This is a genomic window from Micromonospora sp. NPDC048909 (assembly GCF_040649635.1).
Taxonomy (GTDB): domain Bacteria; phylum Actinomycetota; class Actinomycetes; order Mycobacteriales; family Micromonosporaceae; genus Micromonospora.
Genome location: NZ_JBEZFU010000005.1, coordinates 226,783 through 284,453, shown reverse-complemented (window position 1 = coordinate 284,453; position 57,671 = coordinate 226,783). Strand labels below are relative to the sequence as shown.

The 57,671-nt window shown below is 71.7% G+C and carries 48 protein-coding genes and 1 pseudogene (2 of these 49 only partly in view); 32 read left to right on the top strand and 17 right to left on the bottom strand.

Annotated features, from left to right (window positions below):
- On the top strand, window positions 1-1,239 hold the 3' portion of the coding sequence (locus AB0C04_RS16315) for a protein kinase (protein WP_357054498.1). Its footprint begins 198 nt before the window's first position; the window shows 1,239 of its 1,437 coding nt (coding positions 199-1,437); the start codon falls outside the window, past its left edge; its stop codon occupies window positions 1,237-1,239.
- 64 nt (window positions 1,240-1,303) lie between these two features.
- Here the strand turns inward: AB0C04_RS16315 and AB0C04_RS16310 are convergent, their stop codons facing one another.
- From AB0C04_RS16310 to AB0C04_RS16300, 3 genes are all read right to left on the bottom strand, one after another.
- Window positions 1,304-1,939 carry a hypothetical protein gene (locus tag AB0C04_RS16310; RefSeq protein ID WP_357054495.1) on the bottom strand — a complete coding sequence of 212 codons (636 nt, stop codon included), beginning with the start codon at window positions 1,937-1,939 and terminating at the stop codon, window positions 1,304-1,306.
- Window positions 1,936-2,529, bottom strand: a complete 594-nt coding sequence (locus tag AB0C04_RS16305) for a sigma factor (RefSeq protein WP_357055272.1) — start codon at window positions 2,527-2,529, stop codon at window positions 1,936-1,938. Before AB0C04_RS16305 ends, AB0C04_RS16310 begins: the two co-directional genes overlap by 4 nt.
- A gap of 166 nt (window positions 2,530-2,695) precedes the next feature.
- Window positions 2,696-3,529, bottom strand: coding sequence for a PIG-L family deacetylase (locus AB0C04_RS16300; RefSeq protein ID WP_357054492.1), 834 nt, complete (start codon window positions 3,527-3,529; stop codon window positions 2,696-2,698).
- Window positions 3,530-3,639: 110 nt separating this feature from the next.
- Here AB0C04_RS16300 and AB0C04_RS16295 point away from each other — a divergent pair, with 110 nt between their 5' ends.
- The 12 genes from AB0C04_RS16295 to AB0C04_RS16240 all read left to right on the top strand — a co-directional run bounded on the left by AB0C04_RS16295 (window position 3,640) and on the right by AB0C04_RS16240 (window position 21,879).
- Window positions 3,640-5,454 carry an MBL fold metallo-hydrolase gene (locus tag AB0C04_RS16295; RefSeq protein ID WP_357054489.1) on the top strand — a complete coding sequence of 605 codons (1,815 nt, stop codon included), beginning with the start codon at window positions 3,640-3,642 and terminating at the stop codon, window positions 5,452-5,454.
- Complete coding sequence (locus AB0C04_RS16290) at window positions 5,451-7,271, top strand: hypothetical protein (RefSeq protein WP_357054486.1); 1,821 nt, start codon at window positions 5,451-5,453, stop codon at window positions 7,269-7,271. The genes AB0C04_RS16295 and AB0C04_RS16290 overlap by 4 nt, the downstream gene beginning before the upstream one ends.
- Window positions 7,255-8,394 carry a LacI family DNA-binding transcriptional regulator gene (locus AB0C04_RS16285; protein WP_357054483.1) on the top strand — a complete coding sequence of 380 codons (1,140 nt, stop codon included), beginning with the start codon at window positions 7,255-7,257 and terminating at the stop codon, window positions 8,392-8,394. Before AB0C04_RS16290 ends, AB0C04_RS16285 begins: the two co-directional genes overlap by 17 nt.
- Window positions 8,395-8,601: 207 nt before the next feature.
- The gene (locus tag AB0C04_RS16280; RefSeq protein WP_357054480.1) at window positions 8,602-9,957 is read left to right on the top strand and encodes a sugar ABC transporter substrate-binding protein; all 1,356 of its coding nucleotides are present in this window, start codon (window positions 8,602-8,604) and stop codon (window positions 9,955-9,957) included.
- 5 nt (window positions 9,958-9,962) lie between these two features.
- Window positions 9,963-10,916, top strand: a complete 954-nt coding sequence (locus tag AB0C04_RS16275; RefSeq protein ID WP_357054477.1) for a sugar ABC transporter permease — start codon at window positions 9,963-9,965, stop codon at window positions 10,914-10,916.
- Between the two features lies 1 nt (window position 10,917).
- Window positions 10,918-11,844 carry a carbohydrate ABC transporter permease gene (locus tag AB0C04_RS16270; RefSeq protein WP_357054473.1) on the top strand — a complete coding sequence of 309 codons (927 nt, stop codon included), beginning with the start codon at window positions 10,918-10,920 and terminating at the stop codon, window positions 11,842-11,844.
- Window positions 11,845-11,850: 6 nt separating this feature from the next.
- Window positions 11,851-12,822 carry an ROK family protein gene (locus AB0C04_RS16265; RefSeq protein ID WP_357054470.1) on the top strand — a complete coding sequence of 324 codons (972 nt, stop codon included), beginning with the start codon at window positions 11,851-11,853 and terminating at the stop codon, window positions 12,820-12,822.
- Complete coding sequence (locus AB0C04_RS16260; RefSeq protein WP_357054467.1) at window positions 12,819-13,412, top strand: SIS domain-containing protein; 594 nt, start codon at window positions 12,819-12,821, stop codon at window positions 13,410-13,412. Before AB0C04_RS16265 ends, AB0C04_RS16260 begins: the two co-directional genes overlap by 4 nt.
- 40 nt (window positions 13,413-13,452) lie before the next feature.
- A complete protein-coding gene (locus AB0C04_RS16255) occupies window positions 13,453-16,077 on the top strand; it encodes a glycoside hydrolase family 38 C-terminal domain-containing protein (protein WP_357054465.1) in 2,625 nt (874 codons plus the stop codon).
- A complete protein-coding gene (locus AB0C04_RS16250) occupies window positions 16,074-18,611 on the top strand; it encodes a glycoside hydrolase family 2 TIM barrel-domain containing protein (RefSeq protein ID WP_357054462.1) in 2,538 nt (845 codons plus the stop codon). The genes AB0C04_RS16255 and AB0C04_RS16250 overlap by 4 nt, the downstream gene beginning before the upstream one ends.
- The gene (locus AB0C04_RS16245) at window positions 18,611-20,494 is read left to right on the top strand and encodes a hypothetical protein (RefSeq protein ID WP_357054459.1); all 1,884 of its coding nucleotides are present in this window, start codon (window positions 18,611-18,613) and stop codon (window positions 20,492-20,494) included. The genes AB0C04_RS16250 and AB0C04_RS16245 overlap by 1 nt, the downstream gene beginning before the upstream one ends.
- Window positions 20,491-21,879, top strand: a complete 1,389-nt coding sequence (locus AB0C04_RS16240; protein WP_357054456.1) for a GH1 family beta-glucosidase — start codon at window positions 20,491-20,493, stop codon at window positions 21,877-21,879. The genes AB0C04_RS16245 and AB0C04_RS16240 overlap by 4 nt, the downstream gene beginning before the upstream one ends.
- A 75-nt stretch (window positions 21,880-21,954) precedes the next feature.
- Here AB0C04_RS16240 and AB0C04_RS16235 read toward each other — a convergent pair whose 3' ends face one another.
- From AB0C04_RS16235 to AB0C04_RS16215, 5 genes are read right to left on the bottom strand one after another with little or no spacing between them, the layout of a single operon-like run.
- Window positions 21,955-22,611, bottom strand: coding sequence for an aspartate/glutamate racemase family protein (locus AB0C04_RS16235; RefSeq protein ID WP_357054453.1), 657 nt, complete (start codon window positions 22,609-22,611; stop codon window positions 21,955-21,957).
- Window positions 22,608-23,411, bottom strand: a complete 804-nt coding sequence (locus AB0C04_RS16230) for a TIM barrel protein (RefSeq protein WP_357054450.1) — start codon at window positions 23,409-23,411, stop codon at window positions 22,608-22,610. The genes AB0C04_RS16235 and AB0C04_RS16230 overlap by 4 nt, the downstream gene beginning before the upstream one ends.
- On the bottom strand, window positions 23,411-24,301 hold the full coding sequence (locus AB0C04_RS16225; RefSeq protein WP_357054447.1) for a hypothetical protein: 891 nt from the start codon (window positions 24,299-24,301) through the stop codon (window positions 23,411-23,413). Before AB0C04_RS16225 ends, AB0C04_RS16230 begins: the two co-directional genes overlap by 1 nt.
- Window positions 24,298-25,764: an FGGY family carbohydrate kinase gene (locus AB0C04_RS16220; RefSeq protein ID WP_357054444.1), complete on the bottom strand. Its 1,467-nt coding sequence runs from the start codon at window positions 25,762-25,764 to the stop codon at window positions 24,298-24,300. The genes AB0C04_RS16225 and AB0C04_RS16220 overlap by 4 nt, the downstream gene beginning before the upstream one ends.
- Window positions 25,761-27,083 carry a four-carbon acid sugar kinase family protein gene (locus AB0C04_RS16215; RefSeq protein ID WP_357054441.1) on the bottom strand — a complete coding sequence of 441 codons (1,323 nt, stop codon included), beginning with the start codon at window positions 27,081-27,083 and terminating at the stop codon, window positions 25,761-25,763. The genes AB0C04_RS16220 and AB0C04_RS16215 overlap by 4 nt, the downstream gene beginning before the upstream one ends.
- A gap of 139 nt (window positions 27,084-27,222) precedes the next feature.
- Here AB0C04_RS16215 and AB0C04_RS16210 point away from each other — a divergent pair, with 139 nt between their 5' ends.
- The 3 genes from AB0C04_RS16210 to AB0C04_RS16200 all read left to right on the top strand — a co-directional run bounded on the left by AB0C04_RS16210 (window position 27,223) and on the right by AB0C04_RS16200 (window position 29,802).
- Window positions 27,223-28,026, top strand: coding sequence for a DeoR/GlpR family DNA-binding transcription regulator (locus AB0C04_RS16210; protein WP_357054438.1), 804 nt, complete (start codon window positions 27,223-27,225; stop codon window positions 28,024-28,026).
- A 130-nt stretch (window positions 28,027-28,156) separates the two neighbouring features.
- On the top strand, window positions 28,157-28,723 hold the full coding sequence (locus tag AB0C04_RS16205; protein ID WP_357054435.1) for a sigma-70 family RNA polymerase sigma factor: 567 nt from the start codon (window positions 28,157-28,159) through the stop codon (window positions 28,721-28,723).
- A complete protein-coding gene (locus AB0C04_RS16200) occupies window positions 28,720-29,802 on the top strand; it encodes a hypothetical protein (RefSeq protein WP_357054432.1) in 1,083 nt (360 codons plus the stop codon). Before AB0C04_RS16205 ends, AB0C04_RS16200 begins: the two co-directional genes overlap by 4 nt.
- Window positions 29,803-29,892: 90 nt before the next feature.
- Here AB0C04_RS16200 and AB0C04_RS16195 read toward each other — a convergent pair whose 3' ends face one another.
- Entirely contained in the window at window positions 29,893-30,360 is a 468-nt protein-coding gene (locus tag AB0C04_RS16195; protein WP_357054429.1) for a hypothetical protein, read from the bottom strand.
- A 219-nt stretch (window positions 30,361-30,579) separates the two neighbouring features.
- Between AB0C04_RS16195 and AB0C04_RS16190 the strand changes: the two genes are divergently transcribed.
- From AB0C04_RS16190 to AB0C04_RS16175, 4 genes are read left to right on the top strand one after another with little or no spacing between them, the layout of a single operon-like run.
- Window positions 30,580-32,397: a glycoside hydrolase family 3 protein gene (locus tag AB0C04_RS16190; RefSeq protein WP_357054426.1), complete on the top strand. Its 1,818-nt coding sequence runs from the start codon at window positions 30,580-30,582 to the stop codon at window positions 32,395-32,397.
- Window positions 32,398-32,407: 10 nt separating this feature from the next.
- Window positions 32,408-33,715, top strand: a complete 1,308-nt coding sequence (locus tag AB0C04_RS16185; RefSeq protein ID WP_357054423.1) for a DUF1343 domain-containing protein — start codon at window positions 32,408-32,410, stop codon at window positions 33,713-33,715.
- 10 nt (window positions 33,716-33,725) lie between these two features.
- Window positions 33,726-35,318, top strand: coding sequence for a serine hydrolase domain-containing protein (locus AB0C04_RS16180; protein WP_357054420.1), 1,593 nt, complete (start codon window positions 33,726-33,728; stop codon window positions 35,316-35,318).
- A complete protein-coding gene (locus tag AB0C04_RS16175) occupies window positions 35,270-35,539 on the top strand; it encodes a hypothetical protein (RefSeq protein WP_357054417.1) in 270 nt (89 codons plus the stop codon). The genes AB0C04_RS16180 and AB0C04_RS16175 overlap by 49 nt, the downstream gene beginning before the upstream one ends.
- Window positions 35,540-35,566: 27 nt before the next feature.
- On the opposite strand, the gene AB0C04_RS16170 is transcribed toward AB0C04_RS16175, so the two are convergent.
- Window positions 35,567-35,821 carry a hypothetical protein gene (locus AB0C04_RS16170; protein WP_357054414.1) on the bottom strand — a complete coding sequence of 85 codons (255 nt, stop codon included), beginning with the start codon at window positions 35,819-35,821 and terminating at the stop codon, window positions 35,567-35,569.
- 71 nt (window positions 35,822-35,892) lie between these two features.
- On the opposite strand from AB0C04_RS16170, the pseudogene AB0C04_RS16165 reads away from it, so the two are divergent.
- The 4 genes and pseudogenes from AB0C04_RS16165 (at window position 35,893) to AB0C04_RS16150 (ending at window position 41,023) form a co-directional block, all read left to right on the top strand.
- A pseudogene (locus AB0C04_RS16165) lies at window positions 35,893-37,802 on the top strand (KUP/HAK/KT family potassium transporter).
- A gap of 5 nt (window positions 37,803-37,807) precedes the next feature.
- Window positions 37,808-38,854, top strand: coding sequence for a septum formation family protein (locus tag AB0C04_RS16160; protein ID WP_357054411.1), 1,047 nt, complete (start codon window positions 37,808-37,810; stop codon window positions 38,852-38,854).
- 99 nt (window positions 38,855-38,953) lie between these two features.
- Window positions 38,954-39,805 (top strand): pyridoxal kinase PdxY, encoded by an 852-nt coding sequence (gene pdxY, locus AB0C04_RS16155; RefSeq protein WP_357054408.1) that lies wholly within the window; start codon window positions 38,954-38,956, stop codon window positions 39,803-39,805.
- 141 nt (window positions 39,806-39,946) lie between these two features.
- Complete coding sequence (locus AB0C04_RS16150; protein WP_357054405.1) at window positions 39,947-41,023, top strand: glycoside hydrolase family 19 protein; 1,077 nt, start codon at window positions 39,947-39,949, stop codon at window positions 41,021-41,023.
- Window positions 41,024-41,112: 89 nt separating this feature from the next.
- Here the strand turns inward: AB0C04_RS16150 and AB0C04_RS16145 are convergent, their stop codons facing one another.
- Window positions 41,113-42,480 (bottom strand): serine hydrolase domain-containing protein, encoded by a 1,368-nt coding sequence (locus AB0C04_RS16145; protein ID WP_357054402.1) that lies wholly within the window; start codon window positions 42,478-42,480, stop codon window positions 41,113-41,115.
- A gap of 93 nt (window positions 42,481-42,573) precedes the next feature.
- Complete coding sequence (locus AB0C04_RS16140; protein ID WP_357054399.1) at window positions 42,574-42,951, bottom strand: MerR family transcriptional regulator; 378 nt, start codon at window positions 42,949-42,951, stop codon at window positions 42,574-42,576.
- Between the two features lie 104 nt (window positions 42,952-43,055).
- Between AB0C04_RS16140 and AB0C04_RS16135 the strand changes: the two genes are divergently transcribed.
- On the top strand, window positions 43,056-43,763 hold the full coding sequence (locus AB0C04_RS16135) for an SDR family oxidoreductase (RefSeq protein WP_357054396.1): 708 nt from the start codon (window positions 43,056-43,058) through the stop codon (window positions 43,761-43,763).
- A gap of 56 nt (window positions 43,764-43,819) precedes the next feature.
- Here AB0C04_RS16135 and AB0C04_RS16130 read toward each other — a convergent pair whose 3' ends face one another.
- The 5 genes from AB0C04_RS16130 to AB0C04_RS16110 form a co-directional block, all read right to left on the bottom strand.
- On the bottom strand, window positions 43,820-44,083 hold the full coding sequence (locus AB0C04_RS16130; protein WP_357054393.1) for a type B 50S ribosomal protein L31: 264 nt from the start codon (window positions 44,081-44,083) through the stop codon (window positions 43,820-43,822).
- Window positions 44,080-45,306 carry a GTP-binding protein gene (locus tag AB0C04_RS16125; RefSeq protein WP_357055269.1) on the bottom strand — a complete coding sequence of 409 codons (1,227 nt, stop codon included), beginning with the start codon at window positions 45,304-45,306 and terminating at the stop codon, window positions 44,080-44,082. The genes AB0C04_RS16130 and AB0C04_RS16125 overlap by 4 nt, the downstream gene beginning before the upstream one ends.
- A gap of 329 nt (window positions 45,307-45,635) precedes the next feature.
- Window positions 45,636-46,613 carry a LacI family DNA-binding transcriptional regulator gene (locus tag AB0C04_RS16120; RefSeq protein WP_357055266.1) on the bottom strand — a complete coding sequence of 326 codons (978 nt, stop codon included), beginning with the start codon at window positions 46,611-46,613 and terminating at the stop codon, window positions 45,636-45,638.
- A 218-nt stretch (window positions 46,614-46,831) separates the two neighbouring features.
- Window positions 46,832-48,673 carry a Xaa-Pro dipeptidyl-peptidase gene (locus tag AB0C04_RS16115; protein ID WP_357055263.1) on the bottom strand — a complete coding sequence of 614 codons (1,842 nt, stop codon included), beginning with the start codon at window positions 48,671-48,673 and terminating at the stop codon, window positions 46,832-46,834.
- 306 nt (window positions 48,674-48,979) lie between these two features.
- On the bottom strand, window positions 48,980-50,230 hold the full coding sequence (locus AB0C04_RS16110; protein ID WP_357054390.1) for a hypothetical protein: 1,251 nt from the start codon (window positions 50,228-50,230) through the stop codon (window positions 48,980-48,982).
- 80 nt (window positions 50,231-50,310) lie between these two features.
- Here AB0C04_RS16110 and AB0C04_RS16105 point away from each other — a divergent pair, with 80 nt between their 5' ends.
- The 7 genes from AB0C04_RS16105 to AB0C04_RS16075 all read left to right on the top strand — a co-directional run.
- The gene (locus tag AB0C04_RS16105) at window positions 50,311-50,886 is read left to right on the top strand and encodes an RNA polymerase sigma factor (RefSeq protein WP_357054387.1); all 576 of its coding nucleotides are present in this window, start codon (window positions 50,311-50,313) and stop codon (window positions 50,884-50,886) included.
- Window positions 50,879-51,592: a hypothetical protein gene (locus tag AB0C04_RS16100; protein WP_357054384.1), complete on the top strand. Its 714-nt coding sequence runs from the start codon at window positions 50,879-50,881 to the stop codon at window positions 51,590-51,592. The genes AB0C04_RS16105 and AB0C04_RS16100 overlap by 8 nt, the downstream gene beginning before the upstream one ends.
- 91 nt (window positions 51,593-51,683) lie before the next feature.
- On the top strand, window positions 51,684-52,208 hold the full coding sequence (locus tag AB0C04_RS16095) for a hypothetical protein (protein WP_357054381.1): 525 nt from the start codon (window positions 51,684-51,686) through the stop codon (window positions 52,206-52,208).
- A gap of 149 nt (window positions 52,209-52,357) precedes the next feature.
- Complete coding sequence (locus tag AB0C04_RS16090; RefSeq protein WP_357054378.1) at window positions 52,358-53,254, top strand: hypothetical protein; 897 nt, start codon at window positions 52,358-52,360, stop codon at window positions 53,252-53,254.
- Window positions 53,255-53,394: 140 nt separating this feature from the next.
- Window positions 53,395-56,427 carry a hypothetical protein gene (locus AB0C04_RS16085; protein WP_357054375.1) on the top strand — a complete coding sequence of 1,011 codons (3,033 nt, stop codon included), beginning with the start codon at window positions 53,395-53,397 and terminating at the stop codon, window positions 56,425-56,427.
- Between the two features lie 8 nt (window positions 56,428-56,435).
- Window positions 56,436-57,524, top strand: coding sequence for a hypothetical protein (locus AB0C04_RS16080; protein ID WP_357054372.1), 1,089 nt, complete (start codon window positions 56,436-56,438; stop codon window positions 57,522-57,524).
- Window positions 57,511-57,671 carry the 5' end (the start) of an NYN domain-containing protein gene (locus AB0C04_RS16075; protein ID WP_357054368.1) on the top strand. Its footprint extends 1,303 nt past the window's final position, so 161 of the gene's 1,464 nt are visible here — the first part of the coding sequence; its start codon is at window positions 57,511-57,513; the stop codon falls past the right edge of the window. Before AB0C04_RS16080 ends, AB0C04_RS16075 begins: the two co-directional genes overlap by 14 nt.

Below are 57,671 nucleotides of genomic sequence, written 5' to 3'. Positions count from 1 at the left end.
TTGCGCCACCCGGGTATCGCGGAGATCTACGACTACGGCGAGACGTCATCGCCCGAGGCGCCGTGTCTCGCCTACATCGTGATGGAACTGGTTCAGGGCCAGCCGCTGTCGCAGCGGATCGCCGAGGCCGGCCGACTCGACACGGCCGAGACGATGTCGGTCGCGGCGCAGACCGCCCGCGCCCTGCAGGCCGCGCACGACGTCGGCATGGTCCACCGTGACGTCAAGCCCAGCAACCTGATCATCGAACCCGACGGACACGTCGTGCTGGTCGACTTCGGCGTGGCCGTGCTGCCGGAGGCGGCGAGCCTGACCGGCGCGAACCAGGTCGTCGGTACCGCCCTCTACATGGCACCCGAGCAGGTGTCCAGGAACGAGACGACCCCCGCGATCGACATCTACGCCCTGGGTGCCGTTGTCTACCAGTGCCTTACCGGCAGGCCTCCGTACCAGGGGGACAACCCGGTGGCCGTCGCCCTGCGTCACCTCGACGACGAGCCGCCGCCGCTGCCCGCCGACGTTCCGGCCGAGGCTCGCGACCTGGTGGCCACCGCGATGGCGAAAGAGCCCACCGATCGATATCCGACGGCGGCGGCGATGGCCACCGCGGCGCAGGCCCTCATGGGCTCGTCCGACCCGCAGGTCACCGCCCCGCTCGCGGCAGCGCCCGGGCGGCCGGCGGCGACGGAACAGGCCGACCCGCGACCGGCCGGCGTCGCCCCGGCCGGCGTCGCCCCGACCGGCGTCGCCCTGGCCGGTGGCGCCCTGGCCGGTGGCGCCGGTCGAGGGCGGACGCTGGCCATGGTGCTCCTCGGATCGCTGGCCGCGCTGGTCGCCGTCCTGGCATTCGCTGATCCGACGGGATTGATGCCCGGACCGGGTGGGCGACCGACGGAGTCACCATCGACAACTCCGGCCAGCGGGAAACCCAGCCCGGGGGCCGGTGGCGCCGAGCCGGTGGTGAGCAGGTCAGCCGACGGGCCGAGTCAGGCGCCCGGGTCGACCGCCCGTACGCCCGACGATCCGGCATCGGCCACCCCCTCGGAGCGACCCGAGCCCTCCGGTGGCAGCACCGGCGGCGGCGCGCCGAGTCCCACCGGATCGGCGGGCAACAGCCAGGAACCGACCGCGTCGCCGACGAACAGTGCGACGGCCGGACCAACGTCGACGGTGGCATCGACGGTCGGCGCGCGTGGCGGGCATCCGGGCCGGCCGGCGGCGGAGCGGACGCCCCGATGAGCCCGATCGGGTGGGCTCCATTCCATGGTCGATCCACCTGCAGGGTGCGGTAGTCGCCGGATCGTCAGCGTGCGCGTCGCGCCCCGGCGAGGTCGGCTACTTCTTGTGCCGCCGCTTCCAGTGCCGCCCTCGGGTATCCCGATGTCGGGCCCGGTTCGGGCCGGGCCGACGAGTTGCGCCTCAGCACAGCGACCGCGTGACCGTAACAACCATGGCGCACGGTGTCGCCGTCGAGCACACGGATCAGGTCGCGGGGCCCCTCGCACGGCTCGTCATGCCCGGCCGCCGGGGCGCACTGGCAGCGCTGCTCCTGCCAGGCCTCGATGTCCGCGGCGGTGGGGGCGGCCGCCTGCTGCGCCTCGCGGCTCCCGGCAAGATCGAGCACGAACTGCGGGCCGCCGTCGCCCACCGCGAGGTCCCGTCCACCCACCCGCTGACACAGCAGCCAGGTCACGTCGTCCGTGCCGTGGAAGTTCGGGTCCAGCCGCCGCTCGGCAGCCTTGCCGGGGACCAGCGGATGGGTCGCGAACCAGACGTGCGGCCGTACCGCGACCGCCTGGCGATCCGTTCCGCCGGGGGCCGACGTCACGCTGATGCTGAAGCCGAAGGTGAAGGCCTCGTCGATGCCGGCCGGCCGGCATCCGATCATCCGCGTCGGCCTGGACGGTCGTCCCGGCCGCGCCTGCGCACCGCCGGTCACGACGGCGCGATGCTCAGCCGGCCCGCCCCCGCGGCGACGCCCTGGCCGGCGTTCAGGGCCACCACGAGGTCCTCCCGGGCCCGGGCGACCCGGGAGCGGATCGTGCCGACCGGACAGCCGCACACCTCCGCGGCCTCGGCGTACGAGAGACCGGTGATCTGCGTGGCGACGAATGCCTCCCGCCGATCGGCGTCGATGGTCAGCAGAACGCCCTCGAGCGCGACCATCCCGTCGAACCCGCCGCCGGTGTCCGCCAGGTCGTGCCGCTCGGACAACGGCACGGTCCGCGGGCGGGAGGTGGCGGCCCGAATCTGGTCGACCACCACGCGCCGGGCGATGCCGAGCAGCCACGTCCGTGCCGACGCGCGCGCGGCGAACGTCGGCAACGACCGCAGCGCCCGCAGGTACGTCTCCTGAGTCAGGTCGTCAGCCTCGCCCGGGCTCGCCAGGTGACCGACGAAGCGCCACACCTGGTGCTGCGTCGCCTGAATGAACCGGGTGGCCGCCTCCCGGTCGCCTCGACCCGCGGCGAGCGCCCACGCCGTCACCGCGGCATCGTCGTCCGTGGTGTCGCCACGGGCTCGCTTCAGCAGACCGGACGCCAGGACGCCGCTACCCACCGGCGCCGCCGGCCTGCGTCGCAATGATCGCTCGCATGCAGCAGTAGTCGGACCGGCTTGCGGGAAAGTTCCAAGCTCCGCCGAGAAGTCCGATAGGGGGTCTTCGTTCTCCGGACGATCCGGGTCGGCGGGCCGGTCAGCGCAGTCCCGCGAACAGGTCGTCCTCGGGTGTCGGCGCGCCCGTGCTGTCGCGGACCCGGACGAAGGTCTCCATGCCCATCAGCTCCGTGAACCGCTCCCTGCCGAGTTGCAGGAAGAAGATGTTCTCGGTCTGGCTGGCGTGCGTGGCCAACGCGTCGAACTTCTGCGCGCCGTAGCTGGTCGTGTCCACCCAGGTGGTGATCTCGTCGTCGGGCAGGCCCAGTTGCGGTTCCGCCTCCGCCGCCGCCGCGTCCGGCTCGGCCCACTCGACGCCGAGCTCCTTCATGATCCGCCCGAACTCGGCGAACGCGGTACGCGGCACGGTGGTCCAGTAAACCTTCGCGGGGATGTCCGTCTTCTCGACGGCCGCCATGGTGATCCGGTGGGCCTGGATGTGGTCCGGGTGCCCGTAGAAGCCGTTCTCGTCATAGGTGACGACGACGTCCGGTCGGTACTGCCGGATCAGCTCGGCCAGCCGGTCGGCCGCCTCCGCCACCGGCGTGTTCCAGAACGCGTCGGGCAGGTCGTTGGTCGGCCAGCCCATCATCCCGGAGTCGGCGTAGCCGAGCGTCTCCAGGTGGGTGACCTTCAACGCCGCGCAGCTGGCTTCCAACTCGCTCTGGCGCATCGCCACCACGGCGGCCGGGTCGTGCCCCGGGTCGCCCGGCTTGACCCCGCCGGGGCCGTCGCCACAACGGCCGTCGGTGCAGGTCACCAGCACTGTCGTGATCCCCTCGGCCGCGTAGCGGGCAAGGACGCCACCCGTGCTCGTCGCCTCGTCGTCGGGGTGGGCGTGCACCGCCATCAGCGTCAAAGATCGCTCAGCCATGCCATCACCCTACGAGGGTCGTAGTGGCGGCGAGGGCTCGAGGCCGGGGGAGCGGCTCATCCTGGTTTGCCCACTTCCCTCGGGGTGGCTAGTTGTGAAATCGTTGCCACATGCGCCTGACGGACCGCGTGTGCGTGCACCACGACACCTGCAACGTCTACCTGATCATCAGCGGATCGGACGCCATCGCCATCGACTTCGGCTCGGGTGCCGTCCTTGATCATCTCGCCGACTACGGGGTCGAGCGGATCACCGACGTACTCATGACGCACCACCACCGGGACCAGGGCCAGGGCCTGGCTCGCGCGGCGGGCGCCGGGGCGCGCATCTGGGTGCCGTCGTCGGAGCGTGACCTCTTCGCCAAGGTCGGCACGCACTGGCAGACGCGGACCATCGACAACAACTACGACCTGCGGCAGGACCGCTTTTCGCTGCTGGAGGATGTGCCGGTGCACGGCGTGGTGCCGGAGTACCGGCCCGTCCGGTTCGGCGGCGTCACCCTCGTGGCCCTGCCCACGCCCGGCCACACGTTGGGCTCGGTCAGCTACCTGGCGGATCTGGACGGCCGGCGAATGGCGTTCACCGGCGACCTGCTGCACGGGCCCGGCACGATCTGGTCGGTGTCGGCGCTGCAGTGGAGTTACAGCGGCCTGGAAGGCGCGGCCGCCTCGGTGCTGTCGCTGGATCTGCTCGCCGACCGCGACCCCGAGCTGATCCTGCCCTCGCACGGCCGTCCGATCACCGACCCGTTGCCCGCGCTCGCGGAGACCCGACGCAATCTGCAGGCGCTGGTGGACTTCCGGCGCGACGAACCCTGGGACCTGACCGCCCGGCTTCGGCAGCCGTACGAGGAGATCTCACCGCACCTGCTGCGTAACCGCACGTCCTTCGCCACGAGCTACGCGCTGCTCTCCGACTCCGGTGCGGCGCTGCTGATCGACTACGGCTTCGACATGATCGCCGGCCTGCCCACCGGCAGTGACCGGTCGTCGCGCCGGCCCTGGCTCGCATCGCTCGACGCGCTGAAGCGCTCGTACGGCATCGATCGGGTAGATGTGGCCGTGCCCACCCACTACCACGACGACCACGTCGCCGGATTCGACCTGTTGCACGAGGTGGAGGGCACCCACATCTGGGCGGCGGACTCGATCGCGCCGATCCTGCGCGACCCGCTCCGGTACGACCTGCCCTGCCTCTGGTACGACCCGCTGCCGGTCGACCGGGTGGTGCCCACCGGCGTTCCGGTGCGGTGGCACGAGTACGAGCTGACCATGTGGCCACTACCGGGCCACACCCTGTACGCCGTGGCGATCGCGTTCCAGGCCGACGGCAACACCGTGGTGGCCACCGGCGACCAGCAGGACGGCGGCTGGGTGGACGGGGAGCGTACCGAGGTGCTCAATTTCCAGTACCGCAACCGCTTCCGCATCGACGACTTCGTCGACTCGGCGCTGCTCTACCGCCGGCTGGCGCCGGATCTCATGATCAGCGGACACTGGGCGCCCCGCCGGGTGGACGACGCCTACCTGGACATGCTGCTCACCAAGGGCGAGGAGCTGGCCCGGCTGCACCGGGCGCTGCTGCCGCTCGACGAGGTCGACTTCGGCGCGGAGGGCTTCGGGGCGCGGATCGTGCCGTACCGCTCGACGGTGACCGGCGGGGAGCCGCTGCAGCTGGAGGTGGAGGTCCGCAACCCGTTCCGGCGCCGGTGCGGGCTGCGCGTCGACCTGGTGGTGCCGGCCGGCTGGCAGGTGTCGCCCGGGCAGCGCACGGTCGAGGTCGACGCGCTGGGTGAGGCCTGCGTACGGTTCGACGTCGTGCCGCCGCCCGGCCTGGCGCGGCGCAGGGCCCGGTTGGCGGCGAACCTCACCGCCGGCGACCGGAACTTCGGCCAGCAGGCCGAGGCGCTGGTGGATGTGCGATGAGCGCCGAGGTCGCCGTGGTGGAGACGCCCGGACAGCTGGAGATCCGTACCCCGCACTACACCGTCCGGATCGACCGCCGGCGGCTGCTGGCCGACGTCACGGCGGCGGACGGCGGATCCTGGGGACGACTGCGACTACTCTCCTCGGTGCACGCGCTGGACGGGCCGGACGAGACGGTCCGGGTCGAGGCGATCGCGCACGAGCGCTACGACAACCTGGTGCGACTGACCGTCACCTGCACCAGTACCCGCTGGTCCGGGCGCACCCAGGTCGTGGAGTTCCACCCCGACCAGATCACCTTCGCCGCGACCGTGCACGGCCACGGCCGGATCACCACCGTGCAACTGCTCGGCGGCGCGCGCCTGCCGCAGGGGATGCTGCCCAGCGGCGCCGCCCATCGCACCGTCTTCTCGCCCAACCCCGACCATCCGTGGCGCATCGCCAGACCGGCGGCCGAGCCGGCGGTGATCAGCGCGAACGGAGAGGGCGGCGAACCCGGGGTGGGCCGCTGGCTGTTCACGCCGGCGCCGACGTGCTTCGGTCTGTCCCGCCAGCCCGTCGACGACGAACGGCACCTGCCGGCGGGGCCCTGGCTGATGGTCGGGCTGGCGGCACGGCGGCGCACCTTCGTGGAGTTCGGCTACGACCCGACCCCGGGCGGGTTCAGCCTGCGTTGTGAGTACCAGGCCCACACCACGGTCGACGGCACGTTCACCACCCCGACGGTGCTGCTGCTCTTCGGGGCGGCGGATCCGTACGAGGGGCTGCGCCGGTACCGGGCGGAACTCGTGGCGCGTGGCCTGGCGGCGCCGGCCACCGGGCGCCCGCTGGCCGACCACTGGCGTCAGCCGATCTTCTGCGGTTGGGGCGCGCAGTGCGCGCTGGCCGGCGAGGACGGCTCGCCCGCGCCCGACCTGTCCCGCCAGGAGTTGTACGAGGATCTCCTCGACACGCTGGCCCGAAACGGAGTCGTACCGGGCACGATCGTGATCGACGACAAGTGGCAGGCGCAGTACGCGACCTGCCGGTCCGACCCGCGGAAGTGGCCTGACCTAGCCGGCTTCATCGCGGCCCGGCACGCCGCGGGACAACGGGTGCTGCTCTGGTGGAAGGCGTGGGACCCGGAAGGCGCTCCCGACGACGCGTGCGTTCGCGATCCCGACGGGGTCCCGGTGGCGCTCGACCCGGAGAGCCCGCTCGGCCGGTCGATCATCCAGGACGCCGTCCGCTACATGCTCCACCCGGACGGGCTCGACGCGGACGGACTCAAGATTGACTTCACCGGGCGCACACCCTCCGGTACGGCCCTGCGCCACGCCGGCCCGTCGTGGGGCTTCGACCTGTTGCACGAACTCCTCGGGGTCGCCTACCGGACCGCCAAGCAGATCAAGCCGGACTCGCTGATCGTGACGCACACACCGGATCCGGGCTTCCTCGACGTCACCGACATGATCCGGCTCAACGACGTGCTGCACCTCGACCATCCGGTGGGGCGGACACCGCCGCCGGGCGACCCCGGGTCCGCGGTCGTGGCGCAGATGACCTACCGGGCCCGGGTGGTGCAGGCCGCCTGCCCGGAACTGCCGATCGACACCGACGGCTGGTGCCTGCCCGGCCAGGCCGACCTGGTGGCGTACGCCGCCGCCGCGCCGGCGTTGGGCGTGCCGGCGCTCTACTACGGGGATCGGATGGATCTGGACCCTGACCTGCTCACCCCGGCGACGTGGTCGGCGATCGCGACCGCCTGGGCGGCGTATCGCGTGACGCACGGCCTGGTCCCGCCGCATAGAATTCCGTCTCATGGCGCGAATACCTGAGGACGGTGGCGGTGGGTCTCCGCCGGAGGCCGGACCCCGTCAACGCAAGCGCCAGCGTCAGCGCCCAACGATCCAGGACCTGGCTCGCGCCGCGGGCATCTCGCCGTCCACCGCCTCGCGCGCCCTGAGCGGCAACGGCTACGTCGCCGCCGACGTGCGCGCCCGGGTGCTCGCGGCCGCCGAACAGATCGGCTACGTCCCCGACGGCAACGCCCGAGCGTTGCGCAACCGCACCAGCCGGGCGGTGGGGGTGTTGATCTCCGACATCCGCAACCCGTTCTACGCCAACCTCGCGGCCGGCATCGAGGAGCAACTCCGCGCGGCCGGCTACCACGTGATCGTGGTCAACAACGACGGCCAGGCGGAGGCCGAGGTGGAGGGCGCGCGGACCTTCCTGGCGGTACGGGTGTCGGCGGCGATCGTCACGCCGGTGTCCGGGCGGGCGGTGCGGATGTTGATGGACGACGGGGTCGCGGTCGTGCAGGCGGACCGGATGGTGGACGGGCTGACCTCCGACGGTGTCCTGGTCGACAACGTCCAGGGGGCGCAGGAAATCACCAGTCACCTGGTCGACCTCGGGCACACCAACATCGCGCTGCTCATCGACGAGACCGACTGGACCACCGGCGCCGGCCGCCTGGCCGGCTACCGCGCCGCGCTCCGCGCCGCCCGGCTGCCGATGGATCCGACCCTGGTGGTGCCGACGAGGTTCCAGCCGGACGCGGCGCGCGACGCCGTCAACGCTCTGCTGGACCGGCGTCCCGACGTCACCGCCCTCTTCGCCGCGAACAACATGCTCGCCGAGGGTGCGTTCCAGGCGTTGCAGAGGCGTGGGCTGCGGGTGCCCGACGACCTGTCGCTGGTCGCCTTCGACGACGTGCCGTGGATGTCCATGGTCTCGCCCGGGATCACCACTGTGGACCAGCACACCGACGACCTCGGCCGCACCTGCGCCCAGTTGGTCATCGACCGCCTCGCTGGATCCGCGCCCACCCTGGCGACGGTGCGGCACATCGAGCCGTCGGTTGTCATCCGCGGCTCGACCGGGGCCCCGCGCGGTGCTCGCATCCAGGGCACGGACAGCGGATTCCGTCCGGGCGTCACCGCGCCCTCGCCGCGCTGACTCGCGCACGTAACACTGCCGCAACCAACCCTTGACAGTTCCTGCGGGACCGCCATATGTTGCAGATCACTGTGGTAACGATGCCACATTCGATGTCCCGGGCCCGGCCGCCGGGTGACCACGGCTCCGCCGACGCGGTGAAGCCCAGGTCACCACGGGGTCCACGCGTGCCTGTCTCGGACATCCGCCGTCTTTGAGGAGTGACGCATGACGATCACCCGGCGGGGTCTTCTGGCCGGTTCGGTAGGGGCTCTCGCGCTCGGCGCGACGAGCGCCTGCGGCGGTGTCAGCCGGAGTGGAAACGACACCGGCAGCGGCGACAAGGGCGACACCGGCTCCTTGTCGACCCAGGGCTTCGGCAAGCCAGACGATGTGGGGCAGGCGCGCATCGACGCGTTCAAGAGCGCCTACCCGAACGTGCAGCTCGCCATCAACGAGGGCGACTTCGATCCGCAGCAGTTCCTGTCCGCGGTGGCCAGCGGCAACGCACCTTCGCTGGTGTATCTCAACCGCGACCTGGTCGGCAGCTACGCGGCGCAGGGCGCCATCCAACCCCTGGACGACCACCTCGCCTCCGCCGGGATCAAGACCGGTGACTACCGCGAGGCCGCGATCAAGGAGGTGACGATCGACGGCAAGGTCTACGGGGTCCCGGAGTTCTACAACACCCGCAACATCCTCGTGAACGGCAGGGCGCTGCAGGAGGCCGGGCTCACCCTGGCCGACGTGAGCACCACCGACTGGAACAAGCTGCACACCGTCACCACGAAGCTGTACAAGGCCAGCGGTGGCGGGATCGCCCGGATCGGGTTCGACCCGAAGCTCCCCGAGTTCCTACCGCTGTGGGCGAAGGCCAACGGCGCGGACCTGGTGAACCCCGACGGTTCGCCGAACCTCGACGACCCGAGGACCATCGAGGCGCTGACGTACGCGCTGAGCCTGATCAACGAGCAGGGCGGCTGGTCGAAGTTCAAGGCGTTCCGCGACACCTGGGACCTCTTCGGAGCTGGCAACCAGTTCGTGAAGAACCAGGCGGGCGCGTTCCCCTGGGAGGGCTGGTACGTCAACGTCCTCGTCCAGTCCTCGCCGAAGCTCGACCTGCAGTCGGTCCCGTTCACCGACAAGCAGGGCACGCCGATCAGCTTCGAGAACGGCAGCGCGTGGTGCCTGCCGAAGGGTGCCAAGAACCCGGCCGCGGCCATCAACTGGATGAAGGTCATGACCAGCACCGACACCTGGCTGAAGGCCGGCGCCGCCCGGCAGGCCACGGTGGAGAAGAACAACTCCATCTTCACCGGCCTCTTCACCGCCAACCCCTCCGCGGACGATCAGATCAAGGCCAAGTACGTCAAGCCCGGCCAGACCGGATTCCACAAGGCCATCGAGAACTACTACGCGTCCACCGGCTATGCGTTCGCCATTCCCGGTTCCAAAGCCGGCAGTGAGATCAAGGCGGCCTGGCAGGACGCGGTGAACCGGGCCCTCGCCGGCCAGCAGAAGCCCGACGCGGCGATGAAGCAGGCGCAGGCGGACGCGAGCAAGGCATTCAGCGCGGCGAAGTGATGGCCGTGACAACCGCGAACGTGGCCACCCGGAAGCTGCTTCCGGGTGGCGCACGCCCAACCAGAAACTGGCGGGAGATCCGCGCCGCCTACGGCTTCATCTCACTTTGGATCATCGGGTTCCTGGTGTTCACCCTCGGCCCGATGATCGCCAGCCTCGTGCTGTCGTTCACCGACTACAACGCGATCGACGCCCCGGAGGGCGTGGGCCTGGCGAACTACCGGGAGCTCGTCACGGACCCGAAGGTTGCCAAGTCCCTCGGCAACACGCTCATCTACGCGGTGCTGTACGTGCCGGCGGCGATGGTGGTGGCGCTGCTCCTCGCCATGGTGCTCAACCGGGTCGGGCGGGCGTCGGGCTTCTTCCGGACCGTCTTCTACCTGCCCGTGATGACCCCGACGGTCGCCGTGGGCGCGCTGTTCCTGCTGCTGCTCAACGGTCAGGAGGGCCTGCTCAACCGCACGCTACGCCTGATCGGGATCACCGGGCCCAACTGGACGACCGACACCAACTGGGTCAAGCCCGGTCTGGTCATCACCATGCTGTGGAGCCTCGGCGGGACCGTGGTCATCTACCTCGCGGCGCTGCGCCAGGTGCCGAAGGACCTCTACGAGGCCGCCGAGATGGACGGCGCGAACGCGTGGACGAAGTTCCGCAAGGTGACGGTGCCGATGATCAGCGGTGCGCTCTTCTTCACCCTGATCGTGCAGACGATCTCCGCACTGCAGATGTTCGACCAGGCGTACACCATGTTCTTCGGCGCCCAGCAGAACAGCACCTACTCCAACGAGGCCGCGCTGTTCTACGTGATCTACCTGTTCCAGCAGGCCTTCCGGTTCCTGCACATGGGATACGCCTCGGCGCTGGCCTGGCTGCTGTTCCTGATCATTCTGATCATCACCGCCGTGCAGGTACGGGTCTCGCGCCGGTTCGTCTACTACGAAGGCGAGAAGGACTGAGATGAGTACATCGCCTCCCGGCCTGACGGCCGTCCCCACCACGGGCGGCCCGGGTCACGAACAGACCGAAGGCAGTCGGCCGGCTTCCGGCAGGCGTGACGAGCGCTGGTGGAGACGTGCGCCCTACCTGATCGTGCTCGGCCTCGCCAGCGTGGTGTTCACGTACCCCTTCGTCTGGCTGATCAGCGCCTCGCTCAAACCGCGTACCGAAGTGTTCGACAACGCCCTGATCCCGCACACCCTGCGTCTGGAGAACTTCTCCGACGTCTGGGACTACGCGCCCGTGCTGACCTGGGTCGGCAACAGCGCGGTGGTGGGGCTCGCCGCGGCCACGACGGTCACCATCAGCAGTGCGCTGGTGGCGTTCGGCTTCGCGTACTTCCGCTTCCCCGGGCGCAATGTGTTGTTCGGGCTGGTGCTCGCGACGATGATGCTGCCGCAGGCGGTCACCATGATCCCGGTCTACCTGATCTGGAACAAGCTCGGCCTGACCGGAACCCAGGTGCCGCTGTGGGCGCAGAACATCTTCGGCTCGGCGTTCTACATCTTCCTGCTGCGCCAGTTCTTCCTCGGCCTGCCCCGTGAGCTGTTCGAGGCGGCTCGTGTCGACGGCTCCAGCTTCTTCGGGCTCTTCTGGCGCATCGCCCTGCCGCTCGCCCGACCGGCGCTGGCGATCGTCTTCGTGTTCGAGATCCAGGCGAGCTGGAACGACCTGCTCCGGCCACTGATCTACCTGCAGGAGACGTCGCTGTTCACCGTGCCCCGCGGCCTCAAGGCGGTCATCGACACCTTCGGCAACGGCGGCGAACAACATTGGGAGATCGTCATGGCGGCGAGCCTGATCGCCACCCTACCCATGATCATAATCTTCGCCGTCGCCCAGCGGCACATCATCGAGGGCATCGCCACCCAGGGCCGGAAGGGCTGAGGCCAGGTGCCCTTCCGTGACCACGTCCTCGCCCTCGACATCGGTGGCACCAAGCTCGCCGCCGGGGTCGTCAGCCGCACCGGCGAGGTCCGCTCATTCGTCCGCACACCCACGAGAGTCGAGGAGGGACCGGACAAGGTCATCGAGCGACTGCTGCACCTCGGGCACGAAGCGTTGGCCGCGGCCGGGCACGGTCAGGCCGACATGGCCGCGATCGGTATCGGCTGCGGCGGCCCGCTCGATCCGGTGACCGGGCGGGTGCAGGGCCCGCCCGGGCTGCCGCAGTGGGACGACGTGCCCATCGTCGACCTCGTCTCCGCCGCCTACAACCGTCCGGCCTTTCTGGAGAACGACGGCACCGCCGCCGTGCTGGGGGAGCACCGCTTCGGGCCCTGGCGCGATGTGGCGCACATGCTCTACCTGACCGTGTCCACCGGCGTGGGTGGCGGCCTGATCCTCGACGGGCAGGTCTACCGGGGCGCGGCCGGCAACGGCGGCGAGTTCGGCCACGTCGTCATCGACTGGAACGGCCGGGTCTGCGGCTGCGGGCAGCGGGGCTGCATCGAGGCGTACGCCTCGGGCAGCTCGATCGCACGGCGGGCGGGCGAGGCGCTGAGCACCGGTGCCGCGTCGTCCATGCGGGGCCTCGACGTGGTGACCGCCGAAACCGTGTCGTCGCACGCCCGGCAGGGCGACCCGCTCGCCCGCCACCTCTGGGACGAGACCACCGCCGCGCTGGGCCGCGCCATCGCGGTCATGATCAACGTGGTGGAGCCGCAACTCGTCGTCCTCGGTGGCGGAGTCACCCGCGCCGGCGACGACCTCCTGCTACCGGTACGCCGCGCCGCACTCACCCAAGCCATGCGACCAGCCGGGGCCGCGGCCCGGGTGGAGCTGTCGTCGCACGGCGACACCGTCGGCGTCGTCGGCGCGGCGGCATCGGCCCTTCTCTACCTCGACGATGGAGCAGCCGCATGATCCCCGATGACCACTCTCCCCTCGTCCAGCACCTGGACGAACACCTCACCGTGATCGAGTCGGTCCGCAAGCTCCTCCCTGACCTGGAATCCCTGGGGGAGGAGGTCAATGCCCGCCTGGACCGTGGTGGCATTCTCTACTCCTTCGGCAACGGCGGGTCGGCCGCCGACGCCCAGCACCTGGTCGGCGAACTCATCGGCCGGTACTGCCGCGAGCGGCGACCGCTGCCCGCGGTGGCGGTGTCCACCGATCCGACCGTCACGACCTGCATCGGCAACGACTACTCCTTCGACGACGTGTTCGCCCGGCAGGTCGCCGCGTTGGCCCGCCCCGGCGACGTGGTGGTGGCCTTCACCAGCAGCGGCCGTTCGCCCAACGTCGTCGCGGGCCTGCGCGCCGGCCAGAACGCCGGGGCGTTGACGGTCCTGTTCACCGGGCAGCCCGACACGGGCGGCGGGCCGGCCGCCCGGTACGCCGACCGCGTGCTCGCGGTGGCCTCCGAGCGCACCGCCCGGGTGCAGGAGGCGCACGTCCTGCTCCTGCACCTGCTCAGCGAGCACATCGACCGCTGGGCCGCCGCGACCGCCTGACCAGATCGGCGACGCACACCGAAAGGCAACGACTTTCCCCATGCACAGCGCGAACCCGCAGCCCGGCACCCGCCGGCCGACGATCCCCCGCCAGCCGGCGCCACCCGCCGGCCGAGCCACCCGCGGCGCCCTGCACATGATCGGTAACGCGCACATCGACGCGGTGTGGCTGTGGCCCTGGCAGGAGGGTTACCAGGAGGCAAGAGCCACCTTCCGCGCCGCACTGCAGCGCATCGACGAGTACCCCGACTTCGTCTTCACCTGCGACTCCGTCGGCTACCTCGCCTGGATAGAGGAGCACGATCCGGAGCTGTTCGCGGCGCTGCGGGAGCAGGTACGCGCCGGCCGGTTCGAGATCGTCGGCGGCTGGTGGGTCGAGCCGGACTGCAACATTCCCGGGGGAGAGGGCTTCGTCCGGCACGCGCTCTACTCGCAACGCTTCCTCGCCGACCGGTTCGGCGTGATGGCCTCGGTCGGCTGCAACGTAGACCCCTTCGGGCAGAACGCCACCATCCCGCAGCTGCTGGCGAAGTCCGGCATGGACAGCTACGTCTTCATGCGTCCGCAGCCGCACGAGGCGCAGCTGCCCGGACCGACGTTCTGGTGGCAGGCGGCCGACGGCTCCCGGGTGCTGGCCTACCGGATCCCGCACGAGTACTGCAGCCCGGCCGGACACCTGGGCGTGCACGTCGGCAAGGCGCTGGCCCAGCTGCCGCACACCACCGAGCCGCTGATGTGCTTCTACGGGGTCGGCAACCACGGCGGCGGCCCGACCCGGGCGAACATCGACAGCATCCTGGAGCTGGAGCGCAGCGACCAGTACCCGCAGATGCTCTTCTCCACGGTGCGGGCGTTCTTCGACGCGACGGCCGCCGGCGGGGACCTGCCGGAGTACGCCGGTGAGATCCAGCCGCACGGGGTGGGCTGCTACTCGGCGCACTCCGGCATCAAGAAGCTGATCCGGCACACCGAACACGCGCTGCAGGCCGCCGAGAAGTGGACCGCGGTCGCGGGGGCGGTGGCCGGCATGCCCCGGGTGACCGACCAGCTGGAACACGCCTGGCGGCAGGTGCTGCTCAACCACTTCCACGACACCGCGGCCGGCACCGCGCTGCCCAGCGCCTACGACGACGCGCGCGACCAGCTCGGCGAGGCCCGCTCGATCGCGGCCCGCCTGCAGAACCAGGCGATCCAGCGGATCAGCCGGCAGATCGACATCCCCGACGAGGAAAGGATGGCCCCGCTGGCGGTGTTCAATCCGCACCCGTGGCCGGTGCGGGACACCGTCGAGGTGGAGTTCGGCAGCGTGCTCGGCAACGGTGCGATCGTCGCGGTCGATGACGCGCAGGGGCGCACCACCGTGCAGGTCGCGCCGTCGGTGACGCTGACCGGCGGGCGGCGGCGACTGGTCGTACCGGTGGACCTGCCGCCACTGGGCTACCGCCTCTACCGGCTGTATCCCGACCACGGCGTGCCGGCGGAGCAGCCGGCCGGCGCCGAGCCGGTGCTGGAGAACGAGCACCTGCGCGTCGTGGTCGACCCGGAGACGGGGTGGCTGTCCAGCCTGGTGTGCAAGGCCACCGGCGCCGAGCTGATCGACGACGACGCGGCTCACGCCGGGCACGCGGTCGTGCTGGACGACCAGACCGACACCTGGGGGCACGGCGTGGTCTCCTACCGCGACGTGATCGGCGCCTTCACCCCGGTGTCGGTACGCCTGGCCGAGTCCGGCCCGGTCCGGCAGGTGCTGCGGGTCCGCAGCGAGTACGGCGCGTCGACCCTGACGGAGGAGTTCGTGCTGGCCGCCGGGGCGCGGCATGTCGAGGTCCGGGTGACGATCGACTGGCACGAGCGGCTCCGGATGCTCAAGCTGCGCTTCCCGACCGCCCTGACCGGCGTGACCGCGACGCACGCGATCCCGTACGGCCACCTGGAGCGCACCGCCGACGGGCACGAGACGGTCAGCCACTCGTGGGTGGACGTGTCGGGCGAGCTGTCCGGCCGCCCCGCCGGCCTGTCGGTTCTCAACGACGCCAAGTACGGCGTCGACGTGAACGGCGGCGAGATCGGGCTCACCGCGCTGCGCAGTCCCGCGTACGCCTGGCACACCCCGCAGCCGCTGCCGGCGGACGGCGACTACGAGGTCATGGACCAGGGCGTGCAACGGTTCACCTACCGGCTGCTGCCGCACGCCGGTGACTGGCGGGCCGCCGGCACGGTCCGCGTCGCGGCCGAACTCGACCAGCGACCGGTCGCGCTGCTGGAGTCGTACCACGCTGGACCGCTGCCGCAGCAGCGCTCCTTCGCCGCCGTGTCCGACGCCGACAACGTCGTGATCACGGTGGTCAAACGGGCCGAGGACGGCGTGGGCGACTACGTCGTACGGGGCTACGAGACGGCCGGCGCGGCGGCTGAGGCCACCATCGACCTGCCGTTTCTCGGCCGTACCCTGACCGCCGCCTTCGGCCCGCACGAGATCAAGACGCTGCTGGTCCCCGGCGACCCCACCCGGCCCGTCGTCGAGACCGATCTGCTGGAACGCCCCGCGCCGGCGACCGGAGCCACCGGAGCGACCGAGGCGACCGGTCCGGCCGGCGAGCCGGCGCCGGGAACCGGTGAGTCGGTGGCCGCCGACGAGCCGGCGCGAGCGGGCGAGGTGGCATGATCCAGGTGTCCAGCCTCGACGCGGGCTGGCAGCTGCGGGGGTTCCTCGGCGACGACTGGCAGCTGCACCGGGCCCAACTGCACGCCCGCGACAACCGTGACGACGGGCAGCGGTGGGTGCCGGCCCGGGTGCCGGGCAGCGTGCTCGCCGACCTGCTGGCCGCCGGGCAGATCCCCGATCCGTACGTGGGCACGCAGAGCCTGCTGTCGGAGTGGGTGCCGCAGCGGACCTGGGTGTACCGCACCCGGCTGAGCACGCCCGGACTCGGCGGCGGCGAGCGGGCCTTCCTGGAGTTCGACGGCATCGACTACGCGGGAACCGTCCACCTCGACGGCGAACGGGTCGCGACGCACGAGGGCACCTTCGTCCCGCTCGTGGTCGAGGTGACCGGGTTGCTCGGCCCCGGCGAGCACAGCCTGGCCGTGGTCATCGATCCCGCGCCCGACAGCGAACCGCAGGTCGGCTACACGTCGGCGGTTCGCGTGCACAAGGGACGGATGGGCTACGGCTGGGACTTCTGCCCCCGGCTGGTGCACCAGGGCCTCTGGGCTCCGGCCCGGCTGCGGACCACCGGGCCGTTGCGGCTGGCCGACGTGTGGGCCCGCCCCACCGTGACGGCCGGGGCCGGGCGGGTGACGATCACGTTGCAGGTCGACGGGGACGCCACCGGTGCGACGGCCGAGTGCAGCCTGCACGACCCGGACGGCGTTGCCGTCGCCGCGGCGACCGTGCCGCTGGACTCGACGACCGCCGAGGTCGCCGTCGACGTCGATTCGCCTCGGCGTTGGGAAGTGAATGGCCGCGGCGAGCCGTACCGGTACGCGCTGCGCACGGTGCTACGCGACCGTGACGGACGGCGTAGCGACGAACGCGAAACCCGGGTGGGCTTCCGGGACGTGCAGTTCCGCCGCGACGCCGACGCCCCGCCGACCGCGCTGCCCTACCGGCTGGTGGTGAACGGCCGCCCGACCGACATCAAGGGCTGGAACTGGGTACCCGCCGACGCCCTCTACGGCACCGTCGACGAGGCCCGGCTACGGCACCTGCTCGGACTGGCCCGGGACGCCGGGGTGACGATGCTGCGGGTGTGGGGCGGCGGCCTCATCGAGAGCGAGACCTTCTACGACCTGTGCGACGCCTACGGCCTCCTGGTGTGGCAGGAGTTCGCCCTGTCCAGTTCGGGGATGCGGAGCGTGCCCAGCGACTACGGGGCATTCGTCGCCCGGATGGCCGCCGAGGTCGAGCGGATCGTCCCCGCCCGGCGCAACCACCCCAGCCTTGCCATCTGGTGCGGCGGGAACGAGTTGCAGCGGGCCGACGGCGTGCCGCTCACCGACGAGGATTCGCCCGTGCTGGCGGCCCTGCGCGACGCGGTGACGCGGCTCGACCCGGACCGGCAGTGGCTGCCGACCTCACCGTCCGGCCCCGTGTTCGGCAACACGCTGGACAGCGTCCGGAGCGGGCCGGACCACCACGACGTGCACGGTCCGTGGGAGCACCAGGGCCTGTCCGACCACTACCGGCTCTACGACGAAGGCCGTGGTCTGCTGCTCAGCGAGTTCGGTGTCGAGGGCATGAGCAACGTGCGCGCGATCGAGTCGGTCGTGCCCGAGCCGGACCGGAGAATCCCCACGACCGGAAACCCGGTCTGGGACCACCTCGGGCGGTGGTGGAACAACGAGCCGCTGGTGCAGCAGGCGTTCGGCGGAAAACTCGACGACCTCGCGGCGCTCTCCCGGGCCAGCCAGTTCCTGCAGGCGGACGGGCTGCGCTACGCCGTCGAGGCCAACCGGCGTCGGCCGGCGAGCTGCGGCGTACTGCCCTGGCAGCTCAACGAGTCGTTCCCGAACGGCTGGTGCACCGCCGCGGTCGACTACTTCGGCGAGCCGAAGGCCGCCTACCACTTCGTACGTCGCGCCTACCGGGCGCTGCACGTCTGCGCGGCCCTGCCCGCGCCCCGGATCAGCGGCGACCGATTCGCCGCCACCGTGTGGGCCTGGTGGGACAACGACTCCGGCCCGGTGACCGTCACCGCCCGGGTGCGCTGCCTCGACGGCCGCGAGGTGGCGGAGGCGCACTGGTCGGCCCCGCTCGCCGAGGGGCGACCGCACCGGTTCGGTGAGATCCGGTGCGCGGTAGCCGAGTTGGGCGGCGGGCCTTTCCTGCTGGACCTGTCGGTGCAGGCGGACACCGACGTGCGGACCAACCGCTACCTGCTCACCGCCGGTGCCGACTTCGGCGCGCTGCTGACCCTGCCGCCGGCCCGGATCACCACCGAGCTGCACACCGCCGGCTCGACCTGGACGCTGCGCCTGCGACACGAGGCGGGGCCGGCCGTCCCGTTCCTGCGGGTGCTCGACGCGCGCCCGGCCGGCGAACCGGGCTGGCCGAGCTGGGACGACAACGCCATCGACCTGCTGCCCGGTGAGGAACGCGTGCTGCATGGCCGATGGGACGGCGTGCCACCGGAGCAACGGCGGGTACGCCTCGACGGCTGGAACCTCCCCGCCCGGACAGTGACGGAGACCGACTGATGGAGCCGACCTGGCTGGACGAGGCGCGACTGACCGTCAGCGGGCTCGATCCGGAGCTGTTCGAGGTGTGGGTGCACGCCGCGCCGACGCTCACCTCCGCCGGCGGCGTCACCGTGACGGTCACCGCCATCCACCGGGGCGCCGTGCCGGCCGAGGCGCGGCTGCGGGTGTCGGCCACCCTGCTCGAGGCCGACGATCCGTACTGGCTCATCCCCGGGCTGTTCTACGGTGAGAACCGCCCCGCGGGGAACGCGCGGCTCTTCCCGCGCTTCGCGCGGACCGCCGACGAGCCCGCCGACCCGCAGCGTTTCGTGTCGCCGGCGTGGAGTTTCCGGGCCGATCGGGCGGCCACCCCCGCGGTGTTCGCCTGGGGGGCAGCCGGCGGGCTGGCCCTGGCGGTCGACGAACACAGCCCGCTCGGCATGACCGGAATCGGCTTCGCGCACGACGCCGGCGCCGCCCTGGTGCATGCCGACTTCCCGTACGTCGAGGCGCCGGTCAGCTACCTCGGCAGCCAGCAACCCGCGGCCCCGTTGGCGCAGACCCACCTCTGGCAGCCAGGCGAGCGGCAGACGGTCGAGGTGTGCCTCTATCGGCTGCCCGACGACCGGCACGCCTACGCGCCGGTGCTGCGCGAGCGGCACGCCCGGTCCGCCACGACCCCGCTGCAGCCCTGGGTCGGGTTGGCGGAGGCGGCCGAGTTGGCCGCGTACGGGCTGCACCGGTGGCACTTCCGCCCGGACCCGGCCGTGCTGCTGGAGACGGCGGCGTTCGACCGCGAGTTCAACGACAACGTCAAGGGCCTGGGTGACCGGGCCGCGATGCACGTCGCCTGGATCAGCGGCATCCCGTACGCGCATGCGCTACTGGCGTCCGGCCGTCGAAGCGGCAACGCCGACCAGGTGGCCGCGGGCGCGGCGGTCATCGAGCACATCTGTGCCAACCTCGCCCCGGCGGGGACGTTCTGGGGGCAGTGGACCGCCGAGCGTGGCTGGGGCCAGAGCTGGACACCGGTCCGTGGCGGCCTGCACGCCCGTACTCTCGCCGAGGCGACCCTCTTCCTGCACCGCGCGGTCCGCGCCGAGGAGGCGGTCGGCACGACCCGTGGCGGCTGGCTGGACGCGGTACGCAGCAACCTCGACGTCGCGGTACGCAACCAGCGAGCCGACGGCAACCTCGGCAGCCTGTTGCACGCCGCCGACGGAGCGGTGCTGTCCTGGGAAGGCGCCGCCGGACTGACCTGGGTCGCCGCGCTCGCCGAGGCGGGCGAGCTCGACCCGCGCTATCTGGCCGCCGCCCGGCGCGGTGGCGACTACTACGGCCGGTTCGTGCACGAGGAGTTTCTGCACGGCGCGCCCGAGGACGTCGACCTTGCGCCGACCTCGGAGGACGGCTACGCCGCGATCCTGGCGTACGTCGCGCTGTGGCGGGCCACCGGCGAACGCCGCTGGGTGGAGCTGGCGCGTCGCGCCGCCGACTGGATGCTGACCTTCCGCTACAGCTACGACGTGACCTTCGACGAGCACACCCTGCTCGGCCGGTACGGCTTCCGCAGCCGCGGCGCCGACCAGGCCTCGCCGAGCAACCAGCACCTGCACTCGTACGGCCTGATCTGCGTGCCGGAGATGGTCGAGCTGGCCGCGGCCACCGGCGATCCGCACTACCTGGATCGGACCCGGGAGAACCTGGCCTGTTTCCGGCAGTTCATCGCCCGCGCCGACGGCGACTTCAACGCCTACCGGGGCATGGCCAGCGAACGCTACTACCAGACGGCCTGCTTCCAGGCGAAGGGCATGTTGCTGACGCTGTCGCACGCGTGGAGCGTCGGCGTGCTGCTGCTCGGCTGCGAGGCGGCCCTCAACCTTCCGGAGGTCAGCTGGTGAGCCCGAACAAGCACCGCGAGCAGCCGACGAACGGCTTCCCACCCGGCTTCCTGTGGGGTGCCGCGACCTCCTCCTACCAGGTCGAGGGCGCCGCCCGCGAGGACGGCCGCGCGCCCTCCATCTGGGACACCTTCACGGCGGAGCGCGGGATGGACTCCGGCGAGGAGGCCTGCGACCACTACCACCGCTGGCCTGCCGACGCGGACCTGATGGCCGAGCTCGGCATGAACGCCTACCGGTTCTCCCTGGCCTGGCCGCGCATCGTCCCGGATGGAACCGGAGCGGTGAACCCGGCGGGCCTGGCGCACTACGACCGGATGGTCGACGGCCTGCTGAAGCGAGGCATCACGCCGGTGCCGACGCTGTACCACTGGGACCTGCCGCAGGCGCTGCAGGACCGCGGCGGGTGGACCAGTCGGGCGACCACCGATGCTTTCGCGGCGTACGCCGAGGTGTGCCTCGACGCGCTCGGCGACCGGGTCGACACCTGGTTGACGGTCAACGAGCCGTGGGTGGTGTCCGTGCTGGGCTACCGGCTCGGCCTGCACGCGCCGGGGGAGCAGGATCTGCGCACCTCGTTGCTCGTCGCGCACCACCTGTTGCTGGCGCACGGCGCGGCGACGCAACGCATCCGCGAGCGCCGGCCGGCCGCCCGGGTCGGCATCCCACTGAGCCTCTTCCCCAACTATCCGGTCACCGACGACCCGGCGGACGCCGCCGCGGCGTGGGGGTCCGACGGCTACACCAACCGTTGGTTCCTCGATCCCGTGTTGCGCGGCCGGTACCCGGCGGACACCGTCGAGCTCTTCGAGGGGCTGGTCGGCCCGCTGGACTGGGTACGGCCCGGCGACCTCGACCTGATCGGTGCCCGCCCGGATTTCGTCGGGGTGAACTACTACACCCGCCGACGGATCAGCGCCGCGCCGGCGGACGGGCTGCCCTGGCGGGTGCTGCCCGCGCAGCCGGGCGTCCCGGTCACCGACAGCGGCTGGGAGGACGTACCCGAGGTGTTCCAGGACCTGCTGGTACGCCTGCACCGCGACTACGACATCCCGCTGATGATCACCGAGAACGGCGGTGTCTGGAACGCCGAACCCGGCCCCGACGGGCGGGTACGCGACACCGGGCGGGTACGCGCGTTGCGCGCCCACCTGCTCGCCCTGTCCCGGGCGGTCGACGCCGGCGCGCAGGTGTTGGGTTACCTGCACTGGTCGCTGTTGGACAACCTGGAATGGGCCGAGGGGTACGGCCAGCGGTTCGGCCTGGTCCACGTCGACCGGGCGACCCAACGGCGCACCGTCAAGGACAGCGCCCGCTACTACGCGGCGGTGATCGCCGCGAACCGGGTCGTCGACGACACCGACGACCTCGCCGGGAAGCCGTGAGGTGACCGTGGTCGAGGGTGTCGAGCCGGCCGCCCGGCACCGGGCGGCCGGCGTGAGCGTCAGCCTCGACGGCGGTCAACGGGTGGCGAACGGGCGCAGCTGCCGTACGCCGGACCGCGGTGAGCTGAGTACCGGCACCGGCACCTGACCGGCGGGCAGCGCGTCGACCACCCGCGCCATGCTGGCCTGCGCCAGCACAAGCACGTCGACCTCGCCGGCCAGGCGGCGTACCTCGGCGGCGACGAGCTGGTCGTGCCGGTCGGGATCGCCGCCCCGGAGTGCCTCGAACGCACCGGGACACACCGACTCGCGAATCTCGCTCGGCTCGCCGCGCTCGCCGGCCTTGCGGCGCAGCAGGTCTCGGGTGGGTTGCAGGGTGGCGGTGAGGGTCGCGAGTACGCCGATGCGCGGGCCGAGGTTGACGGCCTGCTCGGCCATCGGCTCGTCGACCCGGTAGATCGGGATGCCCACCTCGGCGCGCGCCTGCTCGGCCGCCTCGCCGATCGACGAGCAGGTGACGAGTACGGCGGTGGCGCCGGACTCCGCCGCGAAGCCCACGTAGCTGGCCACCCGGCGACGGGTACGCGGCAGCATCCCGTGTTCGACGGTGTCGCGGAGCAGCGTCTCGTCCACGATGTTGACCGCGTCGACCGGGCCCACCTCGGTCCGGAGCAGGTCGGCGAAGACCGTGGGCAGGCCGGTGACCGTGTGCAGCAGGCAGATCCGGGTCATGCGGCTCGCTCCTCGGTCGGTCCCAATCGCGGGTACCGCGCGGCGACGGCGCGGAGGCTCGCCGCCGAGGGCAGGGTGGGCTCGTACTCCAGAGCGAGCCCGCCCTGGTAGCCGGCCGCGGTCAGCGCCGAGAGCAGCGCGTCGACATCCAGCTCGCCGGTCCCCGGCTCATGGCGGCCCGGGTGGTCGGCGAGCTGTACGTGGCCGAGCCTGCTGCCGGCCGCCGCCACCGTACCGGCGACGTCGTCGCCCATCGCCGCGACGTGGTAGGCGTCCAGCTGGAGCCTGACCGCCTCGTGGTCGATCTCTGCCAGGACGGCGAGCACGTCGACGACGCGGGGCAGCAGGTAACCGGGGATGTCGCGGTCGTTGATCGGCTCCACGACGAGGGTCCGGCCGTACCGCCGGGCGAGGTCGGCGGCCCAGCGCAGGTTGCCGGTCAGGCAGCGCAGCTGGTCGGACCCGTCGATCCCGGGCAGTCGGCGTCCGGCGAGGACGTTCACCAGCGGGCAGTCGAGGTCGCGGGCCAGGTTCAGCGCCTGCCGCAGCTGGTCGCGCCAGCGTACGACAAGTCGTGGATCGTTGCCGTAACCGCGCTCGCCGGCGGCGAGGTCACCGGCGTCCATGTTCAGCAGCCCGACCTGTACCCCTGCCGCGCGCACCAACCGCGTCACCTCGTCGGGTGCCAGCGGGGGCCAGGGGAACTCCACCCGGTGGAAGCCGGCCTCGGCCGCGGCGGCGAACCGTTGCCGCCACGGCAGTTCCGTGAAGAGCAGGCCCAGGTTGACGACGGGGTGCATCAGAGGGCCTCGGTCCACCGGCGGCCGTGCCGGTCGACGGTCTCGACCAGCCGCCGGAGTCGGGCGACGGACTCCTCGCGCAGCGCCGCCGCCGGGTCGGCCGTGGCGAGGGCGTCGCGCCACAGCGCCCGGCCGGCCAGCATCCCGGACGCCCCGGCCCGGCAGGCGGCCTCGACTGCGGTCGGGAAGTCCGCCGTCTCCACGCCGTTGGAGAGCACCACCCAGGGCCGGGCGAGCTGCCGGTCCAGCTTCTCGCAGGCGGCCACGAGTTGCCCGAGATCGCCACGGCCACGGCGGGGCACCTGTGCCTTGTAGAGAGTCGGGTCGAGCGGGCCGAGGGCGGCGGCGGCGTCGAGGATGGCCGCGTCGAGGTCGAAGTCCCGCTGCCCCGGCGCGGCGACGGCGACCGGTTCGAGTACGGAGAGCAGCCCCGCCTGCCGGCAGAGGTCGACGAAGCGAGCGGCCATCGCCACCCGGCGATCCTCGCCGCCGTCCCGCTTCCACATCACCAGCAGCTTCAACGCCACCACGCCGTTGCGCCGGGCCTGGTCGAGGTCGACGTCCCCGTCGATGTCGGTGTCGTCCACCGGCTCGCCGGGTGGCTGGGACAGCGCGTCGACGGCGAGGATCAGCCCGCAGTCGGTCGGCAGCAGCCGGTCCCGGACGAGTTCGGCGTACGCGTAGTGCCGGTCGATCAGGAACGCCGAGGCATGTGGCGCCAGCGTCGTGGCGACCTCGAGCTTGAACGAGGTGAGCGCCGCGTCGTCGGCGGGGTGGCCCTGCTCGCTGAGCATGGTGCGCAGGCTTTCCCGCTGGTCCATGGCGACCATGGCGAACGTGCCGGTGCCGCGGGCGAGCCGGTCCAGGGTCGGTGCCGGTGAAACGGTCATGATGCTTCCTCACTGTTCAGGGGCGGGTTGGAGGCGGTCGTGGCCGACGGCAGGAAGTGCGAACGGTACGCCGCCTCCCAGTCGGGTGTGGTCTCCGTTGCCGATCGCGGCGGTGGTCCCGGCGGCGGGGTCTGTGGGATGCCGATCGCCCGTCCGGCGAGTTGGGCCGCGCCGAGCGCCGCGCCACAGTGCCCGGGCAGCACGACCACGGGGGCAGGGGTCACCTGAGCTTTGATCCACATCCAGGTGGGGTTGGCGGTGGGCCCGCCGAAGACCCGCACCGAGTCGGGTTGGTGCCCGCTGATGCTCAACTGGGTCTCGATCATCCAGCGCACCTGCATGCAGAGCCCTTCCAGGACGGCGCGGCCGATGTCGGCGAGGGTGTGCTCCGGGCGGATGCCGTGCAAGGCCAACGTCCGGTGTGGATCGGGCTCGGGGCTGGCCCGCCCGTGCAGGTAGGGCTGCACGGTGATGCCGGTCGGGCGGCAGGGCGGTGGGCCGACGAGGTCGGTGAACCACTCGTGCCGGTCCGGCTGTCCGGCCGGCGCGATCCGGTCGAGGAGCCACTCGACCAGTCCGCCGCTGCTGGACAGGCCGCTGATCAGACAGAACGATCGACCGTCGACGAACGGGCCGACCGAGTTCCCGGTGGCCCGCGCGGCTGGGGGCGGCAGCGTGACGACGGGGGTGAGGACCGCCTCCGCCGTACCCATGGAGTCGGCCACCTGGCCGGGGGCCCGGACCCCGGCGGCCCAGGCGGCGACCAGGTGGTCGTGCCCGGCGACGACGACGGGGGTGCCGGCGGGTAGCCCGGTACGCCGTGCGGCGGTGACGGTGACCCGCCCGGCGACCTGGTCGGCGGCGAGCACCGGCGGCAGCTGCTCGGGTCGCAGTCCGGCCAGGTCGAGCAGTTCGGGCCGGTACCGCCCGGCGGCGATGTCGAAGCCGCCGGTACGGGCGGCCAGCGTCGGGCTGGTGGCGACCGTGCCGGTGATGGCGGCCACGACCAGGTCGGCGGCGCTCGCCCAGCAGGCCATCCGCCGCAGGACGTCCGGGTCGTGCTGGCGCAGCCAGATCCAGCGGGCCAGTGGCAGCTTCGCGCTCGGGTGCAGTCCGGTGGTGGCGAAGAAGGCCGCCGGGCCGACCGCCTCGGCCAGCTGCTCGGCCTGCCGGCCGGCGCGGCGGTCCCGCCAGTGCAGCAGCTCTCCGACCGGAGCGCCGGCGGCGTCCAGCGGCGCGCCCGTCTCCGCCATGCTCGCGACCCCGAGGGCGACCGGCGGGACACCGGCGGCCGACACGCAGTCCGCGAGCAGTCGCAGCGCGGTGTCCCGCAGCGTCTCGGCGTCGGCCGGGGTGGGGGCCTGGCGTAGGGCGACCGGGTTGCCGTCGGTGCGGTAGACGCCGGCCTTGGTGTGCGTGGTGCCCACGTCCAGGCCGGCGAGCAACGGCTCGGCCCCGCTCACCGGTCGCCCTGCTCGACGCGCGGAGACCGCCCGGTGGGCGCCGTGGCGATCCGGTCGAGGATGTCCAGCAGGGTGCTGTCGGCGCCGACGTTGCCGGGCACGATCACGTAGGACGAGTTCTTCCCGGACGTGTGCAGATCCCAGACCGGTACGCCGGGCAGGATCTGTCCGCGTACCCGGGCGCTGGTCGCGCCCAACGCCTCGGTGGCGAGTCGGGCGGAGGTGATGCCGCCCTTGGCGATGACCAGGTCCACGTCGGCGGCGAGCTGCCGCACGGTCGCCACGAGGGTGTCCATGAGCAGCTCGGGCGCGGCGGGGACGGTGTCGTGCCGCGGCGTCCGGTCGGTGGCCACCAGCGCCCGGCCGTCCCGGTCGAGACGCTCGCGTACCGCCTTGGCCAGCAGCTGATCCTCGCTGTGTTGCGCACCGACGGGGATGTCCACGCGTCGATGCCACAGCCCGCCCAACGCCCGCAGCTGTCGGGTGCTGGCCGTGGTGAACGAGCCGCAGGCGATCAGCACCCGGCCGGGGGATGGCAGTTCGAGACGCGCCAGCGGCCGCGTGGACAGGCCAGCCAGGGCGGCGGCGAGCGACGCGGCGCAGCGAACCACCACCCGGGCGCCCCGGGTCTGTGCCCTGATCAGGCCGGCCGCGATGGCCAGCACATCGGCGTCGCTGACACAGTCGGGGACCACCACCGCCTCGGGCGCCGCGCCCAGCAACGCCTCGGCGACCGCGTCGGGTCCGCGCTCAGCCAGCCGGGCGAGCGGCACGGTCACCGCATGTCGGCGGCCGCCGCTGACCTCGCTCACCCAGTCGCTGAGGTGCCGGCTGCGGTAACCGAAGTCCGGATCCCGAGCGAACTCGGTGTCGGCCACCGGAACTGCCCCGGTCTCGGTCCGCAGATAGTGGACGCCGTCGCGCGTGAAGCGGCCACCGTCGAGGAACGCGGGCACGAACAGCATCGGCGTGCCCGGCGCCACGGCCTCGGCCTCGGCGATCACGTGACCGCGGAGCGTCGAGTCTCCGCGCAGGATCAGGGTCGGCGGCCGCCCGGCCGCCCGGCTGGCCGCCGTCGCCGTGCGGGCGATGTCGCCGACCAGCGCGGTCGCGGCGCGTTCGGGAAGCGCCCAGCTGTTGGACAGTACGAAGGTGGCGCGCTGCCTTGAGCCGAAGAAGTGGTCGAACGCGGCCCGGTCCGGTCGCAGGATCACCTCGACGTCGCTGACGGACTGGGTCCCGGTGGGGTCGTCGTCGACGATCACCTTCGGTCGACGGTCGGCCGCGATCTCCGCCCGCCAGGCGGCGGATTCCTCCACGCCACGTCCCCCGTTCCGGTCGCCGGCTGCCGACCTCACTCTCCGGCCGACGACGAAAGATGTCAAGGGTCGGACAACTTCCGTCCGATAACGGCCACCGGGCGGACGAGGCGCAGCCCGGCACCGGTACGGTCTAGCCGTGACAGGTCCACAGCCCGCAGGCGAGGAGCAGTTGCGCTACACCTCCGCGCCGCAACGCCGGGAGGAGATCCTGCGCTGGATGCGCCGTACCGGCTACGTGTCGGCGCCCGAACTCAGCGCCCGGTTGTCGGTGTCCGACCGCACCGTGCGGCGCGACCTGCAGCGACTCGCCGACCTCGGCCTGGCCGAACTCGTCTACGGCGGTGCCGTCCCGCCGGGCGGGGCGCAGCCCGGCTCCCCGTTCGGCGCCCGTTCGCAGGCGCAGTCGCGCCAGAAGCGGGCCATCGCCCACCGGGCGTTGCAGTTCGTCGAGCCCGGCGCCACGATCGGCATCGACGCGGGCACCACCACCCTCGAACTGGCTCGACTGCTGCCGCCCGACAGCGACGTCACCGTGGTGACCCACTCGCTGCCCGCCATGGCGGCACTCGGCGAACGCTCCGACGCGACCCTCATCGGTCTCGGTGGCCTTCTCCAGCCGGCCACCCAGGCGTTCACCGGACCGGACACCGTGACCGCGGTCAGCCGGCTCCGGATGCACACCTTCTTTCTGGCGGCCAGCGGGCTGACCGGACGTGGCGCGTACTGCGGCACGCCGCTGGACGCCGAGGCGAAGCGGGCCTTCATCGCCGCCGCCGACCGGGTCGTGCTGCTGGCGGACTCGTCCAAGCTGCGCCAGACCGCGCCGGTGCCGATCTGCGACTACGTCCAGCTCGACGCGGTCGTCACCGACGACGGGGTGATCGAGGCCGACCGTGCCCAACTGGCCTCGGTCACCAGCCTGCTGATCGCCGTCGGCTAGCCCGGGCGGTAACGGTGGGGCCGGTTCGGCGGCCGGCCGAATGCTCGTGATGTCGCGCCATTCGAATCGAACGCCACCCACGTCTGACCGGGCCTGTCACGATTGGGGGCCGACCGGACATGGGGTGGACGTGAGCTCCGGGATTGAGCACGAGGAACGCTTCCGACGGGTCTACGCCGAGGACTTCGGCCCTCTGCTGGCGTACGCCCTGCGGCGCGTCGAGCACCCCGAGGACGCCGCCGACGTCATCGCCGAAACCTTCCTCGTCGCCTGGCGCCGCCGGCACGAGTTGCCGGCCGACGCCGAAGCCCGGCTGTGGCTGTACGGCGTCGCCCGCCGGGTGCTGGCGAACCATCACCGGGGTGGCATCCGCCGGCAGCGGCTGGGTGAGCGGCTGCGGCAGCAGATAGCGGCCGTCAGCGCCGTCGACCCGGGCCGCGAGGTTCCCGAACGGCTCGCCGTCCAGGCCGCGCTGGCCCGACTGGGCGAGCTGGACCGGGAGGTGCTGATGCTGCACGTCTGGGAGGGCCTGCAGCCGCGCGAGGTGGCCGCCGTCCTGCGGGTGAGCCCGGCCGCGGTCCGTACCCGCCTGTCGCGCGCGCGAGCCAGGCTGCGTGAACTCGTCGGTGACGCCCCCGGACCACCCGGACATGTACTCGACGTCCTGACCGCACCCACCCCGAAGGAGGGCAGATGACCGAGGAGCACCTCGATCGGATGGTCCGAGACGCCGACCCCTACCGACCCGACGTCATCGGACACCTCGACGGGGCGAGGCAGAGCCTCCTGGAGGAGATCGTGTCCGAGTCGACCCCCGGTCGCGTCGTCGAACCACCCCAACCGCGCTCCCGAGCGCGCCGCGGCGTGGTTCGCCGCTTCGCCGGCGCGCTGACGGCGGCGGCGGTTCTCACCGGCGTCGTGGCCGCGTCCACCATGCTTCGCGAGCCTCCGGATGACCGGCAGGCCGCACCCATCGACAGTCCCAGCGCGAGTACGCCCGTCGTCTACTCGCCGGTGGCGATGAAAGCCGCCGAGGAAAACCCGCGGCTGCTGATCAACCAGCCCGGTTGGCAGGCGACCACCGTCTACGGGTTCGCCGAGCAGCAGGGCACCATCGCGTTCAGCAACGCCGGGCAAGAGTTGCAGATGAACTGGTATCCCGCGGACCAGTACGACGGCTACCACGCGAGCCGGCTCAGGGTCAGCGCACCGGAACCGGTGCAGGTGGACAGCTGGGCGGGTGAGCTGTTCCGCTACCGCGCCGACGACTTCGCGGTCATGCTCCGCCCCCGCGACGGTGTCTTCGTGGAACTGCGTACCGGCGGCGGCTGGACCCGCGACGAGTTCGACCAGGTCCTCGCCGCCGTCGTGCGCGTCGACGTGCGCACCTGGCTGGCCGCGCTTCCGCCGGAGATCGTCACGCCGGAGCGGGTGGACGCGCAGGCGGCGAAGGTGCTGGCCGAGGTGCCGCTGCCGCCGGGCTTCGACGCCGCCGCGCTGGGCGACCTCGGTACCAACGACTCCTACCAGTTCGGCGCCGAGGTCACCTCCCGCATCGGCTGCGCCTGGATCGCCGAGTGGCTGCGCGCCAAGCGGGCCGGCGACGACGCGGCTCTCCAGCGGGCCGCCGACGCGCTGCGCAGCAGCCGCCAGTGGCGGGTGCTGCACGACATGAAGGACCAGGGCGACTGGCCGGAGGTGTTCTGGGAGATCGCCGACGAGGTCGCCGCCGGCGGGCCCCCGGCCGGGTACGTCGGGGCCCTGGGCTGCGACTGACGGACGGTCATCGCGTCACGGGGGGCGACGGTCGTCGTGCCGGGCAGGATCCCGCCTGCCCGGCACGACGAAGCGGCGCAACGTCGGATGTCAGCCGCACCAACCCGACTTGTTGTTTCCCGCGTTGGAGTCCGTTGGCGGGTAGTAGATGTTGCCGATGACCCAGATGCATCTTCCGCTGGCGTAGGCGGTCACCGGGCCGGCGTAGTACCGGTAGGTACCGTGGTCCCGGTCGTCCGCCGACAGCAACCGGCAGTTGCTCGTGCCGGATGAACAGACCCAGAGCTCGACGGACATGACCTTGCTGACGCCCCAGGTGTTCGCACTCGACACGGTGCGCGCGCAGTTGTAGCCGCCGCTGTAGTAGACCTCGACGTAGCCGTACCTCGTCGAGCCGTTGATGGCCACGTCTCCGTAGAGATCGAAGCCACCGACCTTGGAGCCCGAACAGGTGCCGGTGGCGGCCTGCGCCGGCGGGCTGGCGAGGAACGCGCTCGCGGTCGTGATGAGCACGAGCGCGGCGAGCATCGCCAGGATGCGCGATCGCGAGGTGGTCAAGGGTGCCTCCGTTCTCTCGGTGCCGCGCGGTGGCGAGTGGGGGAACAGTCACCTGGTGGTCCGCGGCGGCTCGGGACCGGCACAGTCGACATTCGTCCGCGCCCACGGCCCAAGTGATTCGAACCAGGTCGAATCCCGCCGCACTTTTGTAGCTAACCTTCTTGACGATCCATAGGCATGTAGCTAAGTTTCAGTCATCGGACTGAGAGGTGGCCGTCTATGCGTACCCGTCTCGTCGCCGCGACCGCTCTGGTGGCCACCCTGACGGCCGGCCTCGCGCCGCCTCCCGCCCACGGCGCCGCCGCGCCGGCAGGCCGGGCCGCCGAACATGGCTGGGTCACGTCCACCCTGCGGCACATGAGCCTGGAACAGAAGGTCGGCCAGCTCTTCGCCACCTACGTCTACGGCGGCGACGCCGCCGAGCCCACGGCCGCCGACCGCGCCGCGAACCGGGCGGCATTCGGCGTCGAGACGCCGGCCGAGGTGGTCGACCGGTTTCACCTCGGGGGCGTCTGCTACTTCTCCTGGTCGCACAACCTCGACAACCCCCGCCAGATCGCCACCCTCTCCAACGGCCTTCAGCGCGCCGCCCTCGGCGACGGCGCGAAGGGCCGCGTGCCCCTGCTCATCTCCACCGACCAGGAGCAGGGCGTGGTGCTGCGGATGCCCGCCCCCGCCGCGCAGTTCCCCGGTGCGATGGCGCTGGGCGCCGGGCGATCGGCCCACGCCGCCCGGACGGCGGCGACGATAACCGGGCGCGAGCTGCGCGCGGTCGGCGTGCATCAGCCGTACGCGCCGATCGCCGACGTCAACGTCGATCCCGGCAACCCGGTGATCGGCGTGCGGTCCTTCGGCGCCGAGCCGGCGCTGGTGGCGGACCTCACGGCCGCGCAGGTCACCGGCTTCCAGGACGGCGCCGGGGCGAGCGCGGTGGCGAAGCACTTCCCCGGCCACGGCGACACGGCCACCGACAGCCACACCGGTCTGCCGGTGATCGACCACAGCCGGGCGGAGTGGGACCGGATCGACGCGCCGCCGTTCCGGCGGGCGATCCGCGCCGGCGTCGAATCGATCATGACCGCGCACATCGTGGTCCCCGCGCTCGACCCCTCCGGCGATCCCGCGACGCTGTCGCCGAGGATCCTCACCGGCGTGCTGCGCGGTGAACTCGGCTTCCGGGGGGTCATCGTCACCGACGCGCTGAACATGGCCGGGGTGCGCGCGAAGTACGGCGACGAGCGGGTGCCGGTGCTCGCGCTGAAGGCCGGCGCCGACCAGCTCCTGATGCCGCCGGACCTCGCACTGGCGCGGGACGCGGTGCTGCGGGCCGTCGCCACCGGTGAGCTGACCGAGCGGCGGATCGACGAGTCGGTCCGGCGCATCCTCGGCCTGAAGTACCGCCAGGGGCTGGCCCGCTCGCCGCTGGTCGACGTCGACGAGGCGGTACGCACCGTCGGTGCGGCCGAGCACCTCGCCGCCGTCGCCCGGGTCACCGACCCGACGCTCACCGCCGTGCGCAACGACGCCGGGCTGCTGCCGCTGCCCCGCGCCGACCGGTCCGTGCTGGTCACCGGCTGGGACAGCGCCGCCTTCGCCCCGGTCGCGACGGTCGCCGACGGGTTCACCGCCCGCGGCGCAAGGGCCACCGCCCGGCCGGCGACCCTGCCCTCCGACGCGGTGATCGCCGCGACCGCCACCCAGGCCGCCGAGCACGACCTCACCGTGGTGCTGGTGAACAAGGCATGGGACACCACCGTCACCGACCCGCGCGCCACGCAGCGCCGGCTCGTCGCGGCGCTGCTCGGCACCGGAAAGCCCGTGGTGGTGGTGGCCGTCCGGGACCCGTACGACATCGCGTACCTGCCCGGCGTGCGCACCTACCTCGCGACCTACTCGTACACCCGGGCGGCGATGGACGCGCTCGTTCGCGCGCTGCACGGCGAGCTGTCCCCTCGGGGCCGGCTGCCCGTCACGATCCCCACGGCCGAGGGCGCGGGCACCGTGCTCTACCCCTACGGCCACGGCCTGACCTGGTAGGAGGCAACCCATGCAGCGGAGGAATTTCCTGGCCGGCGCGGTCGGCACCGGCGCGCTCGGCGCCGGCGCCGGGGCACTCGGCGTCGGCACGGCGCTGACCCCCGCGGCGGCCGACCCCGGCGTCCGCCGGGTACAGACCGGCCTCGACCGGCTGGTGGCCTCCGGGTTCGCCGAGCTGGCCGGCGAGCGGGTCGGCGTCGTCTCCAACCCGACCGGCGTCGACGCGGCCTACCGGCACCTCGTCGATCTGATGCACGGCTCGGGCCGGGTGCGGTTGACCGCGGCGTTCGGTCCCGAGCACGGCTTCCGCGGCTCGGCGCAGGCCGGCGGGAGCGAGGGCACCGGCGTCGACGCCCGCACCGGCATTCCGGTCTACGACGCGTACGGCGCCTCGCTGGCCCGGTGGGAAAGCATGTACACCGAGGCCGGGGTGGACACCGTCGTCTTCGACATCCAGGACGTCGGCGTCCGCTTCTACACCTACATCTGGACCATGTACACCTCGATGGTCGCCGCGGCCCGGGTGGGCAAGCGCTACGTCGTGCTGGACCGACCCAACCCGATCGGTGGGCGGGCCCGCGGGCCGATGATGACCTCCCCGTACACCTCCGGGGTGGGCCTGAAGGAGATCGTCCAGCAGCACGGCATGACCGTCGGGGAGCTGGCCCGGTTCTTCAACGGCACGTTCCTGCCGGTGGAGGCGGGGCGGCCGGTCGAGCTGGACGTGGTGCGGTGCCGGCACTGGAAGCGTGACGACCTCGCCGCCGACACCGACGTGCCGTGGGTGATGCCCAGCCCGAACATGCCCACCCCGGACACCGCGCTGGTCTATCCGGGCACCGGCCTCTTCGAGGGCGTCGCGTCGATGACCGAGGGGCGGGGCACCTGCCGCCCGTTCGAGCTGATCGGCGGGCTGGCGGCCGACTTCGACTACCACTGGGGTGACCGGCTCAACGCCCGCGACCTGCCCGGGGTCGAGTTCCGCGAGGCGTACTTCTCGCCCACCTCGGCCGGGCAGAAGCCGGACCTGCTCAACAAGCTCTGCGCCGGCGTGGAGGTCAAGGTCGTCGACCGGGCCGTGTACGACCCCATCCGTACCGGGGTGGCGATGCTGGTGGAGGCGCACAAGTACCCGGCGTTCGCCTGGCGGCGCGACTCGTGGGACGCCGTCCGCCCGTACTGGATCGACAAGCTCACCGGCTCACCCCGGCTGCGTACCCAGATCGACGCCGGTGCTGACGTGGACGACGTCGTCGGCGCCTGGGCCGACGAGCTGGCTGCCTTCAACCGGCTGCGCAAGCCCTACCTGCTCTACTGAGGAGTGCGCCTTGACCACGTCGTCGCGCCGCCTTCTCCACGCCGTCGCCCGTCGCCCGCTCGCGATCGGCCTGGCCGTGCTGGTCCTGGGCACGTCTGCGCCGGCTGGGGCGGCCGTCGCCGCGCCGCCACCGGCCGGGTCCGGACCGCCAACCGTCACCCCCGCCGACCTGCGCTTCCGACACGACACGCTGCGTCCCGGCGACGCTCGCGAGGTCGGCCTGCTCCCGGCGCAGGTCGATCGCATCCCGGCCGACCTGGCGGCCTACCTCCAGCCGACGCCGGACCACCCCGGGCACCCCACGTACGCGGGCGCGGTGGCGCTGGTGGCCAAGGACGGCGTGGTGGTCCAGCACACCGCCGTGGGCGCCGCGGTCCGGTACGCCTCCGTCGGGCCGCCCCCCGAGCTGGTCGGCGTGGAACTCCCCGCCGACCAGCAGCTGCCGATGCGCCCCGACACCATCTTCGACCTGGCATCGGTGTCGAAGCTGTTCACCACGATCGTCCTTCTCCAGCAGGTCGAGCGGGGACGGGTGGCCCTGGACGCGCCGGTCGCCCGGTACGTTCCGGAGTTCGCGGCCGGCGGCAAGGAGTCGGTCACCGTCCGGATGCTGCTCACCCACACCTCGGGCCTGCCCGCCTTCACGGCGCTGTGGAGCCGGTACCCGACGCCGGAGGCCCGGTTCGCCGCGGCGCTCGCCACGCCGCTCGCGGCCGGTGCGACGCCCGGCAGTCGGTACGTCTACTCCGACCTCGGGCTGATCGCGCTGGGCGTGCTGGTGGAACGGGTGACCGGCCGGCCGCTCGCCGAGCTGGTCCGTGACGGTGTCACCGGGCCGCTGGGCATGGTCGACACCGGCTACAACCCGGGGCCGGAGCTGCGGTCCCGGACCGCCGCGACCGAGTACCAGCCGTACGCCGGACGCGGCATGGTCTGGGGCGAGGTGCACGACGAGAACGCCTGGTCGCTCGGGGGAGTGGCCGGGCACGCCGGAGTCTTCTCCACCGCGGCCGACCTGGCCCGCCTCTGCCAGTCACTGCTCAACGGCGGCGAGTATCGCGGGCGACGGATCCTGCGGACGGAGACGGTGCGGGAGATGTTGGTCAACTACAACGCGCCGTTGGAGTCGGCCTACCCCGAGAGCGACCGGGGACTCGGCTTCGAGCTCAACAAGCACTGGTACATGTCGGGGCTCTCCTCCCCGGTGACGTTCGGGCACACCGGCTTCACCGGCACGTCCCTCGTCATCGATCCGCTCTCGCACTCGTTCGTCATCCTGCTCAGCAACCGGGTGCATCCCGATCGCGGTTGGGGCAGCAACAACGTCGCCCGGAGCGCGGTCGCGCGCGATCTCGCCGAGGCGATGCCGGTGCGACCCCGCTCGGGCAGCGCGTGGCGGGCGAACCCGGGCGACCGCGTGACCGCCACGCTCACCGCCCCACTGCGCAGAGCGGCGCGGCCAGCTTCCTTCTCTGGTACGACACCGAGCCGCGCTACGACAGCGCGCGGTTCGATATCTCCACCGACGGGGGCGAAACCTGGACCCCGGCGCGGATGCTGCTGCGTCACGGGGACCGACGGTGGACCGCCGACGGCACGGTGACCGGTTACGGCGGGCGGGACTGGTGGCAGGTCTCGGTGGCGCTGCCCGATCAGGCGAGCCATCTGCGTTTCAGCAGCACGACCGACGGCTCGGGTCAGGGCCGTGGGGTCTACGTCGACCGGATGGTTGCGGTGGACCGGAACGGGTTGCTCTTCCACGGCGAGGGCGGCGCGGACGCCGCTCGACTCGTCGCCGACGGGTGGTCGCCCGCGCGTACCTGACCGCGTCTGCTCTGATCAACTGGCTCCTCACCCGGGCGGGTCCGCCCGGGTGAGGATTGGTTCGGGCGCCCGCGTGCCTCGCTGGCACTGGCTCTGCCCGCTGCCCTGTGGTGGACGTACTTCGCCGACGTCGACCTCGACGAGGAGGTTCTGGCCGACGCCCGACACGAGCCGCGCGCCCGGCTGGCCCTCCGGTTGGGCTTCGCGCACGTCCCGTTGCTGCTCGGCATCGTGATCGCGCCCGCCGACGCAAAGCAGGCGTGAATCGCCGCGACCGGGCACGTATGACGCGATTCTGCCGGTAATGTCCGCATGTCGAGCCGGCCCAGGACGGGTGGGACACGCGGCGGCTGGTGGCCGGCGCGGGGAGGATCGCCGTGAGCGAAGGGCAGCAACCGGATAGGCCGGTTCGGGGACCGGCATCACGGTCGTTGCGGCCCCGCGCACCGCTTCCACGTGAGACGGTGCGCCTCGCGGTGGTGGTCGGTGCGCTCGGAGTGGTGTTCGGTGACATCGGCACCAGCCCCATCTACACCCTGCAGACCGTGTTCAACCCGAGCGATCCGCATCCCGTCCCGGTCAGCACCGAGAACGTGTTCGGCGTGGTGTCCCTGGTGTTCTGGTCGGTGATGATCATCGTCACCGTCACCTACGTGCTGCTCGCGATGCGCGCCGACAACGACGGCGAGGGCGGCGTCATGGCCCTCATCACGCTGCTGCGGCGGTTGAACGCCCGCAGCCGCCAGCGAGCCGCTCCCGTACTGGCCGCGCTGGGCATCTTCGGTGCCGCGCTGTTCTTCGGCGACAGCATGATCACCCCGGCGATCTCGGTGCTGTCCGCGATCGAGGGCATCAAGGTCGTCGAGCCGTCGCTGGAGGAGCTCGTCATACCGATCACCGCGGTGATCATCATCGCGCTGTTCCTGGTGCAGCGGCACGGTACCGCAGCCATCGGCCGCTTGTTCGGGCCGGTGATGATGCTCTGGTTCGTGACCATCGGCGCCTTCGGCATCGCCGGCATCGCCGAGAACCCGGCCATCCTCAAGGCGCTGTCGCCGACGTACGCGCTGCGCTTCCTGGCCGGCCATTTCGACATCGCGTTCTTCGCCCTGGCCGCGATCGTGCTCGCGGTCACCGGGGCCGAGGCGTTGTACGCGGACATGGGGCACTTCGGCCGCCGATCGATCACCCGGGCGTGGCTGTCGCTGGTGTTCCCCGCGTGCGTGCTGAGCTGCCGCTGGTGCTGCTGGCGACCGCCGCCACGGTGATCGCCTCCCAGGCGGTGATCACCGGGGCGTACTCTGTCGCGTCGCAGGCGGCTGAGCTCGGCTATCTGCCCCGGCTGCGCATCACGCACACCTCGCAATCAACGGTCGGTCAGATCTACGTCCCGTGGATCAACTGGCTGCTGCTGGTCTCCGTTCTCACCCTGGTGTTCGCGTTTCGCACCTCGACGGCGCTGGCCTTCGCGTTCGGTATGGCGGTGACCGGCACCATCACCATCACCACACTGCTCTTCTTCTACCTCGGCCGTTGGCGATGGAACGTCCCGCTGTGGTTGCTGGGCCTCGGCGCCGTCCCGCTGCTGGCGGTGGACCTGCTGTTCGTCGGGGCCAATGTCACCAAGCTGCTCCACGGCGCGTGGCTGCCGCTGCTCATCGGCCTCACGGCGTTCACCATCATGACCACCTGGCAGCGGGGCCGGGCGATCGTCACCGCGGACCGCCAACGCAGCGAGGGATCGCTACGCGACTTCGTCGAGGAGTTGCGCGACGACAGGTCCTCGACGCTGCGCGCCCCGGGCACCGCCGTCTTTCTCAACCGGGGCAAGCAGACCGCGCCGTTGGCGATGCGGGCCAACGTCGAGCACAACCACGTGCGCCATGAGCACGTCCTGATCCTCTCCATCGAGACCGAGCCGGTGCCCCGCGTTCCTCCGGACCGGCGGATCACCGTTGACGACCTCGGCTACGCCGACGACGGGATCACTCACGTCACTGCCCGCTTCGGTTACATGGAGTCCCCGGACGTGCCCGAGCTGCTGCGGTCGCTCGATCCGGCCGCCACGGAGGGGCAACTCCAGTTGGAGGAGGCGTCCTACTTCCTGTCGAAGATCGAGCTTCGGGCCGGAAACAGTCCGACGATGGCGCCCTGGCGCAAGCGGCTCTTCATCGCCACCTCCTACATCACCGCCGACGCGGCCGAGCACTTCTGCCTACCTCGGGAACGAACGGTCATCATGGGCTCGCGCATCGAGATATAGGTGTCATGGCCGACGGCGTGGAGTCGGTGCGTTCGAGAAATCGCAGCGTCCTGCCACGCCCCTCCATCGGGCTACCTGCGATGGTGCGCACCCGCCATCGCCGGGCGGTCGGATGCCTTATGCTGCCCGTCACGAATTTCCCCGACCCCTTGGAAGGACGGCAGATGAGGCGCCGGCTGCTCATGGGTGGCGTCACCGCACTGGTCACCGTCCTTGCCTCCGGATGCGTGGCACCGCCGGCGGGCACCGACGGTGACCTGCTCGATGACTGGCGTCCGCTGGCGGCGGCGCAGCAGTTCACGCCCCGGGTCGGCGACTGCCACGCCATCTCCGATCCCCCCACCGCCGAGAACCACACGCCGGTCGACTGCGGGCAGCCCCACCTCCTGGAGACGATCCACGTCGGTACGTTCACCGGCGCTCTCGCCCAGCGCCCGACGCCGCCCCCGTTCTGGTCGAGTGTCATGCGTCCCGCGTTCGCCGAGTGCGACGCCGAGGCGCGGAAGTTCGTCGGCGAGGACTGGCGCGACGGGCGGTTGGCGGTGCAGGCGGTGCCCCCGTCGGCGCAGGGCTGGCAGGGCGGCGCGCGCTGGTTCCGCTGCGACATGTTCGTGCTCAGTCGCCAGAGCAGCGCCAACGGCGCGGACGACGCGATCATGAAGCATGTCGGCAGCCTGCGCGGCGCCCTGAAGCCACCGTCCCCGCTGGCGCACGCGTGCTTCGACCTCGACGAGTGGTACGCACTGGAGCCTGTCACCTGCATCAACCCGCACCGCTACGAGTACGTCGGCATCTGGACCTCCCCGCTGGAACGACGCGCCGACGTGGAACGTGACTCAGCCTCAGTGCACGCCAGGTGCCGCGAGTTGGTCAATCGGTTCGCGAAGGTGCCTGCCGGCGGCGAAGTCGGCACCGGCACGCTGTATCGGCTGCCATCGCCGCAGGGCTGGGCGCGGGGGGATCGTGGGCTGCGTTGCTACTTCTGGACGGGCGGCCCCGCAGTCAGCCGTTCGGTGCGGGGAGGCGGTGTCAGGGCCATCGAGATCGAGTGAGCCAAGGCGCCTGGTTCCGGTCCGGCGCCCGGAGTGGGTCATCCGACAGAAGTGGCAGGTGGTACGGGTGGCGCCGGCGGGAACCGCCAGAATGGGCTGGTGAAGATCCTGTCCATCCAGTCCTCGGTCGCCTACGGCCACGTCGGGAACTCCGCGGCCACCTTTCCCCTCCAGCGCCTCGGCCACGAGGTCTGGCCGGTGTTGACGGTCCACTTCTCCAACCACACCGGGTACGGCGCGTGGCGCGGGCCGCTGCTGGCGCCGGACGACGTGGCCGAGGTCATCGCGGGCATCGCCGATCGCGGAGTCCTCGGCAGCGCCGACGCGGTGTTGTCCGGCTACCAGGGTGACCCGACGATGGGCGCGGTGATCCTCGACGCGGTGGACAAGGTCAAGGCCGCCAACCCCGACGCGGTGTACTGCTGCGACCCGGTGATGGGCGACGTCGGACGCGGGATGTTCGTCCGGCCCGGTATCCCGGAGTACCTGCGCGACGTCGTCGTCCCGCGCGCGGACATCATCACCCCGAACCACTTCGAGCTGGACTTCCTCGCCAGCCGTAGGACGAACTCCCTGACGGAGGTGCTGGCTGCGGTCGACGTGGTGCGCGCGACGGGGCCGCGGCACGCCCTGGTCACCAGCGTGCTCCACGACGACGTGCCCACGGGGTCGCTGGAGGTCGTGGCCGTCTCGGACGAGGGTGCCTGGGCGGTGACCACGCCGCTGCTGCCGATCAACCCGAACGGCGGCGGCGACGTCACCGCGGCGCTGTACCTCGCGCATCTGTGGACGACGGGCTCGCCCGCGACGGCACTGGAACGCACCGTCGCCTCGGTCTTCGCCGTTCTTGAGGCGACCCTCGCGGCGGGCACCCGGGAGATCCAGCTGGTTGCCGCTCAGGACGCGATCGCCGAACCGCCGGCCAGGTTCACCGCCCGGCGGCTGCGCTGACGACGCCGCGACGGCTGACGAGGCGCGAGGGGATTCGCCGCCGCGCCAATAGTAAGGATTGTGAACAGAAGATGTTACAGTCACTCCTGTCGATGTAACCCCTGGCCGTCGGCCGTGGTGTTCCCAGGAAGGAGTGATCACATGTCGAGACTGCGCGCCCTGGTCGCGCTTGCGGCGCTGGTCGTCGCCGGCGCACTGGTGGCGATCATCCCGTCGACCCCGGCATCGGCCGCGGCCTGTGCGGCGCCGTGGCAGTCGTCGGCCGTCTACACGGGAGGCGTCCAGGTCTCCCACAACGGCCGCAATTACCAGGCCAAGTGGTGGACCCAGAACGAGGCGCCGCCGGGCACCACCGGCGTCTGGCAGGACCTCGGGGCCTGCGGCGGCGGCAGCACGCCGCCGCCCGGGGGAAGCTGCAATCACCCGAACTGGGTCGCCGGCACCTGGTACACCGCCGGGGCCATCGTGCGATACACCAACGGCCAGTACTACATCGCCGAGCACGACAATCCCGGCTACGACCCCGTCATCAGCACCTGGTACTGGGAGCCGTACACCTGTGGGAACCAGCCGCCGACCACCCCGCCCACCAACCCTGGTGGCTTCGTGGTCAGCGAGGCGCAGTTCAACCAGATGTTCCCCGGCCGCAACTCCTTCTACACGTACTCCGGGCTGGTCACGGCGCTCAATGCCTACTCGGCGTTCACCAGGACCGGCAGCGCCACGGTGCAACGACAGGAGGCGGCGGCCTTCCTGGCGAACGTGCACCACGAGACCGGCGGGCTCGTCCACATCGTGGAGCAGAACACCGCGAACTACCCGCACTACTGCGACCCCGGCCAGCCCTACGGCTGCCCCGCCGGCCAGGCCGCCTACTACGGTCGCGGGCCGATCCAGCTGAGCTGGAACTTCAATTACAACGCCGCCGGGAACGCCCTCGGGCTGCCCCTGCTGACCAACCCGTGGCTGGTGCAGAACGACGCCGCGGTGGCCTGGAAGACCGCCATCTGGTACTGGATGACCCAGAACGGCCCCGGCACCATGACCGCCCACAACGCGATGGTCACCGGTGCCGGGTTCGGCGAGACCATCCGCAGCATCAACGGCTCGATCGAGTGCAACGGCGGCAACCCCGCGCAGGTGCAGAGCCGCGTCACCAAGTACCAGCAGTTCGTCGGCATCCTCGGCGTCGCCGCCGGAGCCAACCTCTACTGCTGATCCGCGACCGGGCCTCGTCACCCGTCCGGCAGGGCGGCGAGGCCCGGCGAGCGGGCAGGGCCGACGTGCCGTGGTGGCCGGTGTTGCGGTCAGCTGACGGCTCTGGCGAGCAGGTCACCGACGGCGGCGCGGACCGGATCGGGGTCCGCCCAACTCCAGTTCGGGTGGGCTCGGTTGGTGAGCAGGGCGAGGACGAGCTTGCGGTCGGTGTCGACCAGCAGCGACGGGCCGGCGAAGCCGGTGTGCCCGAAGGCGCGGGGGGAGGCGAGCCGGCCCATGAACCATGGTTGGTCGAGGACGACGCCGAGGCCGTGGGCGGACGTGCGGTTGGGGCGCTCGGGGTCGACGGCGGGTTTGCCGGCGTTGTGGTTGGTCAGCATCCGCCGGACGGTGCTGGCGGCGAGGATGCGCTTGCCCTGGTAGGTGCCGCCGTTGAGCAGGAGTTGCCCGAGGACGGCGAGGTCGGCGGCGGAGGCGAAGACGCCGGCGTGCCCGGCGACGCCGCCGAGGTGGTTGGCGACGTCGTCGTGGACGGTGCCGCGGAGCAGACCCCGGGAGGACCGGGCGTCGGTGGCGACCAGGCGGGTGGCTTTGGCGCTGGTCGACAGCCAGGTGCCGGGGTTGAAGCCGGTGTCCCGAAGGCCGAGTGGCCCGGTGAGGTTGGCCTTGAGGGCGCGGTCGAGGCGTTGGCCGGTGACCTTCTCGACGATCCTGCCGGCGACCATGAGCCCGACGCTGGAGTAGCGGAACGTGCGGCCCGGAGCCGCGCCGGAGATCAGCGGGGTGGCGAGCACGGCGTTCCAGCGGGCCGTGTTATCGGCCAGGCCGGTGACCTTGGCGCCGACCGGGAGGCCGCTGGTGTGGGTGAGCAGCATCTCGACGGTGACCCGGTCCTTGCCGGCGCCGGTGAAGCCGGGCAGGTAGTTCCGGACCGGGGTGTCGAGCTCGACGCGCCCCTTGTCGACCTGCTGCAGGAGCAGGATGGCGGTGTAGACCTTGGTGACCGAGGCAAGGTCGAAGATGGAGTCCGGGCGCATCGGGACGCGCTGTCTCGTCGCGAGGAGTTTCGGGCCGGCCGCGTAGCGCAGCGCCTCCCCGACCGCGGTGTGCACCGTCGTCTTCCCGTCGACCAGGACGAGGGCGACCGCGCCGGGGAAGCCGCGGTGCCGGAGGGCTTGCGGTGTGGCGGGCAGGTGCCGCCGGAGCAGGGCGGTCACCTCCGGGGCGTAGCGGGCCTGGTTCGCCGGCGTGGCGTCGCCGCCGGTTGCGGGGGTGCCCGGCGGGCTGCTCCGGGCCGAGCCGAACCCGACCCTGTTCCCGGCGGCATCGGTCGCGGCGACCGTATCACCGGGGCCGGTCCGGCCCGGGCCGGGCTCGTCGTTGCCGCCGCAGCCGGTCAGGGCGGTGGTCGCTGCGGCCAGGCCGGCCCCGAGCAGCGTACGACGGGCAACGGGCATGCCGGTGATGATGACAGCGGACGATGTGCCACGCCAGTACGGCGAGTGTGCGGCGTTGCCCCGGGCTATGCATCGGGTGGCCCGTCGGGACGGCTACGCCGCGGTGGTGTCCGTCCGGGTGCAGCCGCTGGCCGGGCTCTCGCTGAAGGCGATGACCGCGTTCAGTCGGTCTCTGGCCTCGGTGAGCTGGCTGATCTGGTGCTCGATGCGGTCGCGCTCCGCGCGCAGCAGGGCGCGGGACTCCGGCGTGTTCACCTTCGCGTCGACGCAGGGCAGCAGGTCGAGGATGGTCCTGCTGGGCAGGCCGGCGGCGTACAGCGTCTGGATCAGGCGCACCCGGTCGACCGCGCTGTCCGGGTAGTGGCGCTGGCCGCCGCTGGTGCGCGCCGGGATCAGTAGGGACTGCTCCTCGTAGTACCGCAGCGCGCGTACGGACACGCCGGTCTCCGCGGCGAGATCACCGATCCGCACGGTTCCTCCTCCTGCCTGGTGACGCCGGCCACGCGACTTGCATCTCACGTCCACGTGAGGTTCTAGCGTAGCTCGCGTACGGAACCCAAGCCTTGGAGGTAGTCATGCGGATCTCTGGTTCGGTAGCGCTCGTGACGGGCGCCAACCGTGGCCTCGGCCGGCACTTCACCCGGGAACTGCTCGAGCGGGGCGCGGCGAAGGTCTACGCCACGGCCCGCGATCCCGAGCGGATCGACCTCCCCGGGGTCGAGCGGCTGGGCCTGGACGTCACCGACCCGCGGTCGGTCGAGGCGGCCGCCGTGGCGGCGCCCGACGTCAACCTGCTCATCAACAACGCGGGGATCAACACCTGGACCAACCTGATCGACGGAGACCTGAACCGGATCCGGTTGGAGCTGGAGACCCACCTCTACGGTCCGCTCGGCATGGCCCGGGCCTTCGCGCCGGTGCTGGCGGGCAACGGCGGCGGGGCGATCCTCAACGTGCTCTCCGCGATGTCCTGGTTCTCCTACGACGGAGCCAACGCGTACGGCGTCGGGAAGGCGGCCGGCTGGAGCCTGACCAACGGCATCAGACTCGAACTGGCCGGTCAGGGCACCCTGGTGACCGGTCTGCATCTGGGTCTCGCCGACACCGACATGTCGGCCGACTTCGAGGGCGACAAGATCGACCCCGCGGTGGTGGCCCGACTCGCCCTCGACGGCATCGAGGCCGGCAAGCTGGAGGTCGTCGCCGACGAGTGGAGCGCCCAGGTCAAGGCCGCGCTCGCCGCGGACCCCAGCGCCTTCTACGCGATTCCCGCGGCCGGCTGACGGGCGGCCCCGGCACGGCGCCGCGGCCGCCGCCTCGTCACGCCGTTGCCGCACGCTCAGCCGGGCTGCCGCGGCCCGCGTCGGGCGTACCTGGCGCGGAACTTCTCCACCCGGCCCGCGGTGTCGAGCAGCCGCTGCCGGCCGGTCCAGAACGGGTGGCTGGCAGCGGAGATCTGCACGTCGATGACGGGGTAGGTGTTGCCGTCGGTCCACTCGACGCGCTGGTCGCTGGTGGCGGTGGAGCGGGTGAGGAAGGCGAAGTCGGCGGCGCGGTCACGGAACACGACCGGCTGGTAGCGGGGGTGGATTCCGGGCTTCATGCGGCGATGTCTCCAGGGCTGTCGGTGCGGTCGGGAACGAGGTCGGTGAGCGGGAAGCAGCCGGCGAACGGGTCGTCGTAGGTCCGCCAGACGTCCTCGCCGTCGGCGAGTTCGGGGTCGCTGAGCAGGCAGGCGCTCAGGGTGCGGTGCAGGTCCACCGGGTCGAGGTCCAGGCCGATGAAGACCAGGTGCTGGTGCCGGTCGCCGTAGTAGGGGTCCCAGTCCAGCGCCGCGGCGAGCCGCCGGTGGTCGGACGCGTCGTCCCAGTACGCGTCGGGTAGGGCGACCAGCCAGCGACCGAAGGACCCGATGGTGAGGCCCCCGCCGGCGAACTCCCAGGCGAGCACCGCGTCGGGTTGGCTGGCCAGCCAGAGGTGACCGCGGGAGCGGACGACCTCGGCGTTGACGTCCTCGAGCACGTCGTGCAGTCGCCGGGGGTGGAACGGTCGGCGGGCGCGGAAGACCGCGGAGACCACCCCGCACTCGGAGTGCGGTTCGTGCACCCCGAGGGTGTGCCCCTCCAGGCCCCGGGCCAGCACCGCGGGCGTCTCCGGCCGGTGGCGGCGGGTGTCGCGCAGCTGGCGGGTCAGCTCGTCGGCGTCGACGAGGTCCCCGTCGACGCGTACCTGGGTCGCCCACGGAGCCAGTCGCTGCAGCAACACCGACAGTCGGCTGTCGTCGTACGCCCCCTCGCGGGACCGTCCCCACAGGACGAGCGTGTCGGCGTACTCGATCTGTCGGACCACGACGTCCGCCAGCGCCCGGTGGTCGTCGTCGGCGGCGTGGACGCCCAGGGTCTTCAGGTCGTCGGTGCTGGCGAGGCCGTCGAGCAGGTGTTCGGCGTCGACCACGGTGACGTACGAGTCGATGTGCAGCGCATCGGTGATCGGCGCCCCGTCGACGAGGCAGTGGGCGCAGGCGGCGGCGACCGCCTCCGGCTCGACCACCTCGGGCAGCATCAGCACCAGGTCCCGGTGGGGGTGGGTGCGGGCCAGCCGGGCCAGGGTGGGCAGCACGTCCTCGCGCAGGGTGCAGGAGACGCAGCCGTGGGCCAGGGTGATCCGTTCGTCCTCCAGGATGCCCGCCCCGTCGCGTACCACCCGGTGCACGCCGCCCTGGCGGACGTCGGTGAGGTCGTGCCGCACCAGCAGCAGGGACGGGTCCGCGGCGAGCAGGGTACGGGCGATGGCGTACGTCGCCGTCGGCCAGAAGCCGCTGAGCATGGTCAGCGAGGGGCGGGTGTCGGCCGCAGAGGCGGCGGCGTCGAGGGGTGCGACTGGTGACGTCACATCTCAGTCCTCTCTACTTGAAAACGATTGTCATTCTAAGCAGAGTTCCGGCGGAGAGGTGAAGGGGGTGTCGGCGGTTCGGCGCACCCGGCCGTGGCGGAGCCCGGGGTCCAGACGTGGTGACGGCTCCAGGCGCGAAGCCGAGCTTCGGCAAAGCCCGACGGGCGGCAGTGGGATGGACCGGGCAGATCGATGCGCGTCCGCCCCTCACCGTCCCGTCCTGCGTGCCCGGGGGGTGGTCGCGGCCCGCGACGGGTGCCGGCTCAGCTGGCGGGCAGACCCCGGGCGACCAGTTCGGTGGGGATCAGCAGGCTACGTGGTGCGCAACGGTCGCCCTCGATCCGCCCGAACAGCAGCTCGGCGGCGGTGCGCGCCAGCTTGCGGGTGTCGTACGCGATCACGGTGAGCGGGTACGGCAGCAGGCGGGCCACGTCGAAGTCGTCGAAGCCGAGCAGGGCGGCATCGCTGCCGCGCCGGTGGAGTTCCTCCACCGCGCCGAGGGTGATCCGGTTGTTGAGGCTGAAGAAGGCGGTCGGCGGATCGGGCTGGTCGAGCAGCTCGCCGACCACCCGGGCTGCCGTCTCGGGGTCGCGGACGCCGCCCCGGACCAGCCGGTCGTCCGCCGTGGCGCCGGCCGCGGCCAGCGCCTCCCGGGCGCCGGCGAGTCGCTCGCGCATCGTGTAGACGCTGGTCGAGTCGAAGAGGATGGCGACCCGGCGGTGCCCCGCCTCGATCAGCGTGGCGACCCCGCTCCGGGCGCCGCCCCGGTTGTCCAGCAGGACGGTGTCGGCGGGCAACCCGCCCGCCGGCCGGTCGAGGAAGACCACCGGGATGCCGAGTTCCACCTCGGCCCGGAGGAACGAGTGGTCGTCGCCGGCCGGAACCACGAGGAGGCCGTCGACCCGGCGGGCGCAGAGATCGGACAGCAGCTCCCGTTCCCGCTCCGGCTCCTCCTCCGAACTGGCGATGATCAGCATCGTGTCGTGCTGGCGGGCGACCTCGGCGGCGGCGCCGGCGATGGTGGCGTAGAACGGGTTGGCGATGTCCTCGATCAGCAGCCCGATTGTCGCCGTGGTCCGGCCGGAGCGCAGCGAGCTGGCCAGGTGGTTGCGGCGAAAGCCCAGCTCGGTCGCGGCCGCCAGCACCCGCTCCGCCAGTTCCCGCTGCACGTAGGGGGCGTTGTTCACGACCCGCGAGACGGTCTTCAGGCTCACCCCGGCCCGCGCCGCCACGTCCACCATGGTGGGCCGCTTCGCGCGGCCGGGGGCGCTGGTCACGCGAGAACCATACCGCCGGCCACGCCGCCCTCCGTGACTCGCGTGGGTGCCGGAAAGGTGCGGAAACGCCGGCCCGGCCCCGACGAGCAGATGGGGCAGCCCGACCTGTCGGACCGCCCCACCTTTGATCTGCGTCTCCACCAACCCGCGGGTCGGTCGGCGCCACCGGCCGACCCGGCCGGTCAGAACCCGAGTACGGCCCGTCCGCCCACCACCGGCAGACGCAGCTCGCTGTCGTTCGGCGCGACCCGCAGCTCGGTGCCGCCGAGCGGCAGCAGGGTGTACTCCTGGTCGCTGGAGAACACCACCACGCCGATCCGGTGACCTGCCTGGAAGATGTAGTCCTTCGGCTCCAGGGTCCACCGGTAGTCGTACAGCTTGCCCTGCTTGACCGACTCGGTGCGCGACGCGCTCTTACGGTTCTGCGGGTCCATCCAACCCCGGGTGACCACGGTGGGCGCGGCCGTCGAACCGGCTGGGCCGTAGTCGACCAGGTACGCGGTGAGGTTCGCGTCCGGCTTGTTGTCGATCGCCATCCGTAGCCGCATCTCCGGACGGCCGGAGATGCGGACGTCGCGGGCCAGCGCCGGGGAGCGGTAGGCGAGCCGGTTCGGGCTCGCCGCGTCCGGGTTCGCCACCAGGACGTCCGGGTGGATGGTCCGACCCTCGTCGACGAAGGTCTGCTCCACCTTGGCCTTGGGCTGCTTGCCCGAGGTGAGCGTGCCCGGCTCGCCGGCAGTGGACGCGGCCAGCTTCACCGCCACCTCACGGGCACCCGGGTCCGGCCAGTTGGCGTACGTGGTGTACGCCCGGTCCTCCCGCTGCAGCACCGCGGTCGGCTCGTCCATGATCCCGTTGCGCACGTTCCACAACCAGAAGTCGAACCAGCGGTTCTCGGTCTGCTTGTAGGTCCAGGTCCGCCCGTCGGGCAGGGTCACCGACGCGTTGCTGCCGGGGCCACCGTGCCCGCCCTGGTGCAGCCAGATCTTGCGCGGCACGTGCCGCTTCGCCAGCTCGTCCCACCAGCCCGCGAAGTGCTCGGTCTTCACGTTCCAGTCGTTGAGGCCGTGCACGACGAAGACGCTCGCCTCCACGTCCCGGGCGTCGAGGTAGTCGCGATCCTGCCAGAACTTCGAGTAGTCGCCGGTGACCCGGTCCTGCTCCTCGGTGATCTCGGCGATCTCGTCGGCGCAGGGCCCTTCGGCCCGCGCCTGGCCGGCCGTGTACTGGGCCAGGATGTCGGTGTCCTCACCCTGGTACGTCCCGGGCGCGACGACCAGACCGTTGGCCCGGTAGTAGTCGTACCAGCTGCTGATCGCGGAGACCGGCACGATGGTCTTGAGCCCCTCGACCCCGGTGGTGGCCACCTGGTTGGGCAGCGTCCCGTTGTACGAGACGCCGGTCATCCCGACCGCGCCGGTGGTCCAACCGGCGGTGACCGGTGCGCCGGCGGCGTCGTAGCCCTTCGCCCGGCCGTTCAGCCAGTCGATGACCGCCTTGGTGCCGAGCGTCTCGGCCTGGTCACCGCTGGTCGGGCAGCCGTCCGAGTCGCCGGTGCCGACACTCTGGCCGAGCACCACCGCGTACCCCCGCGGCACGTAGTAGTCGTCCAGCGAGCCGGGCAGATTGGCCTTCGCCTCCGCGCGCTGGATTCCCATGTCGAGCGCGCGGAGCCCGGAGCGCTGGGTCAGACCGTTCTGCGGCAGGTCGTCCACCAGCACGCTCGGGTACGGCACATCGCCCCAGGTGCCCTTGCGGTACGGGCTGTGCTCGAAGATGACCGGCACCTTGAAGCCCTGCGTCGCGGTCTCCCGGGGCCGGGAGATGTCGATCGCCACCCGGTCGCGGCGGCCGTCGTGGTCGGTGTCCACGGAGGTCTGGACGTACACCCGCTCCTCGATCGCGTCGGCGAGCGAGAACACCGGTTGGGTCATGCCGTCACTGACCACGATGCCTGGCGGTGGGGTGGCCGCGGGTGTGGCCGCCGATGCCGGGGCTGCGCTCAGGACCAGTGCGCCGGACACGCCGACGCCGAGTAGTGCCAGATAGGGGGGTCGACGCACGGGCGTCTCCCTTCGGTCGGGCTGGCGGCCGGAGCCGGCCGGGGGTGGATCCCGAAGATCCATTCGTGCACATGCTAAGTCCGCGTCGGCATCCCCGTCGATGACCTTCAGCCTGGAACGGACACCTCGTCCACAGTGGGCGGGGTGGGAATGACCGGTGGAGGCCGGTGAGTCGGTCCCGCAAGCCCGCCGAGGTTGGGGAGGCCAGCTGACCGGGTTCCGCCCGGGAAGTCGTCACCGGCAACGCCCACCGGGGATTGCGGCGACTCAGGCGGCGGCGAGGCCGTGCAGGCCCACCAGGCCGGGCACGGCGACGCGTCCGAGTTCCCCACCGGTGGTGGCATCGTGCCAGCTCACGGCAGCGGTCTGGCCGACATGCAGCCGGCCGAGGTCGGGGCTCAGCGCGAGACCGGTGACCGGCTCGCGGACCGGCCACTCGGCCGCAGGGCCGAGGCTAGCGAGATCCACGGTACGCAGCACGGGGCCGGAGCCGATGAAGAGCCGGTCCTGGTCCGCGGCGGCGTACGCGTCGCCAGTCCCCGTGACCACGGTGGCGGTCCGGCGTACCGCCAGTTCTTCCGTGGCGATCTCGGCGACCGTGCCCGAGGTGACGTCGGCGACGAAGAGCCGGCGTCCGTCCGGGCTGATGGCCATGGCGTGACCGCTCGCGGGCCCCGCCCCGAACGGATGGGGCAGATCGATGCAGTACGCCCACCGCTCGGTGAGGTTCAGCGTGTGCACGAACGCATGCGCGTCGCCCGGCCGGCCGCTGACCAGATCGCGGGTGTGTTGATGGCCGGGCTGATGGGTGTAGAGCGTGTAGAGGATGGTGCCGTCCGGCGCGAGCACCGCCTGGCGTCCGTCGCCGCGCATCTCCTCCTCGGCGCCGGGTGGCACCGGCGCCTTGGCCCGGGTGTTGAGCGGGCCCGGTGCGGTGGTGGCCAGATCCACGACGCGGACCCGGTAGCGGTCCGGGGCCGTGGCCGGGAGCCACTCGAGGACGAACAGCCCCGCGAGGTCCTGGGTGAACGCCTCCGGCACGAAGTTGCCGCGCAGCTCCAGCCGGTGCCGGACCCCGCCAGCGTCGGCGACCAGTACCGGGGTCACGTCGCGCCCGGCCGGCCGGCCGGTGGTCACGCCGACCTCGTCCGGGGTGAGCGCCACCGTCGTGCCACTGGTCGAGACGGCCTGTGGCGTCCAGCGCCCGGGCAGCGTGACCCGGGCGGAGGCGCGGCCCGAGCCGGTGTCGACCCGCCAGAAGGCGGTGTCGGCGCCGTCGGCCCTGGTCGCGTAGATCGCCCGCCCGTCGGCGGTGGCCACCGAGCGCGGGATCGTCTGCCGGTCCGGACCTCGAAGCACGGTCAGCCCGTCGTCCACCTCGACGAGCAGCACGTCGGGGACGCCGGCCGCCGGGGCCGAGGTCGGCCTCCGGGCGGCATCGCAGCCGACCAGCGCGGCGGCGCCGGCACCCGCGAGCGCCGTCAGGACGGTACGGCGGGAGATCGGTGCGTTGGCCATCATGTCGGGGTGACACCGCGAGACCCGGCAGGGTTCCCTCGGCCGGATGGAACCCGCCCGCCGCGGGCGGTGTCATGAGGGTGGATCAACCGGAGGTTCCACTGGACGACGACGAATTCGTCACCCGCGCCCAGGCAGGTGACCTGGAGGCCTACGAACTCCTGGTCGCCCGGCACACCGCGTCCGCGTACCGGACCGCGGTGCTGCTCGGCGCGGGCTCGGATGCCGAGGATGTCATCCAGGAGGCTTTCGTGAAGGGGTACCGCAAGCTCTCCCGCTATCGGCGCGAGTCGTCCTTCCGCTCCTGGCTGCTGGCGATCGTGGCCAACGAGACCCGTAACCTGCACCGGTCGCGCAGCCGACGTGACGGGCTGGTGCTGCGGGCCGCGGCGGCCGACCCGGGGTCGGAGGTGACCGGCGACGGCGCGGTGGGTGCGGTGCTCGCCGCGGAACGCCGCGCCCTGCTGGTGCAGGCGCTGCGCCGGCTGCCGGAGAAGGACCGTGAGGTGATCGTGTGCCGGTTCTTCCTCGACCTCACTGAGGACGAGACGGTGACGATGCTGGGCTGGCCCCGGGGCACGGTGAAGTCGCGCACGTCTCGGGCGTTGGCGAAGCTGCGCGGTTTGCTCGACCTCCAGGAGGTCCACCGTGGATGACCTCGAGCGGGAGCTGCGCGACCTGCGGGCGTGGCTGGAGACACCCGAGGCGCCCGACGTGACCGCCCGGGTACGCGCACAGCTCGCCGCGCCCGCACGGGGTCGACGGCGATGGCGCTACTACCTCGCGGCCGCGCTCGTCGCCCTGCTCGTCGCGCTGTTGCCGCCGGGGCGGGCCGCCGTCGCCGACGCCGTCGCGGGTCTGCTGCGCTTCGCCGGCGTCACCATCGTGACGTCGCCGGCGTCGGCGCCCCCGAGCCGTACCGCGTCGCCGTTGCCGTCGCAGCGGCCCGCCGGGCTGGACGAGGCGCAGCGTGCGGTGCGTTTCCCGATCCGCGTACCGGCCCGGCTGGGTCCACCTGAGCAGGTGCTGGTCGCCGACCCTGACGGCACGGGCCGCTATCGGGTGGCGACACTGCTCTACCGCGGCGGCGCGCTGCGCGTCGACGCCTTCGACGGTCAACTCGACCCGGTCTTCCTGAAGCAGTCCAGCGCGGCCGAGCTGGTCACCGTGCACGGTGGCTTCGCGGCGTGGGTCGCCGGACCGCACGCGCTGACCTACGTGGACCGTGCGGGCGAGGTCCGGGTGGAGACCGCGCGGCTCGCCGCCTCGACCCTGATCTGGCAGGCGGCCGGCGTGAGCTACCGCCTCGAGGGCGACCTCGCCAAGGCCGAGGCGATCGAGATCGCCGACTCTCTGGGATAGGCACAGGGAACCCGGAGAGCCGGGCCGGTGTCCTTCCATCGCAGGCACGAGTCGGGTCATCGAGACTCGACGCTTTCCCGGAGGGTGCGAGATGAGGGCATGGGGCAGGGTGGTGCTGGCTTCGGTGGTCCTGCTGGCGGGTTGCACGGCCACCGGTCGGTCGGAGACGCCAGGCAGTGCTCCGGCCACCACGGTCGCCGGCAGTCCGGCCGCGGGTGCCGCGGGCGGCTGCGGCTCGCGGATCGAGACGGGGCCGCTGCCCGACTGGGCGGCCCGGGGGTTCAGCGGGGACGCCCGGGTTGCGCACGTCCTCGGTACGAAGGGCGACATCGTCGCGGTGCTCTTCGGAAACCCGCTGCGGGTGGACAGGACGGACGGCTCCAACAACAAGATCCTGTGGGTCTCCCGTCCCGCGGCGGCCTCGACCGGCCCGACGTCGTCACCCGATCTGAGCATCACGGCGACGCTGGACGGGTCCGACACGCGGGTGAGCCGGGAGGTCCGGGGTGGCCCCGGCCCGTCGATCATCGACCTGCCGCAGGCCGGTTGCTGGCACCTCGAACTCCGCTGGTCCGGGCGTACCGACACGATGGACCTCGTCTACGCCGAGAAGTAGGCCGGGGGAGTCCCTGCCCGCGCGGCCCGGGCGCCGCGCGGGCCGGCGTGCCTTGCGGTGACGGGATCGGTGGCTACCGGGCAGCCCCGAGGTCGCTTACGTTGGCATCGACCCAGTTCGGAGCCCTACCCGATGTCGTGGAGGTCCCGGTGCCGTACAGCGCTCTGGCGATCCGGCTGTTGATCTCGTGCCCCGGAGACGTCCCCGCGGCGGACATCCGCATCGTCCAGCAGGCCATCACCAAGTGGAACGGGATCTACGGCGAGAACTTCGGGGCGGCGGTGGTCCCGATCATGTGGAGTGTGCACGCCGCCGCCGCGTTCGGCCGCCCGCCGCAGGACGAGTTGAACGACCAGATCGTCGACCGGTGCGATGTGTGCATCGCGATGTTCGGGACCCGGCTGGGTACGCCGACGGCCGTGGCGGCGTCCGGTACGGCCGAGGAGATCGAGCGGCTCGGCGCCGCCGGCAAGTACGTGGGGGTGCTGCGGTCCCGCCGGCCGGTCGATCCCGGCGGCCTCGACATCGCGCAGATGGCGGCCCTGCAGACCTACCTCGACGGGCTGCGCCCGACGGCGCTGGTCCTCGGGTACGCCGACGACGCCCAGCTGAGCGACCACGTTGAGAAGATCCTGGTCGCCGCCGTTTCGGCGCACAGCACGCGGGCCGCCACGTTGAGCGCACCGTCGACGGTGCCGGGCGCGGAGGTCTGGCCCCGGGTGCAGTCCGAGGACCGGGTGCGGATCGACTCGCACCGCTGGGCCAGCAGCCTGCGGAACCGCTACCTGGTGCTGCACAACACCGGCAGTCGCCCGGCGCTCGGTGTGACCTTCGTGCTCGAGAAGGATCCAACGGATCGCGGCGACCTCTGGACCGTCGCTCTCGCGCAGCCCGGTGATCCGTCGATCGACGCGATAGCCCCCGGTGGAGAGGTGCGATTCGCGCTCGTCGCGCAGATGGGCAGCGCGCAGCAGGTGCGATGTGTGGTGCGCTGGAGCGACGATCGCGGCTCGCACGAGAATATGTCGACATTGCGACTCACCTGACCTCCAGCGGGCGCTTCCCGATGTCAAGAGCAGGTGATATGCGTCGATTGCTGGGTGCGCACACCCCTCGTCCATCCGGCGGACTCCTCTGCCGTACCAGTGAATCCAAACATGGGCATTCTTTACGTAGCATGACGGGTGTGGGGGACCGACTTTCAGATCTTGACGAGATCATTCAGCTGAATCGCGCGGTTCGGCCCGCCGAGGCGGCGAAGCGGTTCGAGCGGCTCATCGGGCAATTGTCCGAGGCGGATCTGGCGGATCTTGACGCGGACATCCAAGCGGCTCTCGCGAGTTTCCTGCCGAAGCGGCGAAAGGGGCTCGTCGCCGCGCTCGCGGCCCGCCGGGCCGGCCCGGTGAGCCAGCCACCCGCCTCGCCGGCACACGTGCCGGTCGGCTCGGCGCCTGCGCCGGTGCCGCTGAGCCGGTTGGCGACGACGCCGATGCCCGTGCCACCGTCGGACCGGGCCGCCGCGGCGCGGGTGGGCGCCGTCGCACCGGCCCGCCCGGTGCCGTCGCCACCACCGACCGCGCCGCCGTGGGTCGCCCCGATCGCGCCGGCTCAGGCCGTACCGGCGAGGTCGGGCACACCGCGACCGCCCGGCGGGCCGGCCGGCGGCGACATCGCCGCGCGCCTGGCCGAGATCCGGGAGCTGCTGCACCAGGTCAAGCCGGGCGAGGCGGAGGACGCCGTCCGTGCGCTCGTCGCGGAACTCGGCGACGACGCGCTGCGCGAGCACTCGTCCCCGCTGTACGACGTCGTCGACCGCTTCCTGCCCAAGCGCCGGCGCCAGCTCGTCGAGCTCCTCGACCAGGCGCTGTCGCGCGTCTCGCCCCCGGAGCCGGCGGCGTCGGGCGCCACGCCCACCCGCGACCCGTTGACCGACGACGCCACGGGCCCGGTCGAGGCCCCGGCCCCGGTCCACCTGGCGGCGGTCAACGGAGCGCGGCCGGCGGGTCCGTCCCCGTCGCCGGTGCAGGTGATGAGGTCCCGGCCGCGGGGAGGCACGACCGTGCGCTCGGGTGGGCCGGGCCGCGACCCTGACCCGGCGTACATGAACTACCGCTTCACCGAGGAGCTCGACAACCTCAGCAGGTCGCACATCTTCCAGTGGGCGACCTTCTACCGCGACGTGTTGTCCGAGTACTTCGAGGCCTTCCTCATGGAGGTGGTCGAGGACGACCGGAGCCAGGTGCCGGACATCACGAAGAGCGCGTTGATGCACCATGCCCGGGACATCTTCAGCAAGGGCTACAGCCGGCTCAGGACCACCCAGGGGTTCTCCGAACACCATGCGTTGAACAAGTCGCTGAGCGGGTTGCAGCGCTTCCTCGACCTGCCCCTGGAGCTGTACTCGTCACGGCTGGCCGACGCGCACCGCGACGGGTCCGCCTGGTCGTTGCGTCGGCTCTGCTCCGCCATGCTGTTCGGCATCCTGCACGGCTACTCCGACGTGCGCTTCGAGCTGACCGGCCGGCAGATCCTGCCGCGCTTTCCCCGGTCGTGGGCCTACGTGCTGCCCTTCCTCACCTCGGAGGACCTGCACGAGCTCTCCACGCTCATCGAACCGGGCCAGTTCCACGACGGCGTCGCCGACTCGGTGTTCCCGTTGGTGGAGGTGGTCGACAAGCTCCTGCGCGCCGACCCGTCGAGGGGTCCGCTGCCCGCGCTGTCCCAGTACGTCGGGGCGTCGCGCCGCCTGGACGTCTCGCTACGACCTGCGCTGAACGCGAGTGACGCCCGCCCCGTCGAGGTGCAGTGCTATCTGCTCGCCGACTTCGTGGAGCGGCACCACATCGAGGAGGCGCTGTCGCGGGCGGTGAGCGTGGTCATCGCGCCGCTGCGACCGGACATGCGCGCCCGGGTCGCGGCGGTGGAGCGGTTGGCCAAGATCGTGGTACCCACCGGCGGACTGACCAGTGACGTGAGCGCGGTCAACCAGCTGACGGAGTTGCTGGAAGGCATCATCTGGGAGACCGCGGAGGACGCGCGGCTGGATCGGCCGATCAACTACAACTTCGCGCTCGGCTTTCCGATCGAGAACCCGTTCTACGCGCTGACCTACAACCACGTGTACCGGCACAGCGTGCGCAATCTCATGAACTCCTTCGAGCGCCGCAACGGGGTACGGCTGTGGTGCAGCGTGCGGCGCAGCGGCAAGACGACGGCCTGCGCGGCGGACCTGGGATCGACCACGGGCACGTCGGTGGTGATCACCCAGACCTGCGACGACACCGGTCAGGTGCCCGACGGCGGCGTCTTCTACGGGCGCGTGCTGGAGGCACTCGACGGGGGACAGCGGCTACCGGCCGGGTTCGTCATGGAGACCGTGGCCGAGTGCCTGACCGGCCAGGCCACCAACGCCGCCCGGTTCGTGCTGGTGCTCGACGAGTACGAGACCCTCTTCGGTCAACTCAGCTCGTACCTGGTCAGCCGGCCCGAGCTGCGCTATCTGATCGTCCAGCCGCTGCTGAACCAGCTCGTCGAGTTCACTCGGGACAACCTGCTGGTCTTCGTGGGCCAGCAGCCCAACGCGCACTTCATCCTGCTCGACCAGAACCAGCTCAGCCCGGTGGTCGAGCAGGACTCGTTCCCGCTGTTCACGCACGACGCGACGGCCGCCACCTCGGGCGAGTTCTACGAACTGGTCCACAAGGTCATGAGCAACTACGTCGACCTCGAACCAGAGTTCGTGACGATGGTCTACCGGGAGACCGGGGGCCATCCATTCCTCACCGTCAAGCTGCTCGTCGCATTCATGGAATGGCTGATCAACAACAGATATCCGGTGTCGCACCTGCATCCCGTTCGGGCCGAACTGTTCGCCGCATTCGCGAGGGAGAACCTGACGAGCAACAAGATCGCTTTCAGCGAACACTACGACTTCTTCAAGGCCGCCGCCGCGGCCCATCTCTCCGCGCGGGACCGCCGGGAGAATCCGTGGCTGCACTCGGTCTACTCGATCCTTCGCGCGCTGTGCCTGGAGTCACCGACGACGCTCTCGTGCACCGAGGACGAATACAACATGCTCGCGGCACGCGAACAGATCACATCACCGACCCATCTGCTGACCACCGCGCGGGCGGCGAACTTCCTGGCGTTCGACGGCGACGTGGTGCGTCCACGCATCCCGCTGCTGGCCCGGATCGCCGCCGCGGTCACCCCGGTCTGAGGTAGCCCATGCACCACACCCCGACCCCCGCCCTCGTCGCCCGTACCGTCCGCGACCTGTTCGCCGACACCACCGCGCAGATGTGCGCCTACTGGCTGCCGGTCGACGGCAGCCGCGACGAATACGGCCAGGCGCTGGCCGAGGAGCTCGGCGACGCGCCGATCGTGCCGTTGATCATCCGGACGGAGCGGTTCGACAACCCGAACGCGATCATGGTCGAACTGGTGCACATCCTGGAGCGGAACAAGCAGCGCTGCCTCGACGCCCTTGGCCACGGCCGGGGCGACACCCGGTTCGCGCTCGTCCTGCTGGCCCGCACCGACCTGGGCGTCTCCCAGTCTTCGTCGCCGGTGATCCTGCCCGACTGGTTTCCCCACCTCGGCGGCCAGAGCATCCACTGCTACGTCTACGACCTCTCCTGGCGGGTCGAGGTGCCGGTGGACTCCGCCGAACTCGGCCTGCCGGACCTGCATCGCCGGCTGTTCGCGCTGGAATGCGCGCTCGTCCGCCGGCTCGTGGACGTGCACGAGTCGACGCCGCAGGCGCAGCGCGGGCTCTTCGACGTCATCGGTCGAGCGCGCGACCCCGGCTGGGCGTGGGTGCTCTCGGAGGCGGACGCGGAGCTGGGCAGCGTCGTCAACGTGGCCGGCTACCGGCCCACCGTCCGGCACAGCAAGTCGATCTCCGCCCGGTTGTGGGAGGTGAGCCGCAAGGCTGGCGGGCAGGAGATGCAGGCCTGCGCCGGCGCCCTCGCGACGGCGTTGGGCATCACCGGCGACAGCCAGCTGCGGCCATGGCGTCAGGGCCTGCTCGGGCTGCTCAACGGCACCGCGGCGGTCGACGGTCGGGCGCCTCTGCAGTTCGCCCTGCACACCGTCACGACGATCGCGGCGACGTGCGAGTACTTCATCTGGGAAGCGCACCCCGAGCGCTACCAGTACCCCGTCACCCTGCTTCGGCTGCTCATCGACGAGATGAATCGCAGCCTGGGCGACGCCGAGAGCACGATCAACGGTCTGCGTGAGACCTGGGAGCCGGTGGGCGGCGACATACCGGAGCAACGACGCGTCGAGGAGGCGGTCCGTGGCGGTCAATGAGGTGGGCGTTCTGCTGGTCGACTGGGAGAACCTGGCCGGCGCCATCATCGGTCGGGGCAAGTCGGTGACCCGCCAGATAGTCGACGACCTGTGGGCGTACGCGAACCGGGAGTGCGGCGGTCAGTTGCAGGTCCACATGGCCGCGGC

Coding starts and splice junctions, on each gene's coding strand:
- AB0C04_RS16300 (WP_357054492.1), bottom strand. CDS start 3,529: ATGGCTGAGCGATCTTTGACGCTGATGGCGGTGCACGCCCACCCCGAC.
- AB0C04_RS16295 (WP_357054489.1), top strand. CDS start 3,640: ATGCGCCTGACGGACCGCGTGTGCGTGCACCACGACACCTGCAACGTC.
- AB0C04_RS16290 (WP_357054486.1), top strand. CDS start 5,451: ATGAGCGCCGAGGTCGCCGTGGTGGAGACGCCCGGACAGCTGGAGATC.
- AB0C04_RS16285 (WP_357054483.1), top strand. CDS start 7,255: ATGGCGCGAATACCTGAGGACGGTGGCGGTGGGTCTCCGCCGGAGGCC.
- AB0C04_RS16280 (WP_357054480.1), top strand. CDS start 8,602: ATGACGATCACCCGGCGGGGTCTTCTGGCCGGTTCGGTAGGGGCTCTC.
- AB0C04_RS16270 (WP_357054473.1), top strand. CDS start 10,918: ATGAGTACATCGCCTCCCGGCCTGACGGCCGTCCCCACCACGGGCGGC.
- AB0C04_RS16260 (WP_357054467.1), top strand. CDS start 12,819: ATGATCCCCGATGACCACTCTCCCCTCGTCCAGCACCTGGACGAACAC.
- AB0C04_RS16255 (WP_357054465.1), top strand. CDS start 13,453: ATGCACAGCGCGAACCCGCAGCCCGGCACCCGCCGGCCGACGATCCCC.
- AB0C04_RS16250 (WP_357054462.1), top strand. CDS start 16,074: ATGATCCAGGTGTCCAGCCTCGACGCGGGCTGGCAGCTGCGGGGGTTC.
- AB0C04_RS16245 (WP_357054459.1), top strand. CDS start 18,611: ATGGAGCCGACCTGGCTGGACGAGGCGCGACTGACCGTCAGCGGGCTC.
- AB0C04_RS16235 (WP_357054453.1), bottom strand. CDS start 22,611: ATGACCCGGATCTGCCTGCTGCACACGGTCACCGGCCTGCCCACGGTC.
- AB0C04_RS16230 (WP_357054450.1), bottom strand. CDS start 23,411: ATGCACCCCGTCGTCAACCTGGGCCTGCTCTTCACGGAACTGCCGTGG.
- AB0C04_RS16225 (WP_357054447.1), bottom strand. CDS start 24,301: ATGACCGTTTCACCGGCACCGACCCTGGACCGGCTCGCCCGCGGCACC.
- AB0C04_RS16200 (WP_357054432.1), top strand. CDS start 28,720: ATGACCGAGGAGCACCTCGATCGGATGGTCCGAGACGCCGACCCCTAC.
- AB0C04_RS16190 (WP_357054426.1), top strand. CDS start 30,580: ATGCGTACCCGTCTCGTCGCCGCGACCGCTCTGGTGGCCACCCTGACG.
- AB0C04_RS16185 (WP_357054423.1), top strand. CDS start 32,408: ATGCAGCGGAGGAATTTCCTGGCCGGCGCGGTCGGCACCGGCGCGCTC.
- AB0C04_RS16175 (WP_357054417.1), top strand. CDS start 35,270: ATGCTGCTGCGTCACGGGGACCGACGGTGGACCGCCGACGGCACGGTG.
- AB0C04_RS16160 (WP_357054411.1), top strand. CDS start 37,808: ATGGCCGACGGCGTGGAGTCGGTGCGTTCGAGAAATCGCAGCGTCCTG.
- AB0C04_RS16150 (WP_357054405.1), top strand. CDS start 39,947: ATGTCGAGACTGCGCGCCCTGGTCGCGCTTGCGGCGCTGGTCGTCGCC.
- AB0C04_RS16145 (WP_357054402.1), bottom strand. CDS start 42,480: ATGCCCGTTGCCCGTCGTACGCTGCTCGGGGCCGGCCTGGCCGCAGCG.
- AB0C04_RS16135 (WP_357054396.1), top strand. CDS start 43,056: ATGCGGATCTCTGGTTCGGTAGCGCTCGTGACGGGCGCCAACCGTGGC.
- AB0C04_RS16130 (WP_357054393.1), bottom strand. CDS start 44,083: ATGAAGCCCGGAATCCACCCCCGCTACCAGCCGGTCGTGTTCCGTGAC.
- AB0C04_RS16125 (WP_357055269.1), bottom strand. CDS start 45,306: ATGCTCAGCGGCTTCTGGCCGACGGCGACGTACGCCATCGCCCGTACC.
- AB0C04_RS16120 (WP_357055266.1), bottom strand. CDS start 46,613: ATGGTGGACGTGGCGGCGCGGGCCGGGGTGAGCCTGAAGACCGTCTCG.
- AB0C04_RS16110 (WP_357054390.1), bottom strand. CDS start 50,230: ATGGCCAACGCACCGATCTCCCGCCGTACCGTCCTGACGGCGCTCGCG.
- AB0C04_RS16095 (WP_357054381.1), top strand. CDS start 51,684: ATGAGGGCATGGGGCAGGGTGGTGCTGGCTTCGGTGGTCCTGCTGGCG.
- AB0C04_RS16080 (WP_357054372.1), top strand. CDS start 56,436: ATGCACCACACCCCGACCCCCGCCCTCGTCGCCCGTACCGTCCGCGAC.